Origin of the sequence: Rhodococcus sp. RS1C4 (assembly GCF_002258225.1) — a bacterium.
GTDB classification, from domain to species: Bacteria; Actinomycetota; Actinomycetes; order Mycobacteriales; family Mycobacteriaceae; genus Rhodococcoides; species Rhodococcoides fascians_E.
Genome location: NZ_NOXZ01000043.1, coordinates 1 through 43,505, shown reverse-complemented (window position 1 = coordinate 43,505; position 43,505 = coordinate 1). Strand labels below are relative to the sequence as shown.

General features: G+C 64.5%; 26 protein-coding genes. 13 read left to right on the top strand and 13 right to left on the bottom strand.

Features of this window, described 5'->3' with window-relative positions:
- On the top strand, positions 1-23,404 hold a 23,404-nt coding region (locus CH289_RS22310; RefSeq protein WP_462052417.1), incomplete at its 5' end, for a non-ribosomal peptide synthase/polyketide synthase.
- Positions 23,405-23,489: 85 nt separating this feature from the next.
- Positions 23,490-24,098 (top strand): hypothetical protein, encoded by a 609-nt coding sequence (locus tag CH289_RS22305; protein ID WP_037142231.1) that lies wholly within the window; start codon positions 23,490-23,492, stop codon positions 24,096-24,098.
- A 60-nt stretch (positions 24,099-24,158) separates the two neighbouring features.
- Here CH289_RS22305 and pabB read toward each other — a convergent pair whose 3' ends face one another.
- From pabB to CH289_RS22290, 3 genes are all read right to left on the bottom strand, one after another.
- On the bottom strand, positions 24,159-26,222 hold the full coding sequence (gene pabB / locus CH289_RS22300) for an aminodeoxychorismate synthase component I (RefSeq protein WP_033188866.1): 2,064 nt from the start codon (positions 26,220-26,222) through the stop codon (positions 24,159-24,161).
- Between the two features lie 7 nt (positions 26,223-26,229).
- Positions 26,230-26,565 carry a chorismate mutase gene (locus CH289_RS22295; protein WP_094728635.1) on the bottom strand — a complete coding sequence of 112 codons (336 nt, stop codon included), beginning with the start codon at positions 26,563-26,565 and terminating at the stop codon, positions 26,230-26,232.
- Between the two features lie 289 nt (positions 26,566-26,854).
- Positions 26,855-27,193 carry an RNA polymerase-binding protein RbpA gene (locus tag CH289_RS22290; protein WP_026348228.1) on the bottom strand — a complete coding sequence of 113 codons (339 nt, stop codon included), beginning with the start codon at positions 27,191-27,193 and terminating at the stop codon, positions 26,855-26,857.
- 184 nt (positions 27,194-27,377) lie between these two features.
- Here CH289_RS22290 and CH289_RS22280 point away from each other — a divergent pair, with 184 nt between their 5' ends.
- The 3 genes from CH289_RS22280 to CH289_RS22270 all read left to right on the top strand — a co-directional run bounded on the left by CH289_RS22280 (position 27,378) and on the right by CH289_RS22270 (position 28,644).
- Positions 27,378-27,710, top strand: coding sequence for a hypothetical protein (locus CH289_RS22280; RefSeq protein WP_027499079.1), 333 nt, complete (start codon positions 27,378-27,380; stop codon positions 27,708-27,710).
- Positions 27,711-27,808: 98 nt separating this feature from the next.
- On the top strand, positions 27,809-28,303 hold the full coding sequence (locus CH289_RS22275) for a carboxymuconolactone decarboxylase family protein (RefSeq protein WP_027499078.1): 495 nt from the start codon (positions 27,809-27,811) through the stop codon (positions 28,301-28,303).
- On the top strand, positions 28,303-28,644 hold the full coding sequence (locus CH289_RS22270) for a GNAT family N-acetyltransferase (protein WP_020113223.1): 342 nt from the start codon (positions 28,303-28,305) through the stop codon (positions 28,642-28,644). Before CH289_RS22275 ends, CH289_RS22270 begins: the two co-directional genes overlap by 1 nt.
- A gap of 29 nt (positions 28,645-28,673) precedes the next feature.
- On the opposite strand, the gene CH289_RS22265 is transcribed toward CH289_RS22270, so the two are convergent.
- Together CH289_RS22265 and CH289_RS22260 are read right to left on the bottom strand one after the other, a co-directional pair.
- Entirely contained in the window at positions 28,674-28,952 is a 279-nt protein-coding gene (locus tag CH289_RS22265) for a DUF7218 family protein (RefSeq protein ID WP_020113222.1), read from the bottom strand.
- An 87-nt stretch (positions 28,953-29,039) separates the two neighbouring features.
- A complete protein-coding gene (locus tag CH289_RS22260; protein ID WP_020113221.1) occupies positions 29,040-30,530 on the bottom strand; it encodes an amidase in 1,491 nt (496 codons plus the stop codon).
- A gap of 171 nt (positions 30,531-30,701) precedes the next feature.
- Here CH289_RS22260 and CH289_RS22255 point away from each other — a divergent pair, with 171 nt between their 5' ends.
- From CH289_RS22255 to CH289_RS22240, 4 genes are all read left to right on the top strand, one after another.
- Positions 30,702-31,157 carry a tellurite resistance TerB family protein gene (locus tag CH289_RS22255; RefSeq protein WP_143545123.1) on the top strand — a complete coding sequence of 152 codons (456 nt, stop codon included), beginning with the start codon at positions 30,702-30,704 and terminating at the stop codon, positions 31,155-31,157.
- Positions 31,158-31,183: 26 nt separating this feature from the next.
- Positions 31,184-31,678, top strand: a complete 495-nt coding sequence (locus CH289_RS22250; protein ID WP_020113220.1) for a DUF6328 family protein — start codon at positions 31,184-31,186, stop codon at positions 31,676-31,678.
- Positions 31,679-32,341: 663 nt separating this feature from the next.
- Positions 32,342-32,896, top strand: coding sequence for an alpha/beta hydrolase (locus CH289_RS22245; protein ID WP_256977441.1), 555 nt, complete (start codon positions 32,342-32,344; stop codon positions 32,894-32,896).
- A 337-nt stretch (positions 32,897-33,233) separates the two neighbouring features.
- A complete protein-coding gene (locus CH289_RS22240; protein ID WP_230595688.1) occupies positions 33,234-33,998 on the top strand; it encodes a YqjF family protein in 765 nt (254 codons plus the stop codon).
- On the opposite strand, the gene CH289_RS22235 is transcribed toward CH289_RS22240, so the two are convergent.
- The 3 genes from CH289_RS22235 to CH289_RS22225 form a co-directional block, all read right to left on the bottom strand.
- Positions 33,980-34,528, bottom strand: a complete 549-nt coding sequence (locus CH289_RS22235) for a dihydrofolate reductase family protein (RefSeq protein WP_037164802.1) — start codon at positions 34,526-34,528, stop codon at positions 33,980-33,982. The two genes, CH289_RS22240 and CH289_RS22235, sit on opposite strands and share 19 nt — an antisense overlap.
- Positions 34,529-34,605: 77 nt before the next feature.
- A complete protein-coding gene (locus CH289_RS22230) occupies positions 34,606-35,250 on the bottom strand; it encodes a response regulator transcription factor (RefSeq protein ID WP_094728629.1) in 645 nt (214 codons plus the stop codon).
- Positions 35,241-36,452, bottom strand: coding sequence for a sensor histidine kinase (locus CH289_RS22225; protein WP_037142222.1), 1,212 nt, complete (start codon positions 36,450-36,452; stop codon positions 35,241-35,243). Before CH289_RS22225 ends, CH289_RS22230 begins: the two co-directional genes overlap by 10 nt.
- Positions 36,453-36,631: 179 nt before the next feature.
- Between CH289_RS22225 and CH289_RS22220 the strand changes: the two genes are divergently transcribed.
- Positions 36,632-37,282, top strand: a complete 651-nt coding sequence (locus CH289_RS22220; protein WP_094728627.1) for a DedA family protein — start codon at positions 36,632-36,634, stop codon at positions 37,280-37,282.
- Between the two features lie 314 nt (positions 37,283-37,596).
- Complete coding sequence (gene helR, locus CH289_RS22215; RefSeq protein ID WP_094728625.1) at positions 37,597-39,792, top strand: RNA polymerase recycling motor ATPase HelR; 2,196 nt, start codon at positions 37,597-37,599, stop codon at positions 39,790-39,792.
- Positions 39,793-39,864: 72 nt separating this feature from the next.
- Here helR and CH289_RS22210 read toward each other — a convergent pair whose 3' ends face one another.
- The gene (locus CH289_RS22210) at positions 39,865-40,221 is read right to left on the bottom strand and encodes a VOC family protein (RefSeq protein WP_020113213.1); all 357 of its coding nucleotides are present in this window, start codon (positions 40,219-40,221) and stop codon (positions 39,865-39,867) included.
- 49 nt (positions 40,222-40,270) lie between these two features.
- Between CH289_RS22210 and CH289_RS22205 the strand changes: the two genes are divergently transcribed.
- Positions 40,271-40,540: a putative quinol monooxygenase gene (locus CH289_RS22205; protein ID WP_019667638.1), complete on the top strand. Its 270-nt coding sequence runs from the start codon at positions 40,271-40,273 to the stop codon at positions 40,538-40,540.
- A gap of 78 nt (positions 40,541-40,618) precedes the next feature.
- Here the strand turns inward: CH289_RS22205 and CH289_RS22200 are convergent, their stop codons facing one another.
- Positions 40,619-40,831: a hypothetical protein gene (locus tag CH289_RS22200; protein WP_230594364.1), complete on the bottom strand. Its 213-nt coding sequence runs from the start codon at positions 40,829-40,831 to the stop codon at positions 40,619-40,621.
- A 115-nt stretch (positions 40,832-40,946) separates the two neighbouring features.
- Here CH289_RS22200 and CH289_RS22195 point away from each other — a divergent pair, with 115 nt between their 5' ends.
- Positions 40,947-41,741: a HugZ family pyridoxamine 5'-phosphate oxidase gene (locus CH289_RS22195; RefSeq protein ID WP_094728623.1), complete on the top strand. Its 795-nt coding sequence runs from the start codon at positions 40,947-40,949 to the stop codon at positions 41,739-41,741.
- A gap of 35 nt (positions 41,742-41,776) precedes the next feature.
- On the opposite strand, the gene CH289_RS22190 is transcribed toward CH289_RS22195, so the two are convergent.
- The 3 genes from CH289_RS22190 to CH289_RS22180 form a co-directional block, all read right to left on the bottom strand.
- Positions 41,777-42,433 (bottom strand): nitroreductase family protein, encoded by a 657-nt coding sequence (locus CH289_RS22190; protein ID WP_019667635.1) that lies wholly within the window; start codon positions 42,431-42,433, stop codon positions 41,777-41,779.
- 26 nt (positions 42,434-42,459) lie between these two features.
- Positions 42,460-42,870, bottom strand: a complete 411-nt coding sequence (locus CH289_RS22185; RefSeq protein ID WP_094728621.1) for an MmcQ/YjbR family DNA-binding protein — start codon at positions 42,868-42,870, stop codon at positions 42,460-42,462.
- A 184-nt stretch (positions 42,871-43,054) separates the two neighbouring features.
- Positions 43,055-43,505, bottom strand: a 451-nt coding sequence (locus CH289_RS22180; RefSeq protein WP_143545122.1) for an ATP-binding cassette domain-containing protein, incomplete at its 5' end; no start/stop codon positions are given.

The window sequence follows — 43,505 nt, the reverse complement described above, 5'->3', positions numbered from 1 at the left end:
GTTCGTGGCGGGTGTGTTGCCGTCGCATATGGTTCCGTCGGCGTTCGTTGTGTTGGAGTCGATTCCGTTGACTCCGGCGGGCAAGTTGGACCGACGCGCACTACCGTCTCCGACGCTGGCGTCGCACTCGGTGTTCCGTGCCCCACGGACGGACAACGAACGACGAGTGGCCGCGGTCTTCGCGGACCTGCTGGACTCGCCGAAGGTCGGCATCGACGACAGTTTCTTCGATCTCGGCGGAAACTCCTTGGTCGCAACACGATTGATCGCTCGGGTGAACGCCGATCTCGGTTCGTCTCTGCGGGTTCTCGATCTGTTCGAGGCGCCGACGGTCGTCGGGTTGACCGCTCGTGCCGAGGACACCGCCGGCTCGTCGAATCGTCCCGCGCTGGTTCGTGCGGAGCGGCCGGACGTGGTTCCGCTGTCGCTCGCCCAGCAACGGATGTGGTTCATCAACCAGTTCGACACGCAATCGGCTGCCTACAACATCCCACTGGCAGTGCGGTTGTCCGGTGCCGTGGACGTCGCGGCGCTCAGCGCAGCGGTGACGGACGTGGTCGAACGCCACGAGAGTCTTCGAACCGTGTTCCCGACGGTGGGCGAGCTTCCTCAGCAGGTAGTGCTCGACGCGGCCGACGTCGATCTGTCGCTGGACATGGTGTCCATCGACGAGAGCGCACTGGCCGGGCACGTGTCGTCCGACGCTGCACGCGGCTTCGACGTCACGACCGACATGCCGATCAGAGCTACGCTCTACCGGCTCGACGGTCGTGAGGATCGGCATGTGCTGGCCATCGTGGTGCATCACATCGCGGCCGACGGTGCCTCCATGGCGCCGCTCGCCTCCGATGTGATGATCGCGTACTCGTCCCGGGTGGCCGGTGAAGTTCCGGCCTGGGAACCGTTGGCAGTTCAGTACGCGGATTACTCGCTGTGGCAGCGCGGACTGCTGGGGTCGGAGTCCGACTCGGAATCCCTGATGTCCCGCCAGTTGGCGTATTGGTCCCGAGTACTGGCGGATGCGCCCGACGTTCTGCCGTTGCCTCTCGATCGACCGCGCCCCAGCACTCAATCCGTGGCGGGCGCAACGACGAGATTCGAGATTCCCGCGGAACTGCGGTCCGAGCTCGTGCGGCTGGGCGCCGCACACGACGCGACACCGTTCATGGTGTTCCATTCCGCACTGGCGCTCCTGTTGGCCAGGTTGAGTGGTACCGAGGACATCGTGGTGGGTACGCCGATCGCGGGTCGTGGTGAGGCCGGGTTGGATGCGTTGGTCGGTATGTTCGTGGGAACGCTGGTGTTGCGGACGGAGGTGTCGGCGCACCTGTCGTTCGTGGAGTTGTTGGCGGCGACGCGGGCAGCGGATCTGGCTGCGTTCGACAACACCGATGTGCCGTTCGAGCGGTTGGTGGACGAGTTCGCGCCGTCGCGGTCGACGGATCATTCTCCGTTGTTCCAGGTGTTGTTGGAGTTCCAGAACAATCAGCGGGCGCACCTCGAGCTACCCGATCTGACGGTGAACATCGAGGAAATCGACACCGACACCACCAAGTTCGATCTCCAGCTTCGGATCGACGAAGCAGCGGGGGAGAGCGGCACGTCGAGTGCGGCGTTCACGTACTCCACCGCCCTGTTCGACCCAGACACCATCGAGCGTTTCGTCGATCGTTTTCTCCGGTTGCTCGAGTCGATCACCCGTGCGCCGCAGGCGCCGCTTCGGGATCTCGACATCCTGTCGGTGTCCGAGCGTGACACCGTGCTCGCCGTATGGAACTCCACCGAGCACCGGCTCCCTCCCCAGGTCGGATCGGACCCGACGCTCGGCAGCTTGTTCGACCTGCAGGTCGCGCGAAGCCCGTACTCGATCGCGCTGGTGTTCGACGACGAGCACGTGACGTACCGCGAGCTGGACGAGCGTGCCAACCAGCTCGCACGTCACCTGGTGTCGCTGGGAGTCGGACCGGAATCGCATGTAGGACTGGCGATTCGACGGTCCACCGATCTGCTGGTCGGCATGTACGCCATCATGAAAGCCGGCGGCGCCTACGTACCGATCGACCCGGACCATCCCGTGGACCGATCCGCGTACGTCATCGACAGCGCGCAGCCCGTCTGCATCCTGACGACGAGCAGGGACTGGATCGACGTGTCGGTGGCCACTCCGGTCCTCGCCGTCGACCTGATCGATGTCTCGGACAGGGCGACGACTCCGCTGGGCTCGTCGGAGCGTCTCGGCGACATCACTGGCGCGAACACCGCCTACGTCATCTACACCTCCGGTTCGACGGGGCGGCCGAAGGGCGTGGCCGTCTCGCACGAGGCCATCGTCAACCGGCTGCTGTGGATGCAGGACCGGTACCGGCTCGAGCCGTCGGACAACGTCCTGCAGAAGACTCCGGCGAGCTTCGACGTCTCGGTGTGGGAGTTCTTCTGGCCGTTGCAGGTCGGCGCCAAACTGGTCATCGCAGCTCCCGACGGTCACCGTGATCCGGAGTATCTGTCGCGGGTGATTCTGCGTGAGAGGATCACCACCCTTCACTTCGTGCCGTCCATGCTCGCCGTTTTCGTCGACGGTGCGCACGCCGAGGACTGCGAGTCGCTGCGCTTGGTGTTCTGCAGCGGCGAGGCTTTGCCACCTGCGACGGTGGAGGCATTCGCTGCCTTCTCGGATGCGCAGTTGCACAACCTGTACGGTCCTACCGAAGCAGCGGTCGACGTGACGTCGTACCACTGCGTCTCGTCGGATCCGGTGTCGATTCCGATCGGTGCTCCGGTGTGGAACACGCGCACCTACGTCCTCGACGCGTCGTTGAAGCCTGCGCCGATCGGTGCACCGGGTGAGCTCTACCTGGCAGGTGTCCAACTCGCACGTGGTTACGTCGGTCGCGGTGATCTGACAGCCGATCGCTTCGTCGCCGATCCGTACGGTGAACCGGGCGAACGTCTCTACCGCACAGGTGATCTCGTGCGGTGGCGCGCCGACGGCAACCTCGAGTACATCGGCCGAACCGACTTCCAGGTGAAACTCCGCGGACTGCGAATCGAGTTGCCGGAAGTAGAATCGGCGCTGCTTCGCCACCCATCCGTCGCGCGCGCCGTGGCCGTCGTGCACCGCACCGTCTCCACGGGCGAGGCTCTGGTGGCCTACGTCGTGCCCGTGCGGGGAGCAACCGTCGACGCAGCCGAGTTGGCACGCGCCGTCGGCGAGTCCCTTCCGGCGTACATGGTGCCGTCGCTCGTGGTCGAACTGGCCGAGTTCCCGCTGAACTCCAGCGGAAAGCTCGACCGGAAAGCCTTGCCGGACCCGGTGTTCACGCTGACCGACGACGAGATCGTCGCACCGTCGAATCCGGTCGAGGAGATCATCGTCGGAGAGTTCGTCGCGCTTCTGGGCGGAGAACCCATCGGCGTCACCCAGAACTTCTTCGCCGTCGGTGGCAACTCTCTCGTCGCGATGCGAGCCGTGGCGCGCATCAACTCGGCTCTCGGATCGAGCCTGACCGTTCGCGATCTGTTCGACTCGCCGACCGTGCGTTCGCTGGCTGCGGCCGTCGAATCGCAGGGCTACCGGACCGACCCGAAGCCGGCACTGGTTCCAGTGGAGCGACCGGCGTCCATCCCGGTTTCTCTTGCACAGCAGCGTATGTGGTTCATCAACCAGTACGACACATCGTCCGCTGCGTACAACGTGGCCTTCGCGATGAGGCTGACCGGCCGGCTCGATACCACCGCACTGCGCAGTGCACTGGGTGACGTCGTCGACCGCCACGAGGCCTTGCGGACCGTCTTCCCTCTGACCGACGAGGGTCCCGTCCAGTCGATTCTGGAATCGCACCAGGCGCTGCCCGATCTGACTCCGATCCCGGCCGAGTCCGAGGACGATGTCCTTCGCCTCGTCACCGAGGTCGCATCCGAAGGATTCGACGTTGCCAGAAGTGTCCCCGTCCGAGCTCGACTGATCGAGGTCGGACCGGAGGATCACGTGCTCGCGTTCGTCGTGCACCACATCTCCTCCGACGGATTCTCGACCGGTCCGCTCGCTCGGGATCTGATCGTTGCCTACAGCGCGCGTACCCAGGGCGAGGCGCCGACGACGTCGGCTCTGCCTGTGCAGTACGCGGATTACTCGCTGTGGCAGCGCGCCTTCCTGGGTGAGGAATCGGACACCGATTCCGTGATGAACAAGCAACTCGGCTTCTGGGTGGACACCTTGTCCGGAGCCCCGGATGTTCTGGACCTCCCGTCGGACCGTCCGCGTCCGGCCGAATCGTCCTTCCGCGGTGCGGCAGTGGAGTTCTCGATCGACTCCCAGGTCCACGCACGGATGACGGAGTTGGCCACGCTGCGCGATTCCAGCGTGTTCATGATCGTTCACGCGTCGCTCGCGGTGCTTCTGTCCGGCCTGTCCGCGTCGTCGGACATCTCGGTCGGTACACCGATCGCCGGTCGCGGTGACGCCGCACTCGACGATCTCGTCGGAATGTTCGTCAACACACTCGTTCTGCGGACCGAGATCGACGCCGCGCGGTCCTTCCGCGACCTGCTGGCCGATGTCAGGGCCACCGACCTCGCGGCGTTCACTCACTCGGACATTCCGTTCGAGCGCGTCGTCGATGCGCTCGATCCCGTCCGGTCCACCTCGCATACCCCGCTGTTCCAGGTGATGCTGGAATTCCAGCACACGGATCGCCCGAACATCACTTTGCCCGGGTTGAACGTCGAGGCAATGGATCTGGCGAACGACATCGCCAATTTCGATCTGCAACTGACCGTGTCCGAGCGCTTCGACGCGTCCGGACAGGCTGCCGGTATCGAGGCCTCCTTCCGGTACGCCACCGACCTGTTCGAGGCTGCCACCGTCGACACGTTCGCGCACCGATTCGTTCGAATCGTGGACGCGGTCACCTCGGACTCCGGCGTTGCCGTCGGCGACATCGACATACTGTCCGCGGACGAACTCGACGCGCTGACGCCCGTTCGCGGCGCCACGCCGATGCCACCTCGGCTGTTGCCCGAACTGCTGGCGGACTCCGTCGCGTCCGCAGGCGAGTCGGCCCATGCGCTCGATGTCGACAACGGGGTCATGACGTACGGGGAGTTGGACGCTCGGTCCTCCCGACTGGCTCGTCTGATCGTCGACCACGGTGTCGGCCCCGGTGACGTGGTTGCGCTCGCACTTCCGCGTGGCGTCGACTCCATCGTCGCCATCTGGGCCACGGCGAAGGCCGGAGCGGCGTTCCTGCCTGTCGACCCGACGTACCCAGCAGACCGAATCACGCACATGATCACCGATTCGGGTGCTGCGCTGGGACTGACGACGCTCGCCGACAACTCCGCACTGGCGGCGTTGTCCGACCGTGTCGTCTGGGTGGTTCTCGACGACCCGCGCTTCCAGCACGTGACGTCCACGTTCTCGACCTCAGCGATCACCGACGCCGAGCGTGTGGAGCCGCTGCGAATCGACGACGCTGCGTATCTGATCTACACCTCAGGGTCGACAGGTGTGCCCAAGGGCGTGGTGGTGACCCACCGCGGTCTGGCCAACCTCGCCGCGGAAGAACGTTCACGGTTCGAGGTGGAGCCGGGATCGCGTACGTTGGCGTTCGCCTCACCCAGTTTCGATGCGTCCGTCCTGGAGTTCGTACTTGCGTTCGGTGCCGGCGCGACAATGGTGATCGCACCGTCCGGGATGTACGGCGGCCCGGACCTGTCGAACTTGATGCGCGACAAGCACGTGACCCATGCCTTCGTCACTCCTGCGGCGCTGGCAACGGTCGACCACACGGAGTTGCCGGAACTGCGCGTCATCGCAACCGGCGGCGACGCATGCCCGCCGGAGTTGGTGTCCAGGTGGGCGCCCGGCCGGAAGATGTTCAACGCGTACGGACCGACCGAGGCCACCATCTTCTCGTCGATCAGCAACGAGCTCGCCCCCGGCGGCGTCGTGGACATCGGTTCTCCGACAATCGGTTTCGCCGAGGTCGTACTCGATTCTCGTTTGCGGCCGGTGCCTGTCGGTGTACCGGGTGAGCTGTATCTTGCCGGTCCGGCTCTCGCCCGCGGTTACCACGGTCGACTTCCGCTGACGGCCGAGCGCTTCGTGGCGGATCCCTACGGTGAACCGGGGAGCCGGATGTATCGGACCGGCGACGTCGTTCGCTGGAACCGGGCCGGTGCACTGGAGTTCGTCGGTCGCAGTGACTCGCAGGTCAAGGTGCGCGGTTTCCGCATCGAACTCGGCGAGATCGACGCGGCAGTCGGTGCGCACGACGGTGTCGACTTCGCGACGACAGCCGGCGTCAAGGGACCGGCCGGCAACACCATCCTGGTGACCTGGTTCGTCGCCGCGGAGTCCGCGTCGCCGACTGTCGATGCGGCGATCCTGCGCGAGCACGTCGCCGCGGTGTTGCCCGCCCACATGGTCCCCACCGCGTTCGTTCGGCTGGAGTCGATTCCGCTGACCCCTGCGGGCAAACTCGACCGCCGTGCGCTTCCCGAGCCCACGTTCGACGGTCCGGCCGACATCGGCCGAGCGGCGGACACCGCGATCGAGAAGCTGCTGGCTGGACTCTTCGCCGAAGTTCTCGGCCTCGAGCAGGTCGGTGTCGACGATTCGTTCTTCGCTCTCGGCGGAGACAGCATCATGTCCATCCAGTTGGTGTCGCGGGCCAAGGCAGCAGGCCTCGTCCTGTCGCCGCGGGATGTGTTCGAACGCAAGACGGTTGCCGCACTCGCCGAGGTCGCGTCGTCCGCGGACGGCGACTCGGTCACGGTGCTGGAAGAACTTCCGGGCGGCGGCGTGGGTGACGTGCCGCTCACGCCCATCACCCAGTGGATGATCGACCGGACGCACGTGTTCGACCGCCACACACAGACGGCGCTGCTGACCTTGCCGGACGACATCGATCGATCCGCACTGGAAGCGACCGTACAGTCGGTGCTCGATCATCACGACATGCTGCGTGCGCGCCTTCGTCACGAGGACGAGCACTGGAGCATGGACGTGCAGCCCATCGGCTCCGTCGCGGCTGCCGCGGTGGTTCACCATGTCTCGGTCGGCTCGAGCACCGGTGACGAGTTCTCCTCGGTCGCCTCGGCCGAGCTCGAACGCGCAGCAGCACGTCTGGCCCCGGCGAGCGGCTCCATGATCCAGTTCGTCTGGTTCGAAGCCGCCGACAAGTCCGGACGACTGTTGATCGTCGCGCATCACCTCGTCGTCGACGGCGTGTCGTGGCGTGTATTGGTTCCCGACCTCGCCACGGCATGGGCACAGCTCGAGGCCGGTGAGGCGATAAGCCTGCTTCCCGTCGGTACGTCGATGCGGCGTTGGGCTCACGGTCTCGCCGACGCGGCGGAGTCCCGCCGGGGCGAGCTGGCGTTGTGGAAGGACACACTGTCCGGGGACGATCCGCTGGTCGGTTCGCGAGCGCTCGACCCGGAAATCGACGTGTACGCCACGGTCGATCACGTCGAGGTCGAGCTGTCGGCCGACGTGACCGAGGCATTGCTGACATCCGTTCCGGAAGTGTTCCACGGCAGCGTCAACGATGGTTTGATGGCCGGTCTCGCGCTGGCCGTCGGCGCGTGGCGACGTGCACGAGGTATCGAGACCCAGGATTCGCTCGTCTCGCTCGAGGCCCACGGACGCGAGGACCACATCGTCCCCGGCGCGGACCTGTCTCGTACCGTCGGATGGTTCACCACCATCTATCCGGTTCGAATCGATCTGCGCGGCATCGATGTCGACGACGCGATGAGCGGCGGTTCGTCGGCCGGCGCGTTGATCAAATCCGTGAAGGAACGACTTCTCGGAATTCCGGACCACGGCATCGGCTTCGGTATGCTCCGCTACCTGGACGACGAGTCGCGAAACGTACTGGCACCCTTGACGTCGCCGCAGATCAGCTTCAACTATCTCGGACGGTACGGCGCGGGAATTCCCGAGAATCTTCGCGGCGTGGGCTGGCTCCCGGTCGAGGACGACAGAATCGGCGATGTCCAGAACCAGGATCTACCGGTCTCGGCCGCCTTGGACATCAACGCAGTCACCACCAGCGGAGAGCGCGGTGACGCCCTCCGCGCCACGTTCGCGTACCCGTCGGGAGTGCTCGAACGAGACGACGTCGAACAGTTGACGACCCTGTGGGTGAACGCTCTGACGAGCATCGCCCGGCACGCGCGCAGTGCAGGCGCTGGTGGGTTCACCCCGTCGGACCTCGATCTCGTTGCGCTGCCGCAGAGTTCGATCGTCGACATCGAGAAGCGGTATCCGACGTTGACCGACATCTGGTCGATGTCTCCGTTGCAATCGGGCATGCTCTTCCATGCCGAGCTGTCCGATCAGACGGTCGACGCCTACATCGTCCAACTCGTCATCGAACTCGGCGGCTCGGTCGATGCGGACCGGTTGCATCGGTCCGCTCAGGTTGTGCTCGATCGCCATGCCAACCTCAGGTCGGCCTTCGTTCACGACCTCGACGGCAACGCCCTGCAGGTCGTTCAGCGAAGCGTCGACGTTCCGTGGTCGGACATCGACCTGCGGGACGTGCCAGCAGAGGGCAAGGACGCCGAGCTCGATCGCATCCTCGCCGCCGACCGCGCAACCCGATTCAACATGGCCGACGCACCGCTGCTGCGGTTCACGTTCGTCCAGGTCGCCGAAGGACAGTGGCGACTCGTGCTGACCAACCACCACATCCTGATCGACGGTTGGTCGACGCCGCTCGTCATCCGCGAGCTGCTGACTCTGTACGCGACGGACGGCGACGACGCGGTGCTCCCTCGGGTGCCCGCTTACCGCGATTATCTGGCGTGGATGAACAGGCGCGACGGCGAAGCCGGTCGTCAGGCCTGGATCTCGGCGCTCGAGGGACTGTCCGAGCCGACTCTCCTGACCCCGGTCGAGAGCCGGCGACAGGAATCGACCCGAGCCGGTCGTGCGCTGACGTCGTTCGACGCGGCGGACACCACTGCGCTCCGCGTGTTCGCTCGGGACCGTGGTGTCACGATCAACACCCTGGTACAGGCAGCGTGGGGCACAGTGCTCGCGACGCTGACCGGACGCACCGACGTCCTGTTCGGCGCGACCGTGTCCGGGCGGCCGCCGGAGATCAACGACATCGAATCGATGATCGGCCTGTTCATCAACACTCTCCCGGTTCGAGTGACGCTCGATCCGCGGGAGTCGTTGAGCGAGTTCGTCATCCGTCTGCAGAACGAGCAGGCAGGTCTGCTCGACCACCACTACCTCGGTCTCACCGAGATCCAGCGGGCCGTCGGTCCAGTGGTCGCCTTCGACACACTGACGGTGTTCGAGTCGTACCCCGTCGACCGCGGTGGACTGTCCGACGAGACCGACATCGCAGGGCTGCGTGTGTCGGGAATCGTCGACGGCAGCGACACCGCGCAGTATCCGCTCACGTTGGTCGCGATGGCCGACGATCGACTGCACGTCGAAGCGAAGTACCTGCCCGAGGTGTTCGAGCAGGATGCCGTGGAGACCATTCTCGGCAGGATCGTGGCCGTCCTGGACGCGTTCGCGACCCAGCCGGAACTACCTGTCGGGCAGCTGCAACTGTTGTCCGAGTCCGAGCGTGACCTTTTGATCCCGGTACACGGCGCGCAATCCGTTGCCGGACGACTGTTGTCCGACGTCTTCGCCGACGCCGTGAACACAGCCGTCGGCACCGGCGGTGTCGACGCGATCGCCGTGGTCGCGGGCAACGAATCCGTGACGTATCAGGAACTGGACGCGCGATCCTCGCGAGTTGCCGACGTGCTGCGCTCGCGCGGTGTCCGCCCGGGCACCTATGTGGCGGTGGGACTGCAGCGTTCCATCGAGTACGTCGTCTCGGTATGGGCTGTGGCGAAGGCCGGTGGAGCGTTTCTCCCCGTCGATCCGTCGTATCCGCAGGATCGCATCGAACACATGTTGACCGACTCCTCGGCACCGGTGGGTATCTCGGTGGCTCGGTACACCGACGTGCTGACCGAAGCGGGGCGGGAGGTCGACTGGATCGTCCTCGACGAGATCGACTGGTCTGCATCCGAGTCGACTTCTGTGGCAGTCGACGGTCGACGGCCGGACAGCCGGGCAGTTCCGTCGCTGGACGATGCGGCGTATCTGATCTACACCTCGGGATCGACAGGTGTGCCGAAGGGCGTGGTGGTCACGCACCGCGGTATCGCCGATCTCGCCGAGGAGGAGCGGACCCGCTTCCGGGTCACCACCGACTCGCGTGTGCTCGCCTTCGCGTCGACGAGCTTCGATGCGTCGGTGCTCGAGATGGTGTTGGCGTTCTGTGGCGGCGCAACCATGGTCATCGCGCCGACCGACGTCTACGGCGGCGTCGAGCTCGCAGCGGTGCTGGCCGAGAAATCGGTGACCCATGCGTTCGTGACTCCTGCTGCGTTGGCGTCGGTTGATCCATCGGGTCTGGACGATCTGCAGGTCGTGGTGACGGGCGGCGACGCCGCCGGTTCCGAGTTGGTGGAACGGTGGGCCCCGGGCCGCGATCTGTTCAATGCCTACGGACCGACGGAAGCGACCGTGTTCGCGTCGCTCGGTACACCCATGCGTCCAGGTGCACCCATCGATATCGGCTCACCGGTGCGCGGATTCTCGGTTGTCGTTCTCGACTCCATGCTGCGGCCTGTTCCGGTGGGTGTGGTGGGTGAGTTGTATTTGTCGGGTCCTGGTGTGGCTCGTGGTTATCATGATCGTTTTTCGTTGACGGCGGAGCGGTTCGTTGCGGCGCCGTTCGGTGGTGGTGTGCGGATGTATCGCACGGGTGATGTGGTGCGGTGGTCCGGTTCGGGTGTGTTGGAGTATGTGGGTCGTAGTGATTTTCAGGTGAAGGTGCGTGGTTTCCGGATCGAGTTGGGTGAGATCGATTCGGTGGTGGTGGGTCATGGTGATGTGGATTTCGTGACGACGGTGGGTGTGGATGGTCCGTCGGGTGCGACGGTGTTGGTGTCGTATGTGTTGCCGGTGGTGGGTGCAGTTGTGGATGTGGAGGGTTTGCGGGAGTTCGTGGCGGGTGTGTTGCCGTCGCATATGGTTCCGTCGGCGTTCGTTGTGTTGGAGTCGATTCCGTTGACTCCGGCGGGCAAGTTGGACCGACGCGCGCTACCCGTCCCCGACCTGTCGCGTGGGGCAGAGCATCGCGATCCGACGACGGATACCGAGCGAGCGATAGCGGACGTGTTCGCCGAGGTTCTCGGGCTGGACTCCGTCGGTGTCGACGACAACTTCTTCGATCTCGGTGGTGACTCGCTCAGTGCCACCAGGGTCACTTCGCGGGTGAACTCTGCCCTGGGCAGTTCGGTGACTGTGCGTGCGCTCTTCGAATCACCCACCGTCGCAACGTTGTCGCTGCGAGCGCAGTCCGACGAATCCGCCGCGGATCGACCCCCGTTGGTGCCTGCGGTGCGCCCGGAGATCGTGCCGTTGTCGCAAGCACAGCAGCGGATGTGGTTCATCAACCAGTTCGACACGAAGTCGGCTGCCTACAACATCCCACTCGCGGTGCGCTTGACCGGACATCTCGATGTCGAAGCGCTCGGGGCAGCGGTCTCGGATGTGGTTGCGCGGCACGAGAGTCTGCGTACGACGTTCCCGATGGCGGGTGAGCGGCCGAGGCAGCACATCCACTCGGTCCCCGACGACCGTTTCGTCCTCGATGTCCTCGATGTCGTCGACGTGGACGCGGGCGATCTGACGGCACGGATCATGGCGGATGCATCCCACGGGTTCGACGTCACGACCGACATGCCGTTCCGTGCCTCGCTGTACCGGCTCGACGGTCGTGAAGACCAGCATGTGTTGGCCATCGTCGTGCATCACATCGCGGCCGACGGTGCCTCCATGGCGCCGCTCGCCTCGGATGTGATGATCGCGTACTCGGCGCGGGTGGCAGGTTCTGCCCCTGTCCGCGAACCTCTCGCGGTGCAGTACGCCGATTACGCACTGTGGCAACAGGCTCTTCTGGGTGACGAGTCCGACTCGGCGTCACTGGCCGCACGCCAACTGGCCTTCTGGGCGCGCACGCTGGCGGACGTACCCGAGGTTCTGCCGCTGCCGATCGACAGGCCACGGCCGAACCAGCAGTCGCTTCGCGGTGCCTCGGTACCGTTCCATCTCTCGTCCGACACCCACGCCGCGCTGACCGAGATCAGCCGGCGCAGTGGGGCAACGATGTTCATGACCGTCCACGCAGTCTGGTCCGCTCTGTTGGCCAGGTTGAGTGGTACCGAGGACATCGTGGTGGGTACGCCGATCGCGGGTCGTGGTGAGGCCGGGTTGGATGCGTTGGTCGGTATGTTCGTGGGGACGTTGGTGTTGCGGACGGAGGTGTCGGCGCACCTGTCGTTCGTGGAGTTGTTGGCGGCGACGCGGGCGGCAGATCTGGCTGCGTTCGACAACACCGATGTGCCGTTCGAGCGGTTGGTGGACGAGTTCGCGCCGTCGCGGTCGACGGATCATTCTCCGTTGTTCCAGGTGTTGTTGGAGTTCCAGAACAATGAGCGGGCGCACCTCGAGCTACCCGATCTCGTCGTCGACGGAGTCGACATCGATGCAGGCATCGCGAAGTTCGATCTGCAGTTGACCGTGTCCGAGAACTTCGACGACGACGGCGTTCCCTCCGGCATCGACATGGCGTTCACGTACGCCACCGATCTGTTCGAGGAGTCGACGGTTCGGGAGTTCGTCCGACGGTTCTCGATGCTCGTCGACGGCGTGACTGCTGCCCCCGACCGCGCCATCGGCGATGTCGACATACTGACGGACGACGAAGTTCACGCGCTCACGGTGGACTGGAATCACGAGGGATCGACTCCGTCGAACGACACTCTGGCGCAGCGTTTCGAAGCGTCGGCTGCACGGTTCCCGGATAACACTGCGGTGGTGTTCGGCAGTCGCCGCTACACCTACGCCGAGCTGGACGGGCGGTCCAATCAGCTTGCCCGTCACCTCGTGTCGCGAGGAGTCGGTCCGGAAACCCTGGTCGCGGTGGCGATGCCGCGCAACGCCGAACTGGTCGTCGTCCTGCTCGCGGTCCTCAAGGCAGGCGGCGGTTACCTGCCGGTGGACGTGACCTATCCGGCCGACCGGTTGGCGTTCATGCTCGAGGACGCTCGGCCGGTCTGTGTGGTGTCCACGATCGCCGATGTCACGGCAGTGCCGACCGACGAACTGACGACCGTTCTGCTCGACGATCCGTCCGTGGTCGAGGTGCTCGACGGTCTCGACTCGGGTCCGCTGACGCCGGACGAAGTCGGCGGACTCGTCGACGCGGAGTCGATCGCCTACGTCATCTACACCTCGGGCAGTACGGGCCGTCCCAAGGGCGTGCAGGTTGCGCACTCCACGGTGGCCACGCTGTTCGAGAACACCGTCGACTTGTTCGAGTTCGACGAGACCGATGTGTGGACGATGTTCCACTCCTACGCCTTCGACTTCTCGGTGTGGGAGCTGTGGGGGCCACTGCTCTACGGCGGCACCCTCGTGGTCGTCGACTACTACACCGCTCGGTCGCCGGAGTTGTTCCGAGAGTTGCTCGTTGCCGAACAGGTCACGGTTCTGAATCAGACCCCGACGGCGTTCTACCAGTTCGCCGAGGCAGACCGTGTCGCGCCTGCAGATTCCGCAGGACTTGCGTTGCGGTACATCGTCTTCGGCGGTGAAGCGCTCGACCTCGGTCAGCTCGGCCGGTGGTACGCACGCCACCCGGAGAACGCTCCGACGTTGGTGAACATGTACGGAATCACCGAGACCACCGTGCACGTGAGCCACCTTGCGCTGACCGAGCAGTTCGCTGCCTCGGCGTCGGCGAGCGTCATCGGCCAGGCGATCCCCGGGCTCTCGGTGTCGGTCCGCGACAACAGGTTGCGGCTCGTTCCGCCTGGAGTGACCGGCGAGATGTACGTCTCGGGTGGCCAGCTGTCCCGGGGATACCTCGGACGCGCCGGACTGTCGGCAACGCGTTTCGTCGCCGACCCGGACGACACCGACGGCGCACGGATGTACCGAACGGGCGACACCGCTCGATGGAACCGCGAAGGTCGGCTCGAATACCTCGGTCGTAGTGACATGCAGGTCCAACTGCACGGGTTCCGTATCGAGCTCGGCGAGATCGAATCGGCTCTGCTCGGAGTCGACGGAGTTGCGCAGTCCGTGGTCTCGGTGCGCGACGACGGGGCCGGTGATCGACTGGTCGGATACGTCGTACCCGAGGCCGGGCGCACGCTCGACGTCGCAGGTGTTCTCGACGACGTCGCCTCGTCGTTGACGTCGTACATGGTGCCTGCGGCACTCGTCGTGCTGGCGGAGCTCCCGCTGACCGCGAACGGAAAGCTCGACCGCAAAGCGCTACCCGCGCCGGACTTCTCGTCTCGGGTCACTCAGAGCCGGGCACCCGCGTCCGAGATCGAACACAGCCTGGCCGCGCTGTTCGCCGAGGTGCTCGGGCTGGACACCGTCGGCGTCGACGACTCGTTCTTCGCTCTCGGCGGAGACAGCATCATGTCGATTCAGCTCGTGTCTCGCGCCAAGGCAGCAGGTCTCGTCATCGCCCCCCGCGACGTGTTCGAGCGCAAGACCGTCGCCGGTCTCGCCGAGGTGGTGGCACTCGTCGGCGACGCCGACGTCGTCGTGCTGGAGGAACTGCCAGGAGGAGGCGTCGGAGATCTACCTCTGACTCCGATCGTGCAGTGGATGCTCGAGCGGAGCGAGGAGTTCGGTCGATACACCCAGACTGCACTTCTGCAGCTGCCGAAGTCCATCGACCGGTCGACTCTCGAGAGCACGGTCCAGGCGATTCTCGATACCCACGATATGCTCAGGGCACAGCTGTATCGCGACGACAACGGCGTGTGGACCGAGACGGTCGCGGCCGTGGGCTCGGTCTCGGCCTCCTCGGTGCTCCACCATGTGACGGTCGACGACGTGTCCGGCGACGCCTTCTCGGCACAGGCTGCTGCGGAACTGGATCAGGCAGCGGACCGACTCGATCCGTCGACCGGCCGCATGATCCAGATGGTCTGGTTCGAATCTCCCAGCGGTGCGGGCCGCTTGCTCGTCGTCGCACACCACCTGGTGATCGACGGTGTCTCGTGGAGAATTCTGGTTCCGGATCTCGCGTCGGCGTGGTCTCAGGTAGTAGCGGGGGACCAGCCGGCACTTGCTCCCACCGGCACGTCGATGCGTCGCTGGGCAACCGGACTGGTCGACGTCGCCGCCGAGCGCACCGACGAACTCGCGTTGTGGACGTCGATCCTCGACGGACCCGATCCGCTGATCGGAGCTCGTGCGCTCGACCCCACAGTGGACGTCGACGCTACGGTCGAACGCATCAGGGCGTCGTTGCCGGTCACCGTCACCGAGCGCTTGCTCACCACAGTCCCGGAGAAGTTCCACGGAAGCGTCGGCGACGGTCTGCTCGCGGGCCTCGCACTGGCGTTGATCGCCTGGCGCAACGAACGCGGCGCCGATGGCGACACGCCGCTGAGCGATGCGTTGTTGAGCCTGGAAGGGCACGGACGCGAGGACGGCGTCGTACCCGGTGCCGATCTCGGCCGCACGATGGGATGGTTCACCACGATCTTCCCGGTCCGCCTCGACCTGAACGGAATCGACGTCGCCGACGCCTTTGCCGGAGGGTCGGCTGCGGGCGAGGCGATCAAGGCCGTCAAGGAACAGTTGCTGGCCAGCCCGGACCACGGCATCGGGTTCGGTATGGCGCGGTACCTCACCGACGAAGGCCGGGCCGCGCTGGCCGGATTCCCGAAGCCTCAGGTCAGCTTCAACTACCTGGGTCGATTCGCCACGGGCAGTTCCGAGGGAATGGACGACGTCGGCTGGATCCCGGTGTCCGACACCACGCTCGGCGATGCACAGAATCCCGACATGCCGGTGCCGGCGCTGCTGGACATCAACGCGGTCACCAACACCACCGACCAAGGTCCGGTACTGGACGCGACGTTCGCGTTCCCGTCCGGCGTCCTCACCGCACCCGAGGTCGATCGCCTGGTGGAACTGTGGGTGGAGGCACTGACAGCACTGACCACTCACGCCGACGCGCCCGAAGCCGGCGGGTACACACCGTCCGACCTCGAGCTCGTCGACATCGATCAGCCGACGATCAGCGCTCTGGAAAATCGATTCCCGGATCTCGACGATGTCTGGTCGATGTCTCCGCTGCAGTCCGGGCTCCTGTTCCACGCGAGACTCGCAGGTGAGGTCGCCGCGGATGTCGCACTGGAGGTCGATACGGGCGTCGACGCCTACATGGTGCAGCTCGGACTCGAGCTTCGCGGCGTCGTGGATGCGGATCGTATGAAAGCCGCGGCACAGACGTTGCTCGACCGGCATGCGAACCTGCGAACAGCGTTCGTGCACAACTCGAACGGTGATTCGGTGCAGGTTGTACAGACGGGGATCCACGTGCCGTGGTCGCACGTGGACCTGTCGGGTACGCCGGATCCCGACGCAGCGCTCGACTCGGTGCTCCGGCAGGACCGCGCACGCAGGTTCGCGCTGGATCACGCTCCGCTGCTTCGGTTCACGCTGATCACGAAATCCGTCGGTGCGGACGGCACGGGGGAGTGGCGCTTGCTGCTCACCAACCACCACATCCTGCTCGACGGCTGGTCCACGCCGCTGCTGATCAAGGAACTGCTGACGTTGTACGCGACGGCCGGCGACGATTCGATGTTGCCCCGCGTTCCCGCGTACCGCGATTACCTGAGCTGGATGCGGCGCCGGGATGCAGCCGCATCCAAGGCGGAGTGGGTTCGGGCATTGTCCGGTGTCGAGGAACCGACCTTGCTGGCCGACGCGGATCGCGGGCGGAAGCTCGAGGCCGTGTCCGTCGAATCGACGCAATCGCTGTCGAAGGAGACCACCGCTGCCCTGCGGGATCTGGCAGCGCACCGCGGCGCGACGCTCAACACCATCGTGCAGAGCGCATGGGGCGTCGTACTGGCGGCACTGACCGGTCGTGACGATGTCGTCTTCGGGGCGACTGTCTCGGGTCGACCACCGGAGATCCCCGGTATCGAATCGATGATCGGTTTGTTCATCAACACACTGCCGGTGCGCATCTCGCTCGATCCGGCCGAAGCCGTCGGAGATCTCGTCGACCGGGTACAGGTGGAACAAGCGAGCCTGCTCGATCACCACTACCTCGGCTTGACCGATATCCAGAGGGCCGCCGGAAACGGTGTCTCGTTCGACACCCTGACGGTCTTCGAGTCGTACCCGGTGGACAAAGCCGGGCTGTCGGAGGACACCGACATCGCCGGGCTGAAGGTTGCCGACGTTCTCGGTACGGATGCAGCGCACTACCCGTTGACACTCGTCGCGTCCGTGGACGACAGGTTGCACCTGAAGGTCAAGTACCTGCCCGAGCTCTTCACTGCCGACGACGTCGAGCGGATCATCGCGCGTATTTCTCGGGTTCTGCACGCCGTCGTCGAGAACGACAGAACGCCGCTGGCCCGTATCGACCTGCTGGCCGAGTCCGAGCGCGCTGCCCTCGCACCGGTCCACGGACCTCGGGGACGTTCCACCGTCCTCCTCGGTCACATCTTCGAGAACGCAGCGAAGAAGTCCGCCGGCCGGGTCGCGTTGCGGTTCGGTACCGAATCGCTCGGCTACGACGAACTGGACAGCCGTTCCACTCGCCTCGCTCGGCTGCTGCTGCAGCGCGGCGTATCCGCCGAGTCGTTCGTCGCGCTCGGTCTTCCACGCTCGATCGAATCGGTCGTCGCTGTCTGGGCCGTCGCCAAGACAGGTGCAGCGTTCGTTCCGGTCGACCCGGGATATCCGCGGGATCGCATCGAACACATGGTGACCGACTCGGGCGCCCAGTTCGGACTGACGATCGCCGACAGGCTCGGGGACCTCCCGAAAACTGTCGCCGACGGCATGCCCTGGATCGTGCTCGACGATCCAGCGACCGACGCCGAGCTGCAGGCCATGCCTGCCGAACCGCTGGCGGAACACGAACGTGTCGCCGGCCTCGGGGTCGACAGCACCGCCTACGCCATCTACACCTCGGGCTCGACGGGTCTGCCCAAGGGCGTCGTGGTGACGCACTCCGGTCTGGAGAACTTCGCGCACGAACAGGCCGAGCGATACTCGGTCACGCCCGAGTCGAGAACTCTGCACGTGTCGTCGCCGAGCTTCGACGCGTCGGTGCTCGAATATCTGCTGGCCTTCGGTGCCGGAGCAACGATGGTCATCGTGCCGCCGACGGTCTACGGCGGCGAGGAACTGCACCGAATCCTGTCCGACGAAGCCGTGACGCACGCGTTCATCACTCCGTCGGCGCTGGCGTCGGTCGATCCCGGTGGCCTGGAGACGTTCGCTCACGTGGTCGTCGGCGGTGAGGCCGTACCGGCAGAACTGGTGTCCAAGTGGGCCCCGGGACGCAAGCTCTACAACGGGTACGGCCCGACCGAAGCCACCATCATGTCCAACATCAGTGATCCACTGGACGCGTCGGCTGCTCTGACGATCGGTGGTCCGATCCGAGGCGTCCACGAGGTCGTGCTCGACAGCAGGCTGCAACCGGTACCCGTGGGCGTGACAGGTGAGCTGTATCTGGCCGGCGTCGGTCTCGCCCGGGGATACCACGACCGTCCGGCTCTGAGTGCGGAGCGTTTCGTGGCCGATCCGTTCGGTGCTCCCGGTGAGCGGATGTACCGCACGGGCGACCTCGTCCGCTGGAGGAGTGGAGCCGGCGGAACGACCATGGACTCGAGTGCAGTCGGCGGAACGACCATGGACTCGAGTGGAGCCGGCGGGAGTTACACGATCGAGTATGTCGGGCGGAGTGACTTCCAGGTCAAGGTGCGCGGCTTCCGCATCGAGCTCGGTGAGATCGACGCGGTGCTCGCCACGCATCCGGCTGTCGATTTCGTTGCGACGATCGGCGCCGAATCACCGTCCGGTGCCACCGTTCTGGTTGCGTACGTCCGTGCGTCGACATCGGGTTCGACGCTCGATCACGGTGAGCTGACGGCGCACGCGTCCGAGCGGCTACCGGGGCACATGGTGCCGTCTGCGTTCGTTCAGCTCGACGACATCCCGCTGACTCCGGTCGGCAAGCTGGATCGGCGCGCGCTGCCGACGCCCGAGTTCGATTCCGAAGGTGTGGATTTCGTCGCACCTCGGACGGACGCCGAGGCATCGGTGGCCGAGGTGTTCGCCGAGATCCTCGGAGCAGACCGCGTGGGTGCGCTGGACAACTTCTTCGATCGCGGTGGTGACTCGCTGTCTGCGACTCGGGTGATTGCCCGTGTCAATGCCGAATTCGGGACTCGGATCGGCGTGCGCAGCATTTTCGAGGCTCCGACCGTGGCGGGACTCGCCGGCCTCGTTGCCGGATCGGCGGGAGATTCCGGCGGACGTCCGGTCTTGCGGTCCGTCGAGCGGCCTGAGGCGGTACCGCTGTCGCTGGCCCAGCAGCGCATGTGGTTCATCAACCGGTTCGATCCGGCCTCGCCCGCATACAACGTTCCTCTGGTCGTGAAACTCACCGGGTCGTTGGACGAGTCCGCGCTAGGAGCAGCTGTCGCGGACGTACTCGAGCGGCACGAGTCGCTGCGTACGACGTTCCCGAACGTCGGGCGGTCGCCCGTACAGGTGATTCACTCCGCCGCGGAGGTCATCCCCGAGGTGACGGTCGAATCGGTGCGTGACAACGAACTGGTCGACGCGCTCGGTCGCTTCGCGGGCCGCGGGTTCGACGTCACGACGGAAATCCCGATTCGTCTGGCGCTCTATCGAACCGGCGAGGACTCCCATGTGCTCGCCGTGGTCGTGCACCACATCGCGGCGGACGGAGCTTCGATGGCACCGCTCGCACGCGACGTCATGGTCGCGTACTCGTCGAGGACGGCGGGTTCGGCACCGGCGTGGAGTCCCCTCGAAGTGCAGTACGCCGACTACACGCTGTGGCAGCGAGAACTGCTCGGCTCCGAGGACGACGAGAACAGCGTCGCCGCACAGCAACTCGGATTCTGGCGAACCGCCCTGCGCGGTACACCTGATCTGCTGCCCTTGCCCACCGACCGTCCACGTCCGACCAACCAGGACTTCCGCGGTGGGCGCGTCAAGTTCGACATCGATGCAGATCTGCATCGTCGGGTGGTGGAGTTCTCCCGTGACCGCGGTGCGACCATGTTCATGGTCGTGCACAGTGCGTTCGCGGCGACACTGGCCAGGCTCAGCGGAATCGACGACATCGCGATCACCACACCGGTCGCCGGTCGCGGTGAGGCGGCGCTGGACGACCTCGTCGGCATGTTCGTGAACACTCTGGTCCTGCGCACGGTCGTCGACGGTGCGGAGTCCTTCGAGTCGTTGCTCGGCCGTGTCGTCGAGTCGGACCTCGAAGCGTTCGGCCACACGGAGATTCCGTTCGAGCGTGTCGTGGAAGTCCTCAACCCGACTCGGTCCACGTCGTACGCTCCGCTGTCGCAGGTTGCGCTGTCGTTCCAGAACAACACAGCTGCACGGTTGGACCTACCGGAGCTGACCGTCGAAGGCGTCGATTTCGATGTGCCGGTTGCCAAGCAGGACCTTCAGTTGCTGCTGGCGGAGACGTTCGTCGACGCCGGCGAACCCGCCGGTATCGACGGTGCATTCGACTTCGCGACGTCGCTGTTCGACGCTGCGACAGTTCAGACGTTCGCGGACAGATTCGTTCGTATCCTGCGCGCTGCCGTGTCGGCACCGTCCGCACCGATCGGGGATGCCGACGTGCTCGGCGAACACGAGCATCCGGCCCTCGCGCCGGCCAGGGGCGAGGCGGGCGGTCCGTTCCGGACGTGGCCGATGATTCTCGCCGACGCTGCCGCCGCGAACCCGGACGGTATCGCCGTCGAGTACGGCGACGTCGAATTGTCCTACCGCCAGTTGGACGAGTGGTCGACCCGTATCGCGCGGATGCTCATCGATTTCGGTGTCGGGCCGGAGACGTTCGTTGCGCTGGCTCTGCCGAGGTCGATCGAGTCCATTCTGTCCATCTGGTCCGTCGCGAAGACGGGTGCCGCGTTCCTTCCCGTCGACCCGAACTACCCGTCGGATCGCATCGCGCACATGCTCGACGATTCCCGTGCGCCGATCGGACTGACCGTAGGAGACCACCGAGATTCCCTGCCGGACAGCATCACCTGGCTCGTGGTGGACGACGAGGATTTCGCCGCCGACATCAAGCGGTACCCGACCTCGCCGGTGACCGACGCGGACAGGGTCACTCCGCTTCACCTCGACAACCCCGCATACCTGATCTACACGTCGGGATCGACCGGTCGACCGAAGGGCGTCGCGGTGCGGCACCGAGGCCTGGCGAACCTCGAGGACGAGGTCACGTTGCGTTTCCACCCGACGCAGCACTCCAGGATCTCGCACATCGCGTCCCCGAGTTTCGACGCATCGATCTACGAGTTGACGATGGCGTTCGGCGTGGGCGCCACCATGGTGATCGTTCCTCCCGGTGTCTTCGGCGGCGACGACCTGGCCGATCTGCTGGAGCGCTCGCGGGTGACGCACGCCTTCCTCACGCCGGCTGCGCTCGCGTCGATCGACCCCACGCGCCTCGGCGATGTCGGCGTCCTGGCGGTCGGTGGCGAAGCGTGCACTCCGGAACTGGTGGCACGGTGGGCACCGGGCCGAATGATGTTCAACGGCTACGGACCGACGGAAACGACGATCCAGGCCAGCGTCGGCGGCCCGCTCGTACCGGGACGGACGATCGACGTGGGCAGCCCGGCGATCGGGTTCCGCTTCCTCGTGCTCGACGCCAGACTTCGGCCGGTGCCGGCGGGCGTCGCGGGTGAGTTGTACATCGCCGGACCGGGAACGGCCCGCGGTTACGTGGAGAGGTTCGCCTTGACGGCGGAACGGTTCGTTGCCGACCCGTACGGCGAAGCGGGCGAACGCATGTACCGGACCGGCGATGTCGTGCGGTGGGTGAGCTCGGCGCACGGAGACGAATCGGGTGAACTGAAGATCGAGTTCGTCGGTCGCAGTGACTTCCAGGTCAAGGTCCGTGGCTTCCGGATCGAACTGGGTGAGATCGACTCGGTGCTCACCGACCACCCTGCGCTGAACTTCGCTGCGACGATCGGGCACACCGCGCCGTCGGGCGACACGGTGCTCGTGTCGTACGTTCGAACGATCTCCGGGGTCGAGGTCGGGTCCGTCGAGGTCACCGAACACGTGGCGACGGTTCTTCCCCGACACATGGTTCCGACGGCAATCGTCTTCCTCGACGAGATTCCGCTGACGCCCGTCGGCAAGCTCGACCGCCGTGCGTTGCCGGTGCCGGAGCTGACGGCGTCCACCGTGCCGTACCGCGCGCCGTCGACCGCAACCGAACAGGCGGTCGTGGATGTGTTCGCCGACGTCCTCGGTGTCGAGCGCGTCGGAGTCGACGACAACTTCTTCGACCTCGGCGGTACGTCACTCGTCGCAACCCGAGTGGTACCGGCGTTGGAATCTGCGACCGGTGTGAGGGTTCCGCTGCAGGCACTGTTCCTCGATCCGACGCCGGCCGGACTTGCGGCGCGGGTGGACAGCAGCGAGGACACGGCTGGGGCGGGCTTGAACAGCGCATTCGGTGTGGTCGTACCTCTCCGCGCAGAAGGCAGCGGAGACCCGCTGTTCTGCATCCATCCCGGAATCGGGTTGTCGTGGGGGTATTCGGGAATCGTCCGGCACCTCGCCGACGATCGACCGGTGTACGGCCTGCAGCTGCCGAGTATCACCGAGGGAGGGTCGTTCGATTCGATCCAGGCGCTGGCAGCTCGGTACGCGCAGGAGATCCGTCGGGTCCGTCCCGCCGGTCCGTACAACCTGCTCGGTTGGTCTCTCGGCGGTGCTGTCGCCCATGCGGTGGCGGTCGAGCTCCGGCGGGGCGGAGCGGATGTCGATTCGTTGACCATCATGGACAGCTACGTCGAGTCCGGTGACGACACTCCTCAGGGGAAGCTCAGCGTCGAGGAACTACTCGAGGGGCTCGGACTCGACCTGCCGACCGTCGCGTCGGATGGGCCGCTGACCTACGAGGGCGCTGTCGAATTGTTGTCGGCGTCGTTCGGACAGGACACCGGTCTGACCCCGGAGCACCTCGAGCGCATCAACGACGGTTTTGCCAATTCGACGTCGATCATGAGTCGTTTCGTGCCCGACGTCTTCGACGGGAATGTCTTGTTCTTCGCGGCAGGTCGCGGGTCGGGTGACGGGGTCGACCGCGATCCAGCGGTATGGAATGCATTCATCGAAGGAGAACTTGAAATCAGGACGATCGATTGTGCTCACAATCAAATGATCGAACCCGAAGTTCTTTCCGAAGTCGGCAATGTTCTGGAGAATTATCTGGCGAAATAGAGTGCTTTTCTCTTCTGAAATGGACGACCGAGGAATACTATTGGGCGTCCGGTAACAGTGGTTCGACTACGGTCTGGGGATACCTGTGAAACGAAGGAAATCAGTTGCGACGACGGCGGCGACCGTTCTCGCGGTTGCGTCGGTGGCAATCGCTGTCGGCGGTGGCACCGCGAATGCGGACCCCACCGAATCCGTGGGCTACGAAACGTCCGTCACGACGGATGGATCCGTCAGCACAATCCTCGACGCAGGCGCTTTCCGTATCGACAGCAGTGACAATTCGGTGGACGTCGTGGGTAACTCCGGGACGGTTCTCGCGAGTCTGCCGCTGACGTACTCCGTGAACGGCGCGACCTATTCGATCGCCCCAGCAGTGGTGGGGGACAGGCAATTGCTTCTGACCCCGCAGCCGGCGTCGTTGATCAACGACGCAGCAGGACCGGTCAGCAAGCAAGCCGCGTTCGACAACATGATCAATCAGATCGTGATCGGATACACCGGCGGCGGAGCAGTCGGAACCGCAGTCGGCGCCGGCCTCGGCTTTGCAATCGGTTGCGTGTCGATCTTCCCGAACTTCATTGCCGGGTGCATCATCGGTACCGCCATCGGCGTCGTTGCCGGAACCATCATCGGCACCGTCAACGCAAACCCGAATGTGCAGCCCGCGGTGTTCGAGTACTTCACGACACCGTAGTTTCCTTGGGCCGACATGGTCGGCCGGGCATCGGATCTCCGTGGGAGGACCGGGCCGGCGTCACTCGCCGGAACGGTCCTCCTTTTTCGTGCCGTGCGCGAGCGCGCGACGCATCGACACCGCCTTGACCATCGTCTCCTGGAATTCCTCTTCCGGATCCGACAGGGCGACTATTGCGCCGCCGACACCGAACGTCACCTCGTGTTCGGTGGAGACGATCGTCCTGATGACAATCGAGAAGTCGGCCGAACCGGTCAACGAGAAATAGCCGATCGCACCGGAATAAACTCCGCGTGGCCCGTCTTCGAGCTTGTCGATGATCGCCATGGTCCGAATCTTGGGTGCACCCGTCATCGAGCCACCCGGGAAAGCAGCGCTGATGCAGTCCACCGCGGATGCGTCGTCGCGTAGCCGTCCACGCACGGTCGAGACCAGTTGATGTACCGGGGCGTAGGTCTCGACGTCGAACAGCTTGGGCACGTGGACCGAACCCGGCACGCAGACCTGCGCCAGGTCGTTACGAACCAGGTCGACGATCATCAGGTTCTCGGCCTTGTCCTTCTCGTTGCCGACCAGGTCGGTCCGGAGAAGCTCGTCCTGTTCGGGAGTGCTGCCTCGCGGGCGGGTTCCCTTGATGGGCTTGGACTCGACCACGCGGTCGGCGTCGATTCGCAGGAACCGCTCGGGAGAGGCACTCGCGACCGACAGATCGTCGAAACCGAGGAACGCGCTGTACGGAGTCGGATTGATCTCTCGCAGATACGTGTACGTTTCCAGGGCATCGATGGGACCAGGAAGAGTCGCGACGTTCGTCAGGCACACCTCGTAGGTCTCACCGGACGTGATGTCCGCAAGACACTGCTCGATGAGCCCGAGGTACTTCTCCCTGTCGTGCCGAAGGTGAAGTGCCGTCTCGAATTCCGGTGCAAGCAACGGAACAGGCTCGGGTTCGGCGCTCTCGATCTCCTCACCGAGCGAACCCAAGGCGTCGGCGACGGTCTGGAACCAGGCAGACGTCGTCGCGTCGCCGTACTCGGTCACGAGTGCCAGTGCGTGACAGTTGCCGGCCTCGTGGTCGAACACCAGCGCGCGATCTGCGAAGACCATCGATGCATCCGGTGTTGCGGAGGTGTGTACCAGTTGACCGCCGACGTCGGCTTTCAACTCGTACCCGAGATAGCCGATGTACCCCAGACCGAACGCGAAGGGCAGGTCGTGGAGAGCAGGTACGGCACGCTGTTTCAACTGGCCGTTCAGGTAGTCGAAGAAGGTCGACTCGAACGACTCCGTCGACCCATCGGGCCGGTGTACGTCCACCCGACGCTCGGCCACGCGGTACGTGAGGTATTCCGCGAGGGGGCCCGAGCAGTCACCCATGATGGTGAACCGTGAATCCGGCTCGACTGCAGAACTTCCGTCCAGCCAGAACGCGTTGGGGCCGGTCGCGTACAGAAGCTCGAAGACACGCCGTGTGTCGAAAGCTCCTTCGATGCAGCGGCTTTCGATCGAGTATCGAGACCGTGGGGGAGCAGCGGGAGCGTGCATGGTCTCGCGAGTGAGGTCGCGGAAGTTGGACAGTAGTTCGCGTCCGTACTCGGTGCTGATCGACTCCGGATGGAACTGCACGCCCCACATGGGACGGGACGTGTGACGGACGGCCATGACCAGGCCATCGTCGGTCCACGCGCACGCCTCGAGCTCGTCGGGCAGGGAGGTGGCCGTCAAGGAGTGATAACGCACGACCGAGTACGGCGACGGGATACCGGCGAACAGACCGCTTCCGTCGTGGGTGATGTCGGAGAGCCTGCCGTGCATGGGTGTCGGCGCCAGGTCGACCTCGCCGCCGAGAAGATGACACAACGCCTGGTGACCGAGACACACACCCAGAATAGGTAGATCGAGTTCGGTGATCGCTCGCGCGCTGATGCCGAGGTCGTGGGGTGTACTCGGACGGCCGGGTCCGGGGGAGACGACGACGTTGTCGAAATCGCCGAGCGGCAGGGAATTCCAGTCGACGTCGTTGCGTACGACGACAGGTTCGATCCCGTTGACCTCACACAGCAAGCTGTAGAGGTTGTAGGTGAACGAATCGTAATTGTCGATCAGGAGGGTTCGCACGGGCATGGTGTCATCACCGGCCACGTTCGCCGACGGACACATCCGCATCGATGCTCTCGCGGTCGTCGATGATGAGATCCTCCACCCGGCACGCTTCGCCGATCAGGAGATCGTAGACGGAGGTCAGGAAATCTTCCGACAACCCGTGCTCTCGGGCGAATGCGCGTGCGCGGTCCTGCACTACCCCGACACGACCGGGCTGCATCATCGGAATGTCGAACTCACGCTTGACCAACGCAACCCGCGAGCAGATTTCGATGCGGTGCTGAATGGACTCGAGAATACGAGCGTCGAGAGCATCGAGCTCACCGCGTAGCGATTCGAGTTGACTGCCGGGCTCGTCGGTCACGTGTAGTTGCCCCCTCGTTCAGCAGTCCGGAACTGCGACTGTTTCGTGTATTCGCTCGATTGTTGATCGCATCGTCCCGCGGGTCCGTTACCTGCGAAAGACCGAACGAATCGTGTCAACAATAATGGCATCTTGTCTGCCTGAATTCACTTCCGAGGTGACGAATGTTGCTCTATTGCAGACCCTGGGGGATATAAACAGACTTTCGTTCCGAGCAAAAGCAAAAAAACCGCACCTGCCGAATGTTTTGCATTCGGCAGGTGCGGTTTGTCGGGACCGTGTGCGTGGATCAGGCGCCGCGGCGCTTGACCTTCAACAGGTCCATGCGCTCCTTGAGCAACTCTTCCAGTTCTTCGACCGACCGACGCTCGAGAAGCATGTCCCAGTGGGTACGGGGCGGCTTGACCTTCTTGGCCTCGGGAGCGGTGCCCTCGATGAGTGAGCCTTCCAAACCGTTACGGCACTGCCACGTTCCGGGGATTTCGGCGTCGTCCGCGAACGGGACATCGAACTCCTCACCGTTGTCGCAGCGGTAACGCGCAACGCGGCGTGGCGCAAGGTCGTGGTCGCGGTCGGTCTCGTAGCTCACGGCGCCGAGTCGGCTACCTCGTAGTACTCGATCTGCCATTGTGGCGTCCTCTCCCTCGATAGTGCGTGCTCGTCCGCAGCGCGCACTGCATTCGACTCACGGATGTACAACGCGCCGGCGCGGCGAATCGTTCCCGGCCACGGGCTCGACGTTCGCACGACACGAGCCGACCCGCAGACACGTTTGCGCCATTCTACCGCCACACCGTCGTAGGCTCGTCGGCATGTCGGTGAAGTCGCGTCGCGTGCACGCTTGCGCTTGGTGTGGCCGGGACGTCGCCGACGGTGGCATGGGACGGCGCAGGCGGTACTGCAGGCAGTCGTGTCGGCAGCGTGCTTACGAACACAGGTCGGCGGTCAAGGGCACGTCGATTCCCGAGGACGCCGTGGTGCTGAGTGCGGACGAGGCATCCGCACTGATCGACCGCAACTTCGAGGTCCGGTGCGCAGCGGAGGATGTTGCGACGGCTGTGGCCGAGGGTGCGGGTGCGGACGAGCTCGCGCGGTTGTGCGGAGATCTCGTTGCCCTCGCTAGGGATGCCGAACGGCTGCGCTGACCGACGGCACCCGACGGTTCGTGACCATATAGTTGCGACGTCAACTACATGGGTTATCGTTGTTCGCGAACGTCCACCGCATCGTCGAAAGGCCTCCGTTGTCCGAAGTCACTCCGCGCCGGGTCTTGCTGGACAAAGCGAATCCAGACGTGTTCAAAGCTCAGCTGGCAGTGGCCAAAGCTGTTCGCACCGCGACCGGCACCGCGGGGATGGATCGACGGTTCGTCGAGTTGCTGAACGTTCGCGTGTCTCAGATCAACGGGTGCGCCTACTGTCTCGACGTTCATTCGACCGCCGCGCTGGAGGCAGGCGAAAGTGCTCAGCGGCTCGCGGTTCTACCGGCGTGGAGCGAGACATCACTGTTCAGCGACAAGGAGCGCGCAGCGCTCACCTTGGTCGAGTCCGTGACTCGGCTTCCTGGTTCCGTCGACCAGGACCGCGATTACGCTGCAGCGAGCAGTGTCCTGACCGAGGTCGAGGTGGCTGCCGTCAGCTGGGTCGCGATAGCCATGAATGCGTTCAATCGAATCTCCATCGTGAGTCGGCATCAGGTTCGTCCGCACTCCGACACGACGTCGCCGAAAGGGAAATGATGAGCAACGAGCAGCACGACATCCGCGATCGTGTGGTCGTCTCGGAGGACACGGACGGGCGGCGTTACACGCTCGTACTCGACGGACACGTCATCGGATTCACCGAGTTTCGTGACCGCGGCGAGCAACGGATTTTCTTTCACACCGAAATCGACGACGCCTACGCCGGACATGGTCTGAGCTCGGTTCTGGTGACTGCTGCCCTCGACGACGTCCGTGCGCGCGGACGTCGCATCGTTCCGGTGTGCCCGCTGGTGGCCAAGTTCTTGACCAAGCACGACGCGTACCAGGACATCACCGATGCGGTTACCCCGGACATCCTGGCGTATCTCCGGAATTGAGGCCGGTCCGCCGGGCCGATGTCCGGGGGTCAGTGTTCCCTGAGCGTGTCGATCAGCTCTGCTTTCCTCAGGTCGGAGTAACCCTCGATACCCAGTTCCTTGGCGCGTGACTTCAGCTCGTCGACGGTCCAGTCCTCGTACGAGCCCGATTCGCCACCCTTCGCGCCGATCGTGGAACGACCCTGGTTGGCGGCGGCATTGGAGATCCGCGCTGCCTTCTCCTTGGAATTGCCCTCCTCGCGCAGCTTCTCGTAGAGGTCCTCGTCCTTCAGCTGAGGCTGAGAGCTACTGGACTTGTCGGCCGCCATGTCTTCTCCTCGTCTCGTGTCCGGCAGCGTGCATCGCTGTCCGACACGAGATAACCGCTGCCCGCAGCCGTCAAACGGGCGCGTTCCTCAGACAGGGGTGGCAGTTGCAGGAAAGCGGTGAATCCACGGAGCAGCCTCTTCGATTTGCGCGGCAAGCCGAAGAAGAGCGCCGTCGGAGCCGAGGTGTCCGACGAATTGAACGCCGAGTGGTAAACCGTCCGAGGTCCAGTGGACCGGGACACTGATTGCCGGTCGGCCGGTGACGTTCGCGAGCTGGGTGTACGGCACCCACCCGAGGTTGTTCTGGACGACATCGTCGAGAATCCCTGTCAGATCCATGATCCGTCCAGCGCGAAGAACACCTGCCGCTCGCGCCGCGCGCTGCATCATCGGCGGAGTCGAGGCAGCACCGATGCGAAGCGGGGGAGTAGCCAAGGTCGGGGTGAGAAGAAAATCGAACTTTCGATGGAACGCTGCGAGCGACTGCGTGTAGACCTTCGTGTTCTCGAGCGCTGCTACCGGGGCCACGAATCCGGTGTGGCGACCGTACTCGGCCACGGCGAGCGTGTCCGCCTCGAAATCGGAATTCTTGGCACCGGTCCTGGCCTTGATCTCGGCTACCTGCGCGTACACCTGCGCGAACCAGATCGTCAGAAAGTCACGTGACAGTGCCCAGTCGTCGTACGGCTGAGGAACCTCTTCGACATGGTGGCCGAGTTCTTCCAGCAGCGCGGCCGCGTGTTCCACGGCCGCCACAGCCTCCGGATGCGGCGACGGATTCACGGTCGACGACGTGGACCATCCGATTCGAAGTCCGGTCGGGCGGGTTCTTATCGCGTCGACGAATCGCTCCGTAGGAAACTGCGCGAGGTAGCCGGCGCTCGGGTCCGGCCCGACGATGGCGTCGTAGAGGGCCGCACTATCGCGGACCGTCCGGCTGACGACGCCCTGACTGACCATCCCGAACATGATTTCGCCGGTCTGTGGTCCGTACGGCGACAACCCCCGACTCAACTTGAGTCCGACGAGACCGTTGCATGCGGCCGGTATTCGTATGGAACCGCCGCCGTCGTTCGCGCCGGCCGCTGGAACGATCCCGGCGGCTACGGCGGCACCCGAACCACCCGACGAACCGCCGGGTGTTCGGTGCAGGTTCCACGGATTGCGAGCCGGACCCCAGTAGTCCGATTCCGTGACGCCCTTGGCGCCGAGTTCCGGTGTGTTGGTCTTACCGAAGACGACAAGACCTGCGTCGAGGAATCGCTGAGTGATCAACGAGTTCTCGGTCGCGATGTCGTCGGCAAGTGAACGCGACCCGTAGGACGTCGGGTATCCCTTGTATTCCTGTGCCAGGTCCTTCAGTAGAAACGGAACACCCGCGAACGGTCCGCGGCCGAGGGTCTGCGCCGCGTCGTCTGCTGCGGAATCGGTTCGAGCCACGATCGAGTTGAGCTTGCCGTCGACGTCGTAGGCGCGTCGGCGAGCGAGTTCCAGCAATTGCGGTGCGGTGACCTCGCCGCCCGCCACCAAGGATGCGAGTTCGGTTGCGTCCTTGGACACGTACTCCTCGAGGTTCACGCGCCGATCCTACTGCCGACGACCAGCCTGGGGGCCGAAGTCGCCGCCAGAGTTCACTGAGTGCTCGCCCGAGATCGTCGTGACTGATTCCGGCTAACCGGTCGACCGACGGGCACAATGGTGGCGACCGCACGGCGAGTGCGGTCCGGGCAACGCGAGCGAAGGAATGTCATGGCTTTCTGGGACCAGTTGAAGGCGAAGGCCACCGAACTGAACGGGCAGTTGCAGACCAAGACCGTCCAGTTCGAGAACAAGGAGTTCGCGAACGGGAGCATGGCCATGTGTGCCCTGATCGCTGCGGCCGATGGCACCATCGATCCGGCCGAGCGGCAGAAGACAGCGGCACTGATCTCCGGCAACGAAGCGCTCAAAGTTTTTCCCGCCGAGGAGCTTCGCCAGAAGTTCGACTGGTACTGCGACAAGCTTGCCGGAGATTTCGACTTCGGCAAGGTGGAGGCAACTGCCACGATCGGCAAGTTGAAGGGCAAACCGGATCAAGCTCGTGCGGTGATCCAGATCGGCATCATCATCGGCGGTGCCGATGGACACTTCGACGATCACGAGAAAGCCGCTGTCAAGAACGCGTGCTTCGCCGTAGGAATCGACCCAAGCGAATTCGAACTCTGAGTAGTCTCCGCAGCTAGTCTGATGCAATGAGCACTGACGAGGATCCGGATCACCTCGAATGGAACGGTAAGGCGCGCAACGAAACTCCCACTCAGCAGCTCGACAGAAACTGGCTCGCACTGTTGCAGGAGCTGCGGGTCGTCCAGACCGGCGTCCAGCTGCTGACGGGATTTCTGCTCACCTTGCCGTTCCAGAGCCGCTTCGACGATCTCTCTTCAGCGGGTCACGTCGTATATCTCGTGACCGTATCGGCGTCGATTCTCGCGACGATCCTGCTGGTTGCGCCGGTGGGCATGCATCGATTGCTGTTTCGTCAGCGTGCAATCGGTGTATTGGTGCGAGTGGGCAACACGCTCGCGATCAGCGGCATCGTGATGCTGGGTATCACGTTGATCGGAGCTGTTGCCTTGACATTCGAGATAGTCCTCGGCCTGAGTGCGGCATTACCGGCGGCCGTCGTGGTCGCGGTGATCATGATCGGATTCTGGTTCGTTCTGCCTCGCGCATACCGGAAGACATGACGCGACGCGTGACGGCGACCGCGACAACCCGTAAGTTTCGTCACTGTGACGAAATAACAGAGAGTGGCACGATTACAGGGAAGCGGCCAAGGTTCCGAGTCGGAGGTCGCGCTACCACGAGGAGACGGTTCCGGCCTGCGAGCCGAATCGAATCGAATCATGGCGCACGGATCGACCCAAGGGTGCACGCGGACGCTGGAAGGCATCAGCCAGCACACGGCGCAGTTAGGACGATCGTCGATCCGGTTCGAAGGCGGGCACATGTACGCGCAACGGATCGGTCGATCACTGGGTGCTCATCCGGGCGTACACGCTGGTCGCGCTTTTGCCGATAATCTACATTATGTCAATTCAAGTGCTGCATGTTGCATCGGATCAATCTTCCGACCGCCGCCACCGTTCACGTACGACTCACGTCCACAGTGCTGCAATCTCGAAGCTTGCGGTTGCAATCGAACCGCAATCGACGAAAGGAACTGAATGAGCCAACACCCGTTCATACTTCCCACACCCAAGGCGCATCGAGAACGTCACGACACCATCGACGTCTATCGGTCGGCTGAGTCACCTGAACCAGCGCGTGTGAAACAACCGATTGTTGTCTTCGTACACGGCGGGCCACGCCCTCCCGGCGTTCACGACTGGCGCCCACGGGACCACCCCATGTATGTGGGCTACGGATCGATCATCGCCGAGCGAGGTGCCATCGGCGTCACCGTTCAACATCAGATGGACACCCTGGCGCACTGCAGATCAGCTGCGGAGGAAGTCGCGGCTGGCGTCGAACTCGCCCGGACGCTACCCGGAGTGGACCGCGACCGGGTCGCCCTCTGGTTTTTCTCCGGAGGCGGACTGCTCACTACCGATTGGCTGAGGGCCCCGCCATCGTGGCTGACGTGCATCGCGCTCACCTACCCGGTGCTGGACACCGTCCCGGAATGGGGCGTCGATCCGCACGTCGACCCTGTCGGTGCGATCCGAAGCGTCGGCCGGCTCCCGATCTTGCTCACCAAGGTGGGGCGAGAGCGACCGGAATTCATCGCCGGCGTCGACGCTTTCATCACGGCCGCAGCGGAAGCCGAAGCGGAACTCGACATCATCGACGTACCCGAGGGCACTCACGGATTCGACATGTTCGACGATTCGCCGGAATCACGCGATGCAGTGACCACCGCCATCGAATGGGTGCTGACCACAACGACACGCGACCTGCCGTGACGGACGATGCGGCGCCCCTCCGCCTCGTTGGCGGTGCAGGCGTGTCGTGAAATTTCCGCCGCACGCGATTCAACGCTTCAGCTAGTGCGCCGCAAGCTCGACGAATGCGGAAACTACTCCCCCTACGCCAACCTGCTCGGAAACATCCACAAGGACGGTGCGCGCATCTATTCCCATCCGCCGACTACACCACGGTGGAGGCGACCGGCAGCGCACCGATCGACCCACAGGTTCGTGGACGACGCAAACGAGCGAATCCGAATCGGCTGGAGCGTCGAACCGAGGCGCCGAGGAAGTTTTCGGTTGAGCGCGGATGTGCACGCCTACTGTTGATCAAATGAATCCCGACGATGGACGACGACTGTGGCCGAGGCCCCCGCTGTTACCACGCCCGATTCTCATGGACCAGCGCTGGGAACGCCTGGTGTTCCTGCACTGGCGCGTTCCGAGTCGGCGTGTTGCACCGCTCTTGCCTGCAGGCACTGTCCCTGACGAGTTCGACGGCACGTCGTGGGTCGGACTGATCGGGTTTCGGATGGTGGGAGCCGGGCTCGGATACGGTCGTCCTGTCCCCTATTTCGGTACGTTTCCCGAGATCAACGTTCGGCTGTACTCGGTGGACGCGAACGGCCGACGCGGGGTGGTGTTCCGATCGCTGGAAGCCAGCCGTCTCGCGGTGGTTGCCGGGACCAACCTCGTCGGTGTTCCGTATCGCTGGGCGTCGATCACCATCGAGGACGACGAGACGTCGATTGCCTACCGAAGCAATCGTCTCGCGCCGCCGCAGCGCGGAAGCACAACGAGTTTCGGGGTGCATCGTGGCTCCTGCGACATGTCCGACGACCCACTTGCTCAATTCCTCACCGCGCGTTGGGGTCTGCACACTTCCTTGGCAGGACGGCTTCTGTACGTGCCGAATGTCCACCGCCGCTGGCAGCTGTACGACGCCGCCGTCACCCACTGCGACGACCAACTCCTCGGTGCAGCGGGACTTCCGAACGTATCCGACAGTCCACCGGACTCGGTGTTGTACGCACCAGGTGTCTCCACGCAGTTCGGCAGACCGTACACCGTACCTCTACGTCACGACGGGGACGCATAACGCATCAACGATGCGCCGGATGGAAACGCCCGGCACTCCAGCAGGCGTACCCCGAGCGATGGTGCACCGTCGAACAACCGTTCGCCGTGACCGCGAACATACGGATACACGAACAATCGGTACTCGTCGACGAGATTCGCCGCAATCAGACTGCGACACAACGTGATACTTCCGGTGCACACGATGTCGGAACCGGTCGTCTTCTTGATCCGTGTCACCTCGTCGACCAGCGGACCCGATAATACGGTCGAGTTCGCCCACCCGGGTTCCTGCAGTGTCGTGGACACGACGTACTTGGCGACTTGGTTCAGATGATCGGTCACGCCAGTTGTGTCGTCGGTCTTCGGTCCCCAGTAGTCACGCATACCTTCGAAGGTCACTCGGCCTACCAGGAAGCCGTCGGAGGCGTCGCGTTGAGCCGCCAATGCCGCGTCGAGCTCCGGGTCGCTCCCGGCTTGGGTGAACCAATCGTCGGTTGCTTCGATGACGCCGTCGATGGTGATGTTCTGCGTGATGACCAGCTTGCGCACACTTCATGGATACCACTCGGTGGGCACACTGGGAAGCGCAAGCATCGGTGCACCATCGAACGCCCCGATACCGATCGTCAGCTGCGGAGGTAGGTCACGACGGCCATGACGCGACGGCTGAGGCCGGCGGAGTTCGACAGTCCGAGTTTCTCGAAGATCGAGTTGATGTGCTTCTCGGCCGAACTGACGGAGATGAACAGATCGGCAGAGATCCGCGCATTGGTGAAGCCCCGAGCCATCAGTTCGAGCACGTCGCGTTCGCGCGGAGTGAGACGGTCCACGGGGTTCGATTTGCTCGTGCGCGACAACAGTTGTCGCACGACCTCGGGGTCGAACACGGTTCCGCCGTCGGCAACTCTGTTCAGGGCGTCCAGGAATTCGTCCATCTCGACCACGCGGTCCTTGAGCAAATACCCGACCTTCCCGTCGGAACCACTGATCAACTCCCCCGCGTATCGAGTCTCCACATGCTGGGACAGCACGAGAACCGCGACATCGGGCCATCGTGTGCGGATGGTCAGTGCAGCCCGCAGACCCTCGTCGGTGTGATCCGGGGGCATGCGCACATCGGTGACGACGATGTCCGGGCGATTCTCCTCGACGGCATCCAGGAGTGCGTCCGCATCGCCAACGGACGCGATCACATCGTGGCCTTCGTCGGCGAGCATGCGCACCAGTCCCTCGCGCAGCAAGGCCGAATCTTCGGCGACCATCACCCGCATGGGATGCTCGCGGTCACGACGGTCGGTCCGCCACAGGGGCTGTCCACGGTCAAGGTGCCGTCCAACGCCGCGACGCGCCGAGCCAACCCGGACAGACCGGTGCCCGAAGGATCCGCTCCTCCGGCACCGTCGTCGGTGACGACGACACGTATGCGTTCGACTTTCTGGCGAGTGACAGTCACGTTCACCACCTGAGCGGATGCGTGCTTGGCTGCATTGGTCACCGCTTCCGCGACCACGAAGTACAGTGCCGTTTCCACCGCGGGCCGCACCCTCTCCTTCAGTTCGTACGTGATTCGGACAGGAACAGTGGCTCGCTCGGCCATCGTTTCCAGCGCCTGGTGCAAGCCGGAGTGATCGAGGGCAATCGGGTACACCCGATTGGCGACTTCGCGCAGTTCCCCGATCGCTTCCTGCGCCGTCGCTCGCGCGCGATCGAGTAGCTCGCCGGGTTCGTCGGCGCGTCGTGCCTGGCCGATGAGCATCCCGAGTGCGACCAGTTGCTGTTGCACACCGTCGTGCAGGTCCCTCTCGATTCGGCGCCGTTCGTCGTCGATGGCATCGACCACATGGTTCCGACTGCTCGTCAGTTCTGCGACGCGGTGGCGCAGCAACCTGTCGGACTGCGGTCCCAGAACTCGAGCGCCGAACCATCGATCCAGCGACCCCACCCCTACCACCCCGACGGCGGCTACGAACATCAACAAGATTCCAGGCAGCGCCGCACTTGCCACGAGTAGCGCGTCGACTCGGTCCGAACTCTCGATCAAGCCCCAACTGCCGTTCAGAAGCCATGCAGACAGCATCGACCCGGCCACGGCGAGACACAGCACTAGCAGAAGAACCACGCCCAGTCCGAGTAGCCCTACAGCCCAGCGCATTCCAAGATATGTCCTGCATCGTCGTGGAGTGAGTGCGTCTGTCCGTAACCGACCGTGGAAGCGGATGATCCTCCGAACCTCGAGCGCAGTCAACGTCAGCGCACCCTCCGCAACGGCGGCACGAACAGGCTCCCCACGCTTTCCGAGCACGTGCCCTGAGACGAGGGCAACCGACGCCACCGCGATGAAGAGCAAGCCCGCAACCGACGTGAGACCACCGAGCAGTACTCCCGCCAGAGCCAGCAGCCATCGCCCGATAAGCGAGCTGACGGCGATACGATCCGACTGCTCCGGTGGGTACTCGACGTGGTTCCCCGGCACGCATGCAGAGTAACCGAGCACATCGGGTCTCGACACTGCGGAAAACCGCACTATGTGCACGGGGGCGTACCACCGCGACGATCGACGGCTGTCCTCGATGTCCTACGGGCCCGGCGCTCCTAACGTTCTCGGTGTCCTTCCTGGAGGAGCCACGTCATCTACGAACGAGGAGAAATGTCATGTCCCACATGTTGATTGCAGCCGCCAGCGAGGCGGAACCTCCAAGCGGGCTCGCCGGTTGGGCGGTGGACGTGATGGATGCCCTCGGTAGCCCCGGCGCAGCCCTCGTCGTCGGAGCGGACAACCTGTTCCCGCCGATCCCGAGTGAACTGGTCCTGCCTCTCGCCGGTTTCTCCGCCAGCAACGGAGTGTTCTCCTTCGGTGCCGCGCTCTTCTGGACGACGCTCGGGTCGGTTCTGGGCGCGATCGTCGTCTACGCCGTCGGCGCGATCGTCGGGCGGGAACGTACTCGCGCGCTGGTGGTGCGAATGCCGCTGATTCAAGCCCGTGACTTCGATCGATCGGAGGCTTGGTTCGCGAAGCACGGCTCCAAGGCAGTCCTGCTCGGACGAATGATCCCGCTGTTTCGCAGTTTCATCTCGCTGCCGGCCGGGATCGAGCGGATGGGGCCGCTGAAATTCGTTCTGCTCACCACGGTCGGCAGTCTGATATGGAACACCGTCTTCGTCACCGCCGGCTATCGACTCGGCGAGAACTGGCATCTCGTGGAGGGGTACGCCGGGATTCTGCAGAAGGTCGTCGTCGTGTCGGCGTCGGTTGCCGTAGTGATCCTTGTGATCTTGCGGCTGCGCACCGCCGAGAAGGCCTGAGCCGACCCTCGTCGCGGAGTCCGGGCGGAGGGACGCCTCCCCCACCCTCGACAGGGTTCGAGGCACAATTTCTCGGCGTCGACCACTGTAATCAGTGTATTTTCAGGGCAATCCGGTTGCAGTTCCGAATTGCAGAGCGCCCAGCACGGCGAGTGGAGCGCCGGTGGCAATTGGGGAGGCTGAAGCGGAATCGAGACGACGTGTCTCTTCCACTATCAATCTATAGCGCACCCATGGGCTTGTGGCAAGACCCCGGTAGTGCCGCAGAATAGCGCACCGAACCTGACACTCACCGGAACGAAAGGCGTGCGCGCATGCCACCCTCGACCAGCGACCACACGTCGACCTCGGCCTTCGACCTGACCGGAAACCGGGCTCGAAAGGCCGCAGCCGAATTGATTCACGAGGACGAAAAGCACTTCGCCGCAATTCGATCCAGCCTGGCGTCGTCGATCGCCGACGCCACAGCTCGGCTCGACGCCACGCGGCGGTCCACCGGGCGAATGGGTCAGGAAGCGATGGAACGAGACTTCGAAGTCCACCGTTTGACCCAACGCCTTCGCTCTCTACGACGGTTCGGCCTCGACGTGTGCCTCGGACACATGCAGCCCGCCGACGGTTCCGATCCGATCTACGTCGGACGCGTCGGCTTGCTCGACGACGCAGGCGAGCAACTGGTGCTCGACTGGCGCTCCCCCGCTGCCGAACCGTTCTTCGGTGCCACTCATCGAAACCCTATGGGCTTGGTCGGACGTCGCCGATACCGATGGGCGAACGGCCGCGTCGCCGACTACTGGGACGAGGTGTTCACCGACCGCGCGGGCGAAGGCGCCGAATCTGCAGCACTCGACGACCAATCTGCGTTCATCGCGAGCCTCGGAGCCACACGGTCTCCGAGGATGCGTGACGTTCTCGGCACCATTCAGGCCGACCAGGACGCGATCATCAGAGCAGGATCCGACGGTGCGCTCGTGGTCGACGGCGGTCCCGGTACCGGCAAAACCGTTGTGGCGCTGCATCGCACCGCCTACCTGCTGTACTCGGATCCGCGGCTGGGCCACAATCGGGGCGGGGTGCTCTTCGTCGGACCGCACAAGCCGTACCTGAACTACGTTTCCGATGTTCTTCCCAGCCTCGGTGAGGAGGGCGTGCTCACGTGCACGCTGCCCGACCTCGTGGCCGAAGGCGAGACCGCCGAAATCGAGGACGACCAGGCCGTCGCCGCGCTCAAATCATCGGTGGACATGGTCGGGGCCGTCGAACGAGCTGTTCGGTTCTACGAGCAGCCCCCCACGAAGCCGATGACGGTGGAGACGGAGTGGGCGGATCTTCACCTCTCGGCTGCCGACTGGAAAGAAGCGTTCGACGCCGCCGATTCGACGACGCCGCACAACGACGCTCGGGAGCTCGTGTGGGACGTCCTGGTGAGCATCCTCGTCGACAAGTACGTCGGTGAGGCCCCGGAGTCCGAGGTCCGTGCGTCGCTTCAGGCCAACGACGAACTGCGTGCAGCTCTGGACAATTCGTGGACGTCGGTCGAGGCGGCCGACCTGGTGGCCGACCTGTGGTCCGTACCCGCATACCTGCGTCTGTGCGCGCCGTGGCTGACCCCGGCCGAGGTCGCGCTTCTGCAGCGAAGCGACCCTTCTCGATGGACCACGGCGGATCTTCCGATCCTGGATGCGGCCCGTCGCCGCCTCGGCGACCCCGAATCAGGGCGAATCCTGCGCCGACGCGCGGCCGCGGCAGCCGCCGAGAGACGGCGGATGGACCGGGTCGTCGAGGAACTCCTGCAGCTCGACGACGAGGACGGCCTGTACGCCCAACTCCGGCAGGACGGAATTCGCGACGCCTTGGTCGACGATTCCGTGCTTCCGCACACCGAACCGGACCGAATGGCCGGGCCGTTCGCGCACATCGTCGTCGACGAGGCACAGGAATTGACCGACGCGGAATGGCAGATGCTGGTGCAGCGCTGCCCGTCCGGAAGCTTCACCATCGTCGGCGACCGGGCGCAGGCGCGCCACGGATTCACCGAGACGTGGATGGACCGACTCGAACGAGTGGGCATCGGACGCGTCACCGACACCGACACGAAAGGCGTGACCATCCAGGAACTGACCATCAACTACCGCACCCCGGAGGAGGTGATGGCCGTCGCCGAACCCGAGATTCGACGAGTGCTCCCCGACGCGAACGTACCCACATCCATTCGGGCCGGCGGTGTCCCGGTGACGTACGGGGACCCGTCGGAACTCGCGTCGATCACCGAGCGTTGGCTCGCCGACAACCCGGACGGCATCGGATGCGTCATCGGAGCCGCGACGTTCCGTGAGACCGATCGCATCCGGTCGTTGACCCCGTCGTTGTCCAAAGGGCTCGAGTTCGATCTGGTGGTTCTCGTCGAACCGGCCGCGTTCGGCAGCGGCATCGAGGGCGCAGTCGATCGGTACGTCGCGATGACCAGAGCGACCCGCACGTTGGCGGTACTGGAGTCCGTACAGCAGTGAAGCCCAGTCGCCGTGAAGCTCAGTCGCCGTGAAGCCCTGATCGCCGTGGAGCCCTCATCGCCGGGTGAAGGCCTAGTCGCTGTGGTGACGGACGATGTTCACGACGTTTCCGTCCGGCGCGCGGACGAGAAACCTCCGCACGCCCCAGGGCTCGTTCGTCACCGGATGCACGATCTCGTACCCGGCGCCGACGGCTTCGTCGTACGCGGCGTCGACATCGTCGGTCATCACCGACATCACGGAGTCGACGGGTGAGGTTCGGTCACGGGTGACTAGCTGGACGCTGGTGTCGCCGTCGGGTGCGGTGAACCGCGCCACCCATCCAAGACTGAATTCCTGGGTCTCCAGGCCCAGGAACTGCTCGTAGAAACCTTTCGCTGCGTCGATGTCGGGGACGGTGAGGTTGGTGACGATCTTTCGTGCTCGCACGGCTGCTCCTCGGCGATGAGTTCTCGGCTACCGCGATGTCGGTACCCACATGATCATCGTTGCAGGGCACCTCACCGTGGAACCGAACTCCAGAGATTCCTACCTGTCCGATTGTGTGGAGGTAGTGCGGCTGGCCAGGGAATCGGAAGGGTGCTTGGACTTCTCCATCGCTGCCGACCTGCTCGACAGCGGGCGCATCGACATCTACGAGAGGTGGGACGACGTCGAGCATCTTCACGCGTTTCGTGGCTCCGGTCCCGATGCCGGTCAGCAGGCCGCAATTCTCTCCGCCGACGTACGTGAGTTCGAGTGCCGGTGACTTCGGGAGTGCGGGACTTCGTGACTTCGTGACTTCGTGACAGTACAGAATCGACGAACGATCCGGGGCGCCCCCCGACTACTCGTCGGTGCTGGCCTTGCGCCTCAGCTTGAGCCGAACCAGTTTGATCGTCACGGCCAGCGCCACCAGAAGCCACCCCACACCCAGCACGCACAAACCGACCGTCGTCGCCGACGCTGCCTTCCTGTCGTCGGCGTAGACATACCCCACGCCGGCCCAGATTGCAGCGACCACCACGAACAACCCCATCGCCGCCATTACCGCTCGCACCGTCCGGTTGGTGCGCAACACCCTCATCACGGCCTTGACATGCCCAGACGGGTCGGTCTCCAAACGGCGTCACACAGTTGCCCGTGCCACACGGCGACTCCGTAGACTGCCCGGCATGGCACTCGATCATGGCGACCCAGGTGATGCACCGTCGACTCCTCCCCCGCTCGTCGGTGTCGAGGACGTCCGCCGACCGACGCCTGCAGAGGAAGCTCGCACCGTCGCCGCGTCGACCAACATCGCGACGCTCGCCACCCTGACCGCCGACGGTGATCCGTGGGCGTCGTACGTCACCTACGGACTTCTGGGTGGCTCGCCCGTGTTGTGTGTCTCTCGGATGGCCGAACACGGACGCAACCTGCACGGTGATCGACGCGCAAGTGTTTCGATCGTCGCCCCGGAAACCGCGAGTGATCCTCTGGCGATCTCCCGGGTGACGCTTGCCGGCCGGGTGGACGCTCCCACCGGACCCGAACTCGACGCCGCTCGAGCCGCACACCTCGATGCTGTGGCCGCGGCGAAGTACTACATCGATTACAGCGACTTCACGCTGTGGGTGCTCCGAGTCGAACGAGCCCGCTGGGTCGGAGGTTACGGGCGAATGGACTCGGCCACAGCCGCCGACTACGAGACCGCCACTGCCGATCCGGTGTCACCCGGAGCGGCGTACGCGATCTCGCATCTCAACGAGGATCATGCCGATTCGCTACTGGCGATGGCGCAGAACCTCGGCGGTTATCCCGATGCAACCGTCGCCACATGCACGACGGCCGATCGGTACGGCCTCGATCTCAGCGTCACCACACCTCGTGGACATGCCACGACCAGAGTCGGCTACGCGTCACCGATAACCAAGATCGACGACCTCCGCGCAGCTACTGTCGAACTCGCGCGTAGGGCTCGCAGCTGAAGTACCCTGCACCACTGGCCCGCCGACGACCGCGCCTACCACCTGTCCATGTGCAGAACCGAATCGATCGGTTCACGCGGAGCGGGCTTGAACGTCTCACCGGTGAAGTACGCAGTGGGGATCAGCGCGGCCTGATGGAAGCCCTGCGGGATACCCAGCAATTCTGCGACCTCGTCTTCCCGGGACAGGTGCAGCGTCGTCCACGCCGTGCCGAGTCCTCGCGCTCGGGCGGCCAGCGCGTAGCTCCACGCGGCGGGCAGCAGTGATCCCCACAGGCCGGCTTGATTGCCGGCCGGGAGCCGGGCGGCCCCGCGGATACACGGGATGAGCAGAACCGGCACCTCCCCCATGTGGTCACCCAGCCAGGCCACGCTGTCACCGACTCGCTTCTGCACCGGTGCTCGCTGGGGGTCGTCGGCGAACAGTTTCGCCGCCGACGCCCGCGACGCCAGGTATTTCTCGGTCTCCTGGCGGTAGATCTCCCCCAGTTGCGCACGCAGCGAGGGGTCGGTGACGACCATCCACTGCCAGCCCTGCCGATTGGAACCCGACGGTGCCTGCAACGCGATCTCCAGACATTCGCGAATCAGATCCGGGTCGACGTCACGGGTGAGGTCCAGTCTTTTGCGCACGGTGCGGGTCGTGGTCAGCAGTTCGTCCGGGGTCAGGTCGAGTACAGGGAACGCTGTCATGTCTTCGAGTGTGTCACCGGCACGACTCAGACGCCCGGACGATCCACCGATTCCGCCAACTTCCGGGGAGCGAGCAGGCAGTAGCTGTCGGTGAGCAGCTCGGACAGTTCGTCGTCGTCGGCGTCGTCGACCAGCATTCCCACCGTGTCCTGCCCCCACGGCGTCGCGAAGAACGGCGGCCCGGACCGCAGCAGCACGTCCAGTTCGGGCGCCTCGGATCGGAACGTCAACACCGTGGCGGGTTCCACGAGTCCCGCAGCGTCGGCGTAGGACGCCGGCCTGCCCGGTTCGACCACCAACACGTGCGCGAACGTCCTGGTGCGTACCCGCCAGCGCACCCCGGTCCACGCGCGCTCCTCGACGGTCTCCGGCAATCTCGAACACACCGCTCTGATGACCTTCAGGATGCTCTCCGGCACATCGGGATAGTCGCTCATGCTCGCCTCACCGCAGGTGTTCGTCGGGCCTCGTGCCAGAGAACCTATCGCGCGACACCGACGCGCACACGGCGGATGCGTGTACGTATTGCGGACGAGAAATGGGTCGGCCCGCTTGTCTCCGGTGGGAGACAAGCGGGCCGACCCGGTCGAACGCGGCCATGTCGCCGAATTGCGACGTGACTCAGCGCCTCAGCTCGTGGGTGAGGGTTTCGAGTTCGTCGCCGCCTGCCATTTCCTTGGTGAGATCGTCGAGGCTGATCTCGTCGTAGGTGCAGTCGAGCTTCTGCCGGCCACGGTTGAGGAGCACGAAGTGATCCCCCACCATGTACGCGTGATGCGGGTTGTGGGTGATGAACACAACCCCGAAGCCCTGCTCCTTCGCGGCGGAGATGTATCGCAGAACCATCCCGGACTGCTTGACACCCAACGCGGCGGTCGGCTCGTCGAGGATGAGCACGTGTGCACCGAAGAAGATAGCTCGGGCGATCGCCACACACTGACGCTGGCCGCCGGACAGCGATCCGATGGGTGCGTCCACGTCGGGCAGATCGATACCCATCTTGTGCAGCTCTTCGATGGTCGTCGCGCGCATCGCGGTGGCGTCGAGTGTCCGGAACGGGCCTTTGCGCAGT

Bases quoted from the DNA above. Each gene is read 5' to 3' on its own strand.
- pabB (WP_033188866.1), bottom strand. From the start codon at position 26,222: ATGCCCGTGCGAACCCTCCTGATCGACAATTACGATTCGTTCACCTAC.
- CH289_RS22290 (WP_026348228.1), bottom strand. From the start codon at position 27,193: ATGGCAGATCGAGTACTACGAGGTAGCCGACTCGGCGCCGTGAGCTAC.
- CH289_RS22280 (WP_027499079.1), top strand. From the start codon at position 27,378: ATGTCGGTGAAGTCGCGTCGCGTGCACGCTTGCGCTTGGTGTGGCCGG.
- CH289_RS22270 (WP_020113223.1), top strand. From the start codon at position 28,303: ATGAGCAACGAGCAGCACGACATCCGCGATCGTGTGGTCGTCTCGGAG.
- CH289_RS22265 (WP_020113222.1), bottom strand. From the start codon at position 28,952: ATGGCGGCCGACAAGTCCAGTAGCTCTCAGCCTCAGCTGAAGGACGAG.
- CH289_RS22255 (WP_143545123.1), top strand. From the start codon at position 30,702: ATGGCTTTCTGGGACCAGTTGAAGGCGAAGGCCACCGAACTGAACGGG.
- CH289_RS22250 (WP_020113220.1), top strand. From the start codon at position 31,184: ATGAGCACTGACGAGGATCCGGATCACCTCGAATGGAACGGTAAGGCG.
- CH289_RS22245 (WP_256977441.1), top strand. From the start codon at position 32,342: ATGTATGTGGGCTACGGATCGATCATCGCCGAGCGAGGTGCCATCGGC.
- CH289_RS22240 (WP_230595688.1), top strand. From the start codon at position 33,234: ATGAATCCCGACGATGGACGACGACTGTGGCCGAGGCCCCCGCTGTTA.
- CH289_RS22230 (WP_094728629.1), bottom strand. From the start codon at position 35,250: ATGCGGGTGATGGTCGCCGAAGATTCGGCCTTGCTGCGCGAGGGACTG.
- CH289_RS22220 (WP_094728627.1), top strand. From the start codon at position 36,632: ATGTCCCACATGTTGATTGCAGCCGCCAGCGAGGCGGAACCTCCAAGC.
- helR (WP_094728625.1), top strand. From the start codon at position 37,597: ATGCCACCCTCGACCAGCGACCACACGTCGACCTCGGCCTTCGACCTG.
- CH289_RS22205 (WP_019667638.1), top strand. From the start codon at position 40,271: ATGATCATCGTTGCAGGGCACCTCACCGTGGAACCGAACTCCAGAGAT.
- CH289_RS22195 (WP_094728623.1), top strand. From the start codon at position 40,947: ATGGCACTCGATCATGGCGACCCAGGTGATGCACCGTCGACTCCTCCC.
- CH289_RS22190 (WP_019667635.1), bottom strand. From the start codon at position 42,433: ATGACAGCGTTCCCTGTACTCGACCTGACCCCGGACGAACTGCTGACC.
- CH289_RS22185 (WP_094728621.1), bottom strand. From the start codon at position 42,870: ATGAGCGACTATCCCGATGTGCCGGAGAGCATCCTGAAGGTCATCAGA.